The organism is Microbispora sp. H10670 (assembly GCF_014161385.1).
GTDB classification, from domain to species: domain Bacteria; phylum Actinomycetota; class Actinomycetes; order Streptosporangiales; family Streptosporangiaceae; genus Microbispora; species Microbispora triticiradicis.
In genome coordinates this window covers 1-57,671 of record NZ_JABBWW010000027.1, presented here as the reverse complement: position 1 = coordinate 57,671, position 57,671 = coordinate 1, and the positions used below count along the sequence as shown (strand labels likewise).

27 protein-coding genes and 1 pseudogene (1 of these 28 running past the window's edge) are annotated in these 57,671 nt (G+C 73.3%); 8 read left to right on the top strand and 20 right to left on the bottom strand.

Annotated features, from left to right (window positions below; all coding sequences use genetic code 11):
- Positions 1-268 carry the 3' portion of a LacI family DNA-binding transcriptional regulator gene (locus HHX33_RS28825; RefSeq protein WP_182877356.1) on the top strand. It extends 755 nt beyond the left edge of the window, so only the last 268 of its 1,023 coding nucleotides appear in the window; its start codon lies off the left edge, out of view; it ends in the stop codon at positions 266-268.
- Between the two features lie 67 nt (positions 269-335).
- On the opposite strand, the gene HHX33_RS28820 is transcribed toward HHX33_RS28825, so the two are convergent.
- From HHX33_RS28820 to HHX33_RS28810, 3 genes are all read right to left on the bottom strand, one after another.
- Positions 336-1,556 carry an RNA polymerase sigma factor gene (locus HHX33_RS28820; RefSeq protein ID WP_182877355.1) on the bottom strand — a complete coding sequence of 407 codons (1,221 nt, stop codon included), beginning with the start codon at positions 1,554-1,556 and terminating at the stop codon, positions 336-338.
- Positions 1,553-1,882, bottom strand: coding sequence for a YciI family protein (locus HHX33_RS28815; protein ID WP_117408243.1), 330 nt, complete (start codon positions 1,880-1,882; stop codon positions 1,553-1,555). The genes HHX33_RS28820 and HHX33_RS28815 overlap by 4 nt, the downstream gene beginning before the upstream one ends.
- Before the next feature lie 219 nt (positions 1,883-2,101).
- Entirely contained in the window at positions 2,102-2,719 is a 618-nt protein-coding gene (locus HHX33_RS28810; RefSeq protein ID WP_182877354.1) for a TetR/AcrR family transcriptional regulator, read from the bottom strand.
- A gap of 133 nt (positions 2,720-2,852) precedes the next feature.
- On the opposite strand from HHX33_RS28810, the gene HHX33_RS28805 reads away from it, so the two are divergent.
- The 3 genes from HHX33_RS28805 to HHX33_RS28795 all read left to right on the top strand — a co-directional run bounded on the left by HHX33_RS28805 (position 2,853) and on the right by HHX33_RS28795 (position 6,611).
- On the top strand, positions 2,853-3,074 hold the full coding sequence (locus HHX33_RS28805; RefSeq protein WP_182877353.1) for a hypothetical protein: 222 nt from the start codon (positions 2,853-2,855) through the stop codon (positions 3,072-3,074).
- Positions 3,075-3,222: 148 nt separating this feature from the next.
- Complete coding sequence (locus HHX33_RS28800; protein WP_182877352.1) at positions 3,223-3,726, top strand: hypothetical protein; 504 nt, start codon at positions 3,223-3,225, stop codon at positions 3,724-3,726.
- Between the two features lie 725 nt (positions 3,727-4,451).
- Positions 4,452-6,611, top strand: coding sequence for a vWA domain-containing protein (locus HHX33_RS28795; RefSeq protein WP_259402971.1), 2,160 nt, complete (start codon positions 4,452-4,454; stop codon positions 6,609-6,611).
- 180 nt (positions 6,612-6,791) lie between these two features.
- Here the strand turns inward: HHX33_RS28795 and HHX33_RS28790 are convergent, their stop codons facing one another.
- Together HHX33_RS28790 and HHX33_RS35270 are read right to left on the bottom strand one after the other, a co-directional pair.
- The gene (locus HHX33_RS28790; RefSeq protein ID WP_220502328.1) at positions 6,792-8,189 is read right to left on the bottom strand and encodes an MFS transporter; all 1,398 of its coding nucleotides are present in this window, start codon (positions 8,187-8,189) and stop codon (positions 6,792-6,794) included.
- Positions 8,190-8,207: 18 nt separating this feature from the next.
- Positions 8,208-8,405 (bottom strand): hypothetical protein, encoded by a 198-nt coding sequence (locus HHX33_RS35270; protein ID WP_220502323.1) that lies wholly within the window; start codon positions 8,403-8,405, stop codon positions 8,208-8,210.
- 101 nt (positions 8,406-8,506) lie between these two features.
- Between HHX33_RS35270 and HHX33_RS28785 the strand changes: the two genes are divergently transcribed.
- A complete protein-coding gene (locus HHX33_RS28785; RefSeq protein WP_182877350.1) occupies positions 8,507-9,103 on the top strand; it encodes an XRE family transcriptional regulator in 597 nt (198 codons plus the stop codon).
- A 57-nt stretch (positions 9,104-9,160) separates the two neighbouring features.
- On the opposite strand, the gene HHX33_RS28780 is transcribed toward HHX33_RS28785, so the two are convergent.
- Positions 9,161-10,786 carry an ABC-F family ATP-binding cassette domain-containing protein gene (locus HHX33_RS28780; RefSeq protein WP_182877349.1) on the bottom strand — a complete coding sequence of 542 codons (1,626 nt, stop codon included), beginning with the start codon at positions 10,784-10,786 and terminating at the stop codon, positions 9,161-9,163.
- Between the two features lie 179 nt (positions 10,787-10,965).
- Entirely contained in the window at positions 10,966-11,589 is a 624-nt protein-coding gene (locus HHX33_RS28775; protein WP_220502322.1) for a TetR/AcrR family transcriptional regulator, read from the bottom strand.
- 105 nt (positions 11,590-11,694) lie between these two features.
- Here HHX33_RS28775 and HHX33_RS28770 point away from each other — a divergent pair, with 105 nt between their 5' ends.
- The gene (locus HHX33_RS28770) at positions 11,695-12,804 is read left to right on the top strand and encodes an aldo/keto reductase (protein ID WP_182877348.1); all 1,110 of its coding nucleotides are present in this window, start codon (positions 11,695-11,697) and stop codon (positions 12,802-12,804) included.
- 39 nt (positions 12,805-12,843) lie between these two features.
- Here HHX33_RS28770 and HHX33_RS28765 read toward each other — a convergent pair whose 3' ends face one another.
- The 4 genes from HHX33_RS28765 to HHX33_RS28750 form a co-directional block, all read right to left on the bottom strand.
- Entirely contained in the window at positions 12,844-13,686 is an 843-nt protein-coding gene (locus tag HHX33_RS28765; protein ID WP_182877347.1) for a helix-turn-helix domain-containing protein, read from the bottom strand.
- 305 nt (positions 13,687-13,991) lie between these two features.
- Positions 13,992-14,435 carry an SRPBCC family protein gene (locus tag HHX33_RS28760; RefSeq protein ID WP_182877346.1) on the bottom strand — a complete coding sequence of 148 codons (444 nt, stop codon included), beginning with the start codon at positions 14,433-14,435 and terminating at the stop codon, positions 13,992-13,994.
- A 65-nt stretch (positions 14,436-14,500) separates the two neighbouring features.
- Positions 14,501-23,428 carry a non-ribosomal peptide synthetase/type I polyketide synthase gene (locus HHX33_RS28755; protein WP_182877345.1) on the bottom strand — a complete coding sequence of 2,976 codons (8,928 nt, stop codon included), beginning with the start codon at positions 23,426-23,428 and terminating at the stop codon, positions 14,501-14,503.
- A gap of 45 nt (positions 23,429-23,473) precedes the next feature.
- Positions 23,474-29,458: a type I polyketide synthase gene (locus HHX33_RS28750; protein ID WP_182877344.1), complete on the bottom strand. Its 5,985-nt coding sequence runs from the start codon at positions 29,456-29,458 to the stop codon at positions 23,474-23,476.
- Between the two features lie 319 nt (positions 29,459-29,777).
- On the opposite strand from HHX33_RS28750, the gene HHX33_RS28745 reads away from it, so the two are divergent.
- Positions 29,778-30,956, top strand: coding sequence for an aromatic ring-hydroxylating oxygenase subunit alpha (locus HHX33_RS28745; protein ID WP_182877343.1), 1,179 nt, complete (start codon positions 29,778-29,780; stop codon positions 30,954-30,956).
- Between the two features lie 167 nt (positions 30,957-31,123).
- On the opposite strand, the gene tnpA is transcribed toward HHX33_RS28745, so the two are convergent.
- Positions 31,124-31,522 (bottom strand): IS200/IS605 family transposase, encoded by a 399-nt coding sequence (gene tnpA / locus HHX33_RS28740; RefSeq protein ID WP_182877371.1) that lies wholly within the window; start codon positions 31,520-31,522, stop codon positions 31,124-31,126.
- A 41-nt stretch (positions 31,523-31,563) separates the two neighbouring features.
- Here tnpA and HHX33_RS28735 point away from each other — a divergent pair.
- A pseudogene (locus tag HHX33_RS28735) lies at positions 31,564-32,705 on the top strand (RNA-guided endonuclease InsQ/TnpB family protein).
- A 44-nt stretch (positions 32,706-32,749) separates the two neighbouring features.
- On the opposite strand, the gene HHX33_RS28730 reads toward HHX33_RS28735, so the two are convergent.
- The 8 genes from HHX33_RS28730 to HHX33_RS36605 all read right to left on the bottom strand — a co-directional run bounded on the left by HHX33_RS28730 (position 32,750) and on the right by HHX33_RS36605 (position 57,667).
- Complete coding sequence (locus HHX33_RS28730; RefSeq protein WP_182877342.1) at positions 32,750-34,276, bottom strand: ArnT family glycosyltransferase; 1,527 nt, start codon at positions 34,274-34,276, stop codon at positions 32,750-32,752.
- The gene (locus HHX33_RS28725; RefSeq protein ID WP_182877341.1) at positions 34,273-35,064 is read right to left on the bottom strand and encodes a thioesterase II family protein; all 792 of its coding nucleotides are present in this window, start codon (positions 35,062-35,064) and stop codon (positions 34,273-34,275) included. Before HHX33_RS28725 ends, HHX33_RS28730 begins: the two co-directional genes overlap by 4 nt.
- Positions 35,065-35,151: 87 nt before the next feature.
- Positions 35,152-36,414, bottom strand: coding sequence for a cysteine desulfurase-like protein (locus HHX33_RS28720; protein WP_182877340.1), 1,263 nt, complete (start codon positions 36,412-36,414; stop codon positions 35,152-35,154).
- Between the two features lie 127 nt (positions 36,415-36,541).
- Complete coding sequence (locus tag HHX33_RS28715) at positions 36,542-37,789, bottom strand: glycosyltransferase (RefSeq protein ID WP_182877339.1); 1,248 nt, start codon at positions 37,787-37,789, stop codon at positions 36,542-36,544.
- 37 nt (positions 37,790-37,826) lie between these two features.
- Positions 37,827-39,098, bottom strand: a complete 1,272-nt coding sequence (locus tag HHX33_RS28710) for an activator-dependent family glycosyltransferase (RefSeq protein ID WP_182877338.1) — start codon at positions 39,096-39,098, stop codon at positions 37,827-37,829.
- A 21-nt stretch (positions 39,099-39,119) separates the two neighbouring features.
- Positions 39,120-39,305 carry a hypothetical protein gene (locus HHX33_RS28705; protein WP_182877337.1) on the bottom strand — a complete coding sequence of 62 codons (186 nt, stop codon included), beginning with the start codon at positions 39,303-39,305 and terminating at the stop codon, positions 39,120-39,122.
- 183 nt (positions 39,306-39,488) lie between these two features.
- Entirely contained in the window at positions 39,489-45,116 is a 5,628-nt protein-coding gene (locus HHX33_RS28700; RefSeq protein WP_182877336.1) for a type I polyketide synthase, read from the bottom strand.
- A 29-nt stretch (positions 45,117-45,145) separates the two neighbouring features.
- Positions 45,146-57,667 (bottom strand): type I polyketide synthase, encoded by a 12,522-nt coding sequence (locus HHX33_RS36605; RefSeq protein WP_259402966.1) that lies wholly within the window; start codon positions 57,665-57,667, stop codon positions 45,146-45,148.
- Positions 57,668-57,671: the final 4 nt, after the last annotated feature.

Here is a 57,671-nt window from a genome sequence, read left to right as displayed (position 1 = left end):
CCTGTCGGCGTTCGGTGCGCTCGACGCGCTGCGGGAGCGGGGCCTGCGGGTGCCCGCCGACGTCAGCGTGATCGGATACGACGACGTGGCGATGGCCGCGCACGCCTCCCCGCCCCTCACCACGATCGCCTCCGACAAGGAACTGCTCGGCGCCCAGGCCGTCTGGCACCTCGTCCAGCGCATCCGCCGCCCCGAGACGACGAGCCGCGACACGATGCTCGGCGTCCGCCTCGTCGAACGCCGGTCCACCGCTCCCCCACACAGATGACCCGCCGCCGTCTCCGGGTCGAGTTCCCGGACCGGTGCGGCTGAGGCGGTGGCCGGGGTGACGCGATTCACGGGCCGGCCAGCTGGTCGCGGCGGCGGACGAGGTACGCCGCCTCGGCCGTGTTGGCCGCTAGCGCGATGGCCCGGTCGTACGCCGCCCGTGACTCGGCGCTGCGGCCCAGCCGGCGCAGCAGGTCGGCGCGGGTGGCGTGGAAGGCGTGGTAACCCTCCAGCGGCGATGCGTCCACCTGTGCCAGCGCCACCTGCGGGCCGTCGATCTCGGCGACCGCGATCGCCCGGTTGAGCCGCACGATCGGCGAGGGGTCGAGGCGGACCAGGTGGTCGTAGAGCGCGACGACCTGCGACCAGTCGGTGTCGCGGACGTCGCGGGCGTCGGTGTGGACGGCGTTGATCGCGGCGAGGATCTGGTAGCGCCCAGGCGCCTCCCCCGAGGCGAGGCGCGCGCGGACCAGGGCGTGGCCCTCGGCGATCAGCCCGCGGTCCCAGGCGCCGCGGTCCTGCTCGCCGAGGGCGACCAGCTCGCCGCTCGCCGACACCCGAGCGGTCCGGCGCGCCTCCGTCAGCAGCATCAGCGCCAGCAGCCCGGCGGCCTCGCCGTCCGCCGGCAGCAACGCGCGCACCAGCCGGGTCAGCCGGATCGCCTCGGCGGTCAGGTCGCCGCGGACCGGCTCCCTGCCGGGGTCCGAGGCCAGGTAACCCTCATTGAAGATCAGGTAGAGGACGGTGAGGACCCCGGTGACCCGGGCCGGGAGGTCCTCCCGGAACGGCACGCCGTACGGGATCCTCGCCGCCTTGATCTTCGCCTTCGCGCGCGTGATCCGCTGTCCCATGGCGGTCTCCTCGACCAGGAACGCGCGGGCGATCTCGGGCACGGTGAGCCCGCCGACCATCCGCAGGGTCAGCGCGATCCGCGCCTCCATGGCGAGAGCGGGATGGCAGCAGGTGAACACCAGGCGGAGCCGGTCGTCGTCGACGACGCCGAGCGGCTCGGGGGTGCCGGACAACATCAGCGCCTCCCTGTGCTTCTCCTCGCGCCTGACCTCACGCCGGAGCCGGTCGACGGCCTTGCGGTGGGCGGTGGTGGTCAGCCACGCGCCGGGATTGGGCGGGACGCCCTCCGCGGGCCAGCGCTCGACGGCGGTCGCGAACGCCTCGGCGGCCATCTCCTCGGCGACGTCGAGGTCGCCGAGACGCCTGGCCAGGGTCGCGACCACCCGGGCCCACTCCTCGCGGTGGACCCGGGCGATCACCTCGTCGACGCCGGTCATTCGCCCAGGATCGGCCGGAGCTCGACCCTCCGGTTGCAGCTCTTCGACCCCGCGGCGGCGAGCCGCAGCGCCACGTCGAGGTGCGGCGCCTCGATGATCCAGAAGCCGATGATGTGCTCCTTCGACTCCAGGTAGGGCCCGTCGGTGAACACCGGCTCAGCGTCCCGGCCGTCGACGACGGTGGCCGCGCCGGGCGACGCGAGTCCCGCGGCGAACACCCAGTGGCCGTCGGCCTGCAGCCGCTCGTTGAAGACGTCGATCGCGGCCTGCTCCTCCTCGGTGGCGACGGCCGACTCGTTGAGCACGGACATCAGGTACTGCGCCATCGGGATCATCTCCTGTCGTCGTGTGGCCGCCCCCTCGGGCCGCCTGTCACCCCTGCTACGAACGCCGCCGTCCGGATCCGACACCCTCCGCTGAATTTCCTCGAAGAATTTTCGTACGAACCTGTCCATGTAGGGGTGCGCCGGCCCGGGGCCTGTCCGCGGCCCGGAGGTCAGCGCGCGCCGGCGAGGCCGTCGAGCAAAGCCGGGCCTCGTTCCGATTCACGCCGGATTCTGAGTCTCCGTCGCGAAGACGCGTGCGAGCTGATGGTCGATCAGGGCCACGGCTTCTTCGGGGCTGCGCTGTCCGAGCAGGACGGTCGTCTGGATTCCGTCGGCGCCCGCCACCAGAAACGCGGCCTCGGCCGCGGCGTCGATGTCACGAGGCACCTGGCCCAGCTCCTGCCCCTGTGCGATCAGGCCGGCGAGAAGGTCCTCCAGCGCGCGCGGCGCGTCCCGGGCGACCTCGGCCAAAGCGGGGTCGGTCAGGAAGCGGACGAAGTAGGCGGCGTACACCACGTGCCGGTTGCGCCGTTCCTTGTCGAGCGGGAGCAGTTCGAGCAGCACTCCTCGCACGATCGCCTGCGTCCCGGGCGCTTCGCCGAGCTTCGCGAGGCGTTCCCGGGCTCGTTGCTCGGCGTCCTCGTTGAGGATCTCCAATGTGCCGAGCAGCAACTGCTCGCGGGTGCCGAAGTAGTACTGCAGCAGCCGGGCGGAGACCTCGGCCTCGGCCGCGACCTGCCTCAAGGTGACGTCTTCCAAGCCACCGCGGGCGGCCAGGCGCCACACGGCCTCGGCGATCTGGCGGCGGCGCTGGTCATGGTCCACCTGTCGTGGCATGCCGTCCGTCCTTCGAACCTGTTTTGTGGTGCGATCGTACCAACGTGGGTTATGGTTCGATCGCACCACAAACCGTTGGGGGTGCGCCGAGGCCTTCGCCAGGACCCCTACGAACGAGAAGAGACAAGCGCTCATGAAACACGTCATCGCCCTGATCATCGGCATGTTGCTGCTGGTCGTGGGAGCGCAAGGCGCCATCCGGCTGCTGGCGGACCACGGAAACGCCGGACTGCTCACGTGGCTGCCCGGTGGATTCGCCGTACGCCTCGCTTGCTACGCGGTAGCCGTCGTCGCCGGAGCGGCACTGGCCGGCTGGGGCAGCAGGAAGGCCGGGCAGGGCGGACACGGGAAGTGACCCGCACCACCCGAGCCGGGCGACCGGCCTGCGATCAGGACCTTGAGGCCGCTCGGTTGTAAAGGCTTCTACCAGGGAGAAGGAAACCATCCCACCCTTGTCAACCACACTTGGCGATCATATAGTCACTCATTGTAATGTCCGGTCCATGGCAACACTTGATCACGAGACCCTCTTGGGGATCGTCCGCAACCGCCCCCTGCTCGCGGTCGAGCTTCTCCGGGCCGCCGCGTTCGTGGGCGAGGACGAGCCGGCCGACGGGGAGGCGATCGTCCTTCGCTTCCCATGGACACGACTCGCCGGCACCGAGGAGCCCGCTCTCGCCGCCCGCTATCGCGAGATCATCGCCGCGGCCCGCCGAACCCGCGCGAACCTCGGAGAATCCATGTTCGGGGAGCTGATCGCGTTCGTGAACGCCCGCATCGAGGAAGGCCTGCACCAGACGGACCTGGCCGCGGAGACGGGCGTGCGCGACTGGAGGGCCGAGCAGGACCTGCAAGCGAAGCGGGAGCGCGTGGCGTTCCTGGAGTCCGTCCTCCTCGACGATCTCTACCTGGCGGTCGAGGAGCACACCCAGGCGGAGCACCTGCTGAAGCTGGAGGCCTCCGCGTACAGCTGGCACGACGACTACCAGGACGACTGGCGCGCCTGAGCTACGCGGGGTTCCGGCGCTCTTGATCGCAGGACCGGCGCGGAGGCGACCCGATGCCCCGATCCCGCCGACCACGCGGTGATCGGGAATCGCGGACGCTGCCGCCGCATACTCGTCCGCCACGAGCAGGGCCGCGCAGGGCAGCCGGACCTCCGGTACGAGTGCCCTGAGTGCGATCGGACTATCGCGGGGAGCGGCAGCAGGCGGCGCCGCTCATAAAAAGGCGGTGCGCCGCCCTGCCGCCGAGTGCGATTCCCCCTAGCCGATTTTCGGTCCACCGTGCGAGCCGCGATCCAGAAGACCGCCGCCAACGATATCGACAGGCCTAATACCATATGCGGCGTCCGAACAAAGGGACGTATGGCCGTTGGCGGCCGCCTGGCGGCTCTCCGGCGATGCCCGTAACCATAATTCAGGCGATCCAGAGAGCCGGAAGCATGGGCCCTCCCATCGGCGCGGAGTGGCCTACTGTGGCCAGCCGGGAACTTTCCGTAAGTGGCCTATTTACAACTATTAGCCGACCGGTCACCATATGACCGTGGCCACGCTCCCTCGCTGATCAGCGACTGGCACCCGAAAAGGTCAATCAATGCGGATTGGTATCCGCGCGCGCCGACACATAAAGAGAGGACGTTCCGGACGGCGCAATCACAGAGATTTGCACGGCCAGTGATCCCGAATTCGTTGCGGCATAACGCCGCACCAGAAGGAATGACACCGTGAGAATGACGCGAGGAGTCCGGGCCGCCGTGTGCGCGGTGGTGGCCGGTGCGATGCTGGTGGCCGGGGCAGGGACGGCGTCCGCCGCGCCCGGGGTCACCCCGGCGGACGTGACGCTGAATTTGAGTCCGGGCGAATCAACAACGATCGCCAAGACCGTGTCCACTCCGGCGATCCCGCCCAAGCCGGATATCACGTTCCTGATCGACACGACAGGGAGCATGGGCGGGGTCATCTCGAACGTGCGGACCAATGCGAACACCATCTTGTCCAACGTCGCTTCGGCGCAGCCGGACGCACAGTTCGCGGTTGCCGAGTACAAGGACGCGGGGGACGCGACGCCGTTCCGGGTGGCGCAGAACCTCACCGCGGATCAGGCCGACGTCACCAGCGGTATCAACTCGCTGGTCGCGTCGGGCGGCGGCGACACCCCCGAGGACGGCATCAACGGTCTGTTCCAGGTCGCGTCCGGGGCGATCGGCTTCCGGCCGAACAGCACCCGGATCGTGTTGCTGATCGGGGACGCCCCCAGCCATGACCCCAGCAACGGCCATACGCTGGCCGACGCGATCAGCGCCCTGCAGGCAGCCGACATCACCGTGCTCGCGTTCGACCTGTCCGGGCTGAACTCGACCGGACAGGCGACCGCGATCACCAACGCCACGGGCGGACGGCTGTTCTCCGGCCTCAACTCCTCGGAGGTCAGCGACACCATTTTGGCGGCCCTGCACAACCTGCCGGTCACGGTCACCCACCAGCTGCGCGACTGCGATCCGAACCTGTCGGTGTCCCTGACCCCGGGCAGCCGGACGGTGACCAGCGGCGACGATGCCACCTTCACCGAGACCGCCTCCGTCGGCGCCGGAGCCGTGCCGGGAAGCACCGTCACCTGCAAGGTGGACTTCCTGCTCAACGGCGTCCTGTCACCGGGCTTCACTGAAACGATCACCGAGCACGTCCCGAAGGCGACCCCGTCGATCGCCACGACGCCATCGGGCGAGGCGCCCGCGGGCGGGAACGTCTCTGACACCGCGACGCTGACCGGCGGGTACCACCCGACGGGCACCGTCACGTTCCAGTTGTTCGGGCCCGGCGACACCACCTGCGCGACGCCCATCGCGACGCGTACCGGGACGGTGTCGGGCAGCGGCACGGCCGCGTCCGGGAACGTCGCCGCGGGCGGGGTGGGCACCTACCGCTGGGTGGCCTCCTACAGCGGCGACGACGCCAACAACCCGGCCACCTCCCCGTGCGGCGACGAACAGGTCGTGGTCGTCAAGGCCACCCCAGGCATCGCCACCACCCCGTCGGGGTCCGTGCCGGCCGGCGGCGTCGTGTCCGACACCGCCACCGTCTCCGGCGGGTTCCACCCCACCGGTACCGTCACATTCAAGCTGTACGGTCCCGGCGACACCGCCTGCGCGACGCCCATCGCCACCCGCACCGGCACGCTGTCCGGCAGCGGCACCGCCGCATCCGGCAGCGTGACCATCGGCGCGGCCGGCACCTATCGGTGGACGGCCACCTACAGCGGCGACGCCGACAACAACTCCGTCACCTCACCGTGCAGCGACGAACAGGTCACCGTCACTCCGCAGCGGCTGACCGGACGGGCCTACGGCCTGACCGCCTCCGCCTCCCTGGCCGGCCTCCAACTGGTCAACATCGCCCCCGTTCCCGACACCGGCCACATCTCCACCACCTCGACCAGCACCACCTCGGTGCCCTGCACGGCCACCCTCAGCGGACTGATCAGTGCGCACGCCCTGTGCGCCAAGGTCGCGACCACCGAGTTCCCCGGCAAATCCGTGGCGACCGCCTCCATCGACGACACCACCATCGGGATCACCGGCATCCCGGTGATCACCGTCAAGACCGTCAACTCCAGCTCCACGACCACCTGCGCCGGATCCGCCGGGACCACCACGATCGCCTTCCTCAAGGTCGGCAGCACGGTGGTCATCGCAGAGCCCACCACTATCCAGCCGAACACCGCGGTGGACGTCGGCGTCGTCAAGCTCGTCCTCAACGAGCAGACCCCGTTCTCCACCCCCGACAAGGGCCTGACCGTCAACGCGGTCCACGTCACCGTCGACGCCCTCGGCCTGGCCAGGACCAACGTCGTCCTCGCCTCCTCCGAGAGCGACATCGGCAACTGCCCATGACCCGGCCCACCTGAACCGATCGATCCCGAGGCCGGGCGGACACCGCGGATCCGCCCGGCCTCGGCCGGGCTTCAGGCGTACCTGACCCTCAAATCGGTCGAACCGCACGACTCGGTCTTCTCCGACGGCGTGACCGTTGCCCTGGCCGGGTGAAACGCGGGGTGCTACTCGCGATGCCGATCATCGGGCGGCCGACTGCGGTTCGGTGACGGGTCCGGTGGTCCCGGTGTCTCCGGCCGTCGTGGAGGCGGGGTTCTTCGGGCCGCGCAGGGTGACGTAGACGAACAGAGCACCCATGACGGCGACGCCTGCCCACATGGCCTGCTGCCAGCCGTCGACGAAGGACTGCTGAGCGGCGTGGATCAGGTTCCCCGCGTACGAGCCGGCGCCGCCGGCCACCTCGACGGCGTTGGCGATGCCTTCCCGGGCCGTCCTCGCGGCCTCCGGAGGGATCCCGTCCAGCCTGTCGTCGATGGCGCCGCGGTAGCCGGCGGACAGCAGCGCGCCGAGCAGGGCGACGCCGAGGGCGGTGCCGAATTCGCGGGTGACGTCGTTGAGCGCGGAGGCGACGCCCTGCTTCTCGCGCGGCAGGGAGCCGGTGATGGCCTCGGTGGAGGGCGTCATCGACAAGCCCATCCCGACGCCCATGGCGAGCATGCCGGGCAGGATGGTCAGGTAGCCCCCGTCGACGGAGACGAAGACGGCCATGAGAGCGAGTCCGGCGCCGCCCAGCGCGACGCCCGCGGCCATGGTCGGACGGGAGCCGATGCGTACGGCCAGCTTGGGGGCGAGACCGGAGCTCGCCATCATCGTCACGGCCATGGGCATCAGAGCCAGCGTGGACAGCAGCCCCGACCAGCCGAGGACGGCCTGGAGGAACGGGAAGAGGACCACGGCTATGCCCGCCTGGACGCCGAAGACCACCAGCAGTGTGATCGAGCCACCTGCCAGACCACGCTCACGGAACAGGCGCACGTCCAGGAGCGAGGCGTCCCGGCGGCGTAGTTCCCAGGCCACGAAGCCGACGGCGGCGACGAGACCGGCGGCGAGGCCGACCAGAGTCGCGGGCGCGGTCCAACCACGCTCGGGACCCTCCTGCAGGGCGAAGATGAGCCCGGCGACCGCGGCCATGGACACCAGTGCGCCGACGGAGTCGAAGCCGTGGGCGGACCTCTCACGGGAGTTGGGGACCGACTTCAGCGTCATGGCCAGGGCCACGACGACCAGGACCACGGGCAGGGCGAACAGCCAGCGCCAGTCGGCGACGTCGACCAGGAGCGCGGAGAGGAACATGCCCAGGACGCCGCCACCTCCGGCGACGCCGGTCCACACACCGATCGCCGTGCCGCGTTCCTCCTCGGGGAAGGTGGAGGTGATGACGGCGAGAGTGATGGGCATGACCATCGCGGCGCCGATTCCGCTCGCCGCGCGCGCGGCGAGCATCACCTCGGCCGTCGGAGCCAGGCCCGCCGCGACGCCCGCGATGCCGAAGACACTCAGACCGGCGACCAGCATGGGCTTGCGGCCCAGCCGGTCACCGATCGCGCCGAGCGGCAGCAGCAGCGCGGCCAGGGCCAGAGTGTAGATGTTGATGATTTACAAGATCGTGTTCTGCGAGGCGCCGAACTCGACGGCCAGGTGCGTCTGGGCGACGTTGAGTCCGGATACCGACGCGATGACGGCCATCAGCGCGATGGAGACGGCGATCAGAACGGTGCGCAGCCGACGCGCATCCAGTGCGACTCCGTCGTCCCCGTCAGCGGCCGCCACCTGTGCGGGCTGGTTCGTACTCATGTGGTCCTCTCTCACTTCCTGGTGCGTGGCCCCGGGTAGCTTGGGGACCCGCTGCGCAGGACCCTAGGCCGCCATTGCTGAGTAGGCATAGGATGTTGCGCATGGAGCAAGAAAGTGGGGACCTGGACAGCCTCGTACGCAAACGCCTCCGCGCCCTGCGGGTGGCGCAGGGCTGGTCCCTGGAAGAACTGGCCACCCGGGCCCATCTCAGCCAGTCCTCACTGAGCCGCATCGAGAACGGTCAGCGTCGCCTCGCCCTGGACCAGCTCGTCACCCTCGCCCGCGCCCTGGACACCACCCTCGACCAGCTCGTCGAGACCGCCGCCGACGACGTCGTCATCAGCCCGATGATCGACGGCGCCCACGGCCTGATGCGCTGGCCGGTGAAGGGCGACCCCGGCATCAGCGTCGTGCGCCAGCGCATGACCGAGCCACCGCCCGACAACTCCTCCCGCATGCGCGCCCACCCCGGCCGGGAATGGCTGGTCGTACTCTCCGGCACCGCGGTCCTCATGCTGGGCCACCGGCGCCTGCGTGTGGAGACCAACCAGGCCGCCGAGTTTCCCACGATGATTCCGCACGCCATCGGCGCCGAAGGCGGCCCGTGTGAGATCATCGGCATCTTCGACCGCGACGCCCGCCGCGGCCACCTGCGCGACAACGGCGGTGATCGCGACACCCCCGGCAGCTGCGACTGAACTCGCCGCAGCCACCTCGGCCGCATCCTCGGCTTGACAGAACCGCGCCCCGGAGGGTCAGGCGGGGGCGGGGCCGCGGGTTTCGCGGAGGTGGCCGCCGGAGAGCTCCAGCCACCGCTCGATCCCGATCTCGGCGAGGAACCGCCCGTCGTGGCTGACCACCACGAACGCCCCCTCATAGGCGGCGAGCGCGCTCTCCAGCTGCGCCACGCTCACCAGGTCGAGGTTGTTGGTCGGCTCGTCGAGCAGCAGAAGCTGAGGGGCCGGCTCGGCGCACAGCACGCAGGCCAGCGTGGCGCGCAGCCGTTCGCCGCCCGACAGCACGCCAACCGGCAGGTGGGCCCGCGTCCCCCGGAACAGGAAGCGGGCCAGCAGGTTCATCCGCTCCGCCGGAGGCATGCCGGGGGCGTAGGCCGCCAGGTTCTCCGCGACCGTACGGTCGAGGTCGAGCAGGTCGAGCCGCTGCGACAGGTAGGCGACCCGGCCGTCGGCCCGCCGCAGCGTGCCGCCGTCAGGTGCCAGGTCGCCGCCGACGATACGCAGCAGGGTTGACTTGCCCGCGCCGTTGGGGCCGGTCAGCGCGATGCGCTCGGGACCGCGGATGGTCAGGTCGAGACCCGGTCCGGCGAACAGTTCACGGGCCCGCAGTCCTTCGCCGTGGAAGACCGTGCGCCCGGCGGGCACGTTCGTGCCCGGCAACTCCAGTGTGATCCGCTGGTCGTCGCGCAGCGCCCGCTCGGCCTCGTCGAGCCTGGCTCTGGCGTCGCCGACGCGGGCGGCGTGCATCTGACCCGCCCGCCCGGCCGCCTCCTGCGCGCCGCGCTTCATGTTGCCGGCGACGATGCGCGGCAGGCCGGCGCTCTTGAGGTTGCGGGCGGCGTTGCCCGCCCGTCGCTCGGCGCGCTCGCGGGCCTGCTGCATCTCCCGCTTCTCCCGTTTGAGCTCCTGCTCGGCGCTGCGCACGGTCCGCTCGGCGGCCTCCTGCTCGGCCCGTACGGCCGCCTCGTACGCGGTGAAGTCGCCGCCGAAGAAGCGGATCTCGCCCTGCTCCAGCTCGGCGATGCGGTCCATGCGGTCGAGCAGGGCCCGGTCATGGCTGACCACGAGCAGGCAGCCGGTCCAGTCGCCGAGCACGTCGTAGAGCCTGCGCCGCGCCGCGAGGTCGAGGTTGTTGGTCGGCTCGTCGAGCAGCAGCACGTCGGGCCGCCGGAGAAGCTGGGCCGCCAGGCCGAGCGAGACGACCTGGCCGCCGCTCAGCGTGCCCAGCGTGCGGTCGAAGGCGAGGTCGCCGAGGCCGAGCCGGTCGAGCTGGGCGCGGGTGCGCTCCTCGATGTCCCAGTCGTTGCCGATCGCGGTGAAGTGCTCCTCGCTCGCGTCGCCCGACTCGATGGCGTCCAGGGCGGCGATCACCGGGGCGATGCCGAGCACTTCGGCCACGGTCAGGCCGGCGGTGAACGGCAGGTTCTGCGGCAGGTAGCCGACCTCGCCCTCGACGGCGACGGCGCCTGCGGTCGGCCGGTGCTCGCCGGCGATCAGCTTGAGCAGCGTGCTCTTGCCGGCGCCGTTGGGGGCGACGAGCCCGGTACGGCCGCCGCCGACGGTGCAGGACAGGCCGGTGAAGACGGGCGTGCCGTCGGGCCAGGAGAAGGACAGGCCGGAGCAGACGATGAACGCGTCAGACATTGGAGAGACCTCGGTGTGTGACCCGGGCGTGCGGACAAGCCCGGTGAGACGGGGAATTGGAGAAACGACGACATGAGGCCACGCCGACAGCGGTCAGTCACACGCCTGCCGGGGCCGTCACCCTCCGGTATCACCCGGAGATGTCGTCGTCACCTGCCACGTCTGGTCTCCTCTTCCGGTCACAAACCGCCTGCCACCTTACCAGGCCGAGCCCGACCTGCGCGGAGGTGGGCGAGGCCCATGTCCAGGGCGGCCTCCAGATGGGTGGTCTCGCCGGTGGACATCTGGATCAGCACGCCGCCCTGGATGCCCGCCAGCAGCGCGGCCGCCGTGCGGTCCGGGTCCACGTCCGGGCCGATCTCCCCGGCGTCCCGCATGTGCCGCACGCCCGCCGCGATCTCGGCCTGCCAGCTCCGCATCAGCTCGGTGACGACCGCCCGGGCGCCGGGCGTACGGCTGCCGAGGTGGGAGGTGACGGAGTTGAGCGGGCACAGGCGGCCCTGCCGCCGATAACGGTCGACGACCTTGTCCCGCCACGCCTGCCAGGCGGGCCAGGAGGTGAGGTCGCCGAGCTGGGGCCGCTGGTCCTCCAGCACCCGGTCGGCCTCCAGCCGGGCCACCGCCAGCAGCAGCTCCTCCCGGCCGCCCGGGAAGTAGTGGAAGAGCTGGCTCTTGCTCGTCGCCGTGCCGGCCAGCACGTCGTCCAGGGTGGTGTCGGCCACACCGTGCTCACGGATGAGCGCCGCCGCGCCCTCCAGGATGCGCTGCCGGGTCTCGGCCCCCTTGCGGGTCAGCGTGCGCACGATGCCTCCCTGGAGTTTTGGACTTGCTGGTCCATTTTATCTCGCGCAAGCTGACGGAACCGCGCGGTCCGACACTCGCCGTCCTTCCGAACGAAGGGGTTCCCCATGTCTCTCGACCACTACTACCTGCTCGGCCGTTCCGGGCTGCGGGTCAGCCGGCTCGCCCTGGGCACGATGAACTTCGGCACCGGCGGCTTCCACGCCGCGTACGGCAGGACCGAGGACGAGGCCCGCCCGATCTTCCGCCGCTATCTCGAAGCGGGCGGGAACTTCGTCGACACCGCCGACTTCTACACGGCCGGGGAGAGCGAGACCATCCTCGGCGCCCTCATCGCCGAGGCCGGGGTGCGCGACCGGGTGGTGCTCACCACCAAGTTCACCAACAGCGTCGACCCCGGAGACCCGAACGCGGGCGGCAACGGCCGTAAGCACATGATCAGAGCGGTCGAGGCGTCGCTGCGCCGCCTGCGCACCGACTACATCGACCTGTTCCTGCTGCACACCTGGGACCGCGTCACGCCCGTCGAGGAGGTCCTGCGGACCTTCGACGACCTCACCAGGGCCGGGAAGATCCGGTACGCGGGCCTGTCGGACGTGCCCGGCTGGTACGCGGCGCGAGCGCAGACCCTGGCCGAGGCGCACTCCCTCGCGCCGATGGTCGGCCTGCAGCTCCCCTACTCGCTCGTCGACCGGACGATCGAGTTGGAGCACGTCGCCATGGGCCAGAGCCTCGGTCTCGGCATCACCGCGTGGAGCCCGCTCGGCGGCGGCTTCCTCACCGGGAAGTACCGGCCCGCGGACCGCGGCCTGGCCGGGGAGGGCAGGCTCGGCGGCGACGGCACACCCGGGCACTCCTGGACCGACCGGGAGTGGCGGATTCTCGCGACACTCGAAGAGGTCGCCGGGAAACTCGGCGTGACGATGGCCCAGGTGGCGCTCAACTGGGTCGCCACCCAGCCCGGGATCGCGGCGGCCATCGTCGGCGCGAGCAGTGCCGCGCAGCTTGACGCCAACGTGGCCGCCCTCGGCTTCGAACTGCCGGCCGAGCTGCGCGCGAGGCTCGACGAGGCGAGTTCCGTGCCGCCCCCGTCGGTCTACCAGATGTTCACGCCGGGCTACCAGAGCTGGCTGGTCAGCCCCGGCGTCAAGGTCGGGGACAAGCCGGCCGGGTACGCCCCGGCCGTACGGAACTGGACGCCCGGCGGCGACGCCTGACACACGCCGTCCGCCGGACCCCGGATGACGCCGGCCGGATCAGCCCGTCCTGAGCAGGACGGGCTGCGTGTCGCCCGAACGGTCGCGCGGGCAGAAGCCGACCGTCCAGACGCCCTCGAAGAGATCGAGCCTGTTCTGCGCGATCACGATCACCGCGCAGTTGCCGTCGGTCGCGAGCAGGGGGCGCACCTCCGCCGCGTCCGCCACGTTGTCCAGGACCACCAGGGCCCGGCGCGAGCGGAACATGGCCTGGAGCGTCATCGTCTGGTCCACCAGGGTGCCGGGATGCCGGCTGCCGACGCCGAACACCCGGGAGAGGGAGCTGACCAGCCCGGCCGGCCCGCGCGCGCCCCCCTCGGCGTTGACGTAGAACTGGCCGTCCGGAAAGTACTTCCGGAAACGGGCCGACGCCTGCACGATGACCGCGGCCTTGTCGACGCCCGAGCCGCCGACGAGCTGCACCACCCTCGGCCCGGACGACCCCACTTCGTCCCGGCCGCGCTGGCGGGTCGGCTGCTCGACCAGGACCTGGTACATCCACTCGATCAGCTCTGCCGTGGCGGGCTGTGACACACCCTTCGGCGGGCACTCCCCGACGGGAGGGGTCCCGACGGCGATGTGCGGGCGCGCAGGCGTGGCCGGAGCGCCGGCGGCCTGCCGCCGGGCCACCTGCCGGAACCTCTCCGACGCGTCGGCCTCCAGCATCAGGGCCTCCGCCAGGAGGCTGACCGACTTACGGTGAGGTCTCTTCGTCCGCCCCCGTTCCAGGTCGGAGATCGCGCGGACACTGACCCCCGACCGCTCCGCCAGCTCCTCCTGAGTCAGGCAGGCTTCCTCTCGCAGTGCTCGCAGCAGCGCCGCGAGCTCGTTATGGCTCTCCAAGTCGTCAAGTAACCCCATTCCACAGCCACCTTTCCCCCGGTGCTGATCCACAGCCAGAAACTCCCCGCGCAGAGTTTTAGTTGAGATTTCACACATCAACTGGAAAACTCGCGTTTCCCCAACAGTACACAGCCGATCTTGTAGGAGTCAATTGCGACTGTCGGGAATTGGAGCGGCGCGGCCGGGCGCGGCCGTCCCGCATTGGACCGTTTTAAATGCCGGTCATTGCGGCGGGGGAACTCGCGAGGCCCGACCGCCGGTAGGGCGGGAACGCCGTACCGGCGGGGGAACCCGGGGCCGTCAAATCACCGGGGGTGGTCCTGCTCCGCCTTCCGCTTGAGCGCGTCCAGCATTTTGCCGATCCCCTTCCGCGCATTCTTGTTCAGAATGGCCTCCGGCATTGCCCATTTGATGCCCAATTCCTGCGAGACGCTCACCTCGCTCTTTCCCCCGCCGTCCCCCGTGACGGTGCAACTGAAATCGAACCGCGTCATCACCTCGCTGCCGACGAGGTGGTATTCGAAACAGCCGTCCGCCGGATACTCATAACGAAGGGAATGTGTCGCCCGCAGCCCCATGGCCTTGGCGTGCCAGGTGGCCTGCCGGGGACGTCCCCGCTCGTCGGTGTCCTCGATGTCGACCCGCTCGACGCCGGGCTGCCAGGAGGGGTAGTCGGCGAGGTCCAGCAGTATGGCGAGGACCGCCTCCGGGTCGGCGTCGATGATGATTGATCCGGTCACCACGCTCATGGGTGAAGCCTCCGTTTCGTCCTGCGCGCCCGGCGACCCCGCGGATCGCCCGCCGATTCCTGAGATCAATTGCCGCCGGTCCGGACCGCGGACGGGCCGGGGAGGTAATCCCCGATGCGGCCTCCCGGGTCCGCGGCGACGGCCGCCAGAATCCGTACGTACGCCGCGAGCCAGCGGGCGGGGGCACCCTCGGGGAAGTAGCCGGACAGGTGGTTGAGGGAGATCTGCATGAAGTCCCCCGAGATCGCGCTCTCGACCCGGAGCGGGTGGTCCGTCTGGGCCAGGACCTGGGCCGGCATCGCCCCGAGGACCGACATGAACCGCAGCAGGTTCTCGGTCAGCTTCGGCAGGTTCTCGCTGACGAGGTAGCTCTCGAAGAGCGGTTCCCCGGTGGGCGCGCCGGTGATCCCGTACAGCGCCGCGGGCGGCACGTACTCGTGGTCGGTGATCTCGGAGATCTTCTCCTGCATCTCCGCCAGCCACGGCAGCATCGGCGCGTCGGGGTCCACCCTGGCCACCAGGGGGAGGATGTTGAACATCAGCCCGGTCGCCCGGTCCACCTCGACCGACGTGCTGCCCCGCCCGGAGAAGACCGCGCCGCACACCACGTCCCGCGAGCCGGTGATGGCGCTGAGCATGACGGCCCACGCGCCGTGCAGCACGCTGTTGATGCTGAAGCCGTGTGCCCTGGACAGTTCCAGGAGCCCGTTCGCCACCTCCGGCGGGACCGTCACGCTCTCCTGCAGCAGCGGCGTCACGTGGTCGGCCGGCCGTTCCGCGGCCGGCAGCGTGATGGACGGCACCCCGGACGGCCCCGCGGACGGCAGGGCCCCGAGCTCACGCCGCCAGAACGCCTCCGCCTCCGTCATGTCCCGGCGGCTCTGCTCGACGCAGAAGTCGCCGTACGTCGAGGTGAAGGGCTCGTCCACCGGCTCGCCGCCCGACCGGTACGCCTCGTAGGCGGCGAGGAGGACCGGCATCATGATCTGGTAGCTCCAGCCGTCCTGGGCGGCCATGCAGAAGAAGTGGTCGTAGTCGTAGACGTCGTCCTCGATCCGGAACAGGAGCAGCCGCACCTGCGGCGGCGGGCCGGTGAACCCGCGGCGCCGCGCCGCCTCGAGGTGGGCGTGCCGCCGCCGCTCCTGCTCGACGGGCCGCAGGCCCCGGAGGTCGTGCGTCTCGATCCGCAGCCGCACGTCCCGCTGAACGACCTGGACCCACTCGCCGGCCTCGTCCTGGACGTAGGCCGAGCGCAGGTTGGGGAACCGGTCGACGGTGTGCTGCCAGGCCCGCTCCAGCGCGACCGGGTCGAAGTCCTGGCCGGAGAGGCGGAAGGACTGCTGCGTGACGTAGACGCCGGATCCCGGACGCTGCCGGATCCGGTCGAGCATGTACCGCTGCATGCCGGTCACCGGGTAGGCGTCCTCGGCGCCGGGGTGGCGCGACCGCGCCCACTCCAGCACCCGCTGGTCCCGCTGGCCGGCGCTCGCGACGTCCACCCGGCCGCGTGACTCGGCCAGGGCCGCCAGGTCGGCGATGGTGTGGCTCTGGAAGACGTCCTGCGGGCTGAGCGCCAGGCCGATGGCCTTGGCCCGGCTGACCATCTGGATGCCGAGCAGCGAGTCGCCGCCCATCGCGAAGAAGCCCCGGTCGACGCTCACCTCGTGAACCCCGAGCACCTCCTTCCAGATGTCCGCGATCCGCCGCTCCGTCTCGGTGCGGGGGGCGACGACGCCCTGCTCCGGCTCGACGCCCAGCTCCGGCGGCGGCAGCGCGTCGCGGTCGAGCTTTCCGTTGGCGCTGACCGGGAACTCGGCGATGGCGACGACGGCCGAGGGCACCATGAAGTCCGGCACCTTCTCCCGCAGGAAGCTCCCGGCCTCGCCGCTCAGCCAGCGGCTGAGCGCGGCGAGCCGCGGGTTGTTCACGTACTGCCCGGCCGGACGCCCCGGTTCACCCGGGTCCGTCCAGTCGACGAGATGACCGGCTTCCGGGCGGTGCAGCGTCACCCGGTAGGAGCCGTCGGCCGCCCCGCCCATCCACGCGACGTTGACCTCGTAGCCGAGCTCCTCGCCCAGCCGCCACCAGACCTCGGGCTCGACGCCGGAGGGGTCCTCCGTACGGGGCAGCCGGTCGACGGGGGTGTCCGCCGGCGCGCCGTCCATCGCGGCGAGGAGGGCGTTGACCGAGGCGACCCGGGCGTTGGGCACGCCGTCGACCCGCAGCACGTCCGGCCGGCGGCCGGTGAGCAGCCCGCGGACCTCGTCCACCGACGTCCAGGGGACGGTCTCCGGAGGCGGCTGGGCGCCGGCCGGCTCTCCGACGTGGACGGCGACGTCGTAGCGGTACCGGGTCAGCTCGTTGTGGTGGTCGCCGCGCTTGAGCATCATCTCCACGCGGCTGACGGCCGGGACCTCCTCGCGGAGCGCGCTGAAGTACTCCGGCGCGAGCAGCAGCTCACGCTCGTACGCCCCCCTCCGGCGGATGCGCTCGCGCAGGCGTCCGGCAGTGAGCCCCGGCTCGGTCCGCGCCAGCTCCATCTCCGCGTGGAGGGCCGGGAGCATCGGCAGGCTGCGCAGGTCGCCGAGGAAGAGCGCGCCGCCGGGCCGCAGGCACGCCAGCGCCCTGTCGACCACCTCCCGGAGGTGTCCCGGGCTGTCGAAGTACTGGACGACCGAGTTGATCACCACGGCGTCGAACCGCTCGCCGTCCAGGCCGGTGAAGTCCTGGGCCTCCCGCTCGAACAGCCGGACGTCCACCGTGTCCGGCAGATCGGGCACCAGGCGCTCCCGCACGTAGTCGAGGGCCTTGCCGGACAGGTCCGTCGCCCAGTACGCCGTCGTGTGCGGGGCGACCCGGGCGAGCAGCATGCCGGTGCCGCAGCCGATCTCCAGCACGCGCCGGGGCCGCAGGGCCAGGATGCGCTCCACCGTTGAGTCGCGCCAGACCCGCATCTCGTCGTCCGGCAGCCGCTCGCTGGTGTAGCTGCTGTCCCAGCCGATGGTGTTGAAGTCGGCCGCGCCGGCGGCCTCCCGCTGGTAGCTCTGGTCGAACAGGTCCCGCCAGGCCGCCACGGCCGACGGCGCGGCGGAGTCGACCGTGCCGTCCTCGAAGCCGTCCTCGGGGACCACGTACGCGACGAGCTGCTTGCTCTCGGCGTCGTGCGGGAGGTCGCGGGCCACGACCAGGACGTCGCGCACGGCGGGATGCTCGGCCAGGGCCGCCTCGATCTCCCCCGGCTCGATGCGCATCCCCCGCACCTTCACCTGGAAGTCGGTGCGGCCGAGGAACTCCATCGTCCCGTCGGGCCGGAACCGCGCGAGGTCGCCGGTGCGGTAGAGCCGGGCGCCGGGCTCGGAGCGGAAGGGGTCCGGCAGGAAACGCTGCTCGGTCAGCTCGGGCCTGCGGTAGTAGCCGCGCCCCACCCCGACGCCGCCGATGTACGCCTCCCCGGGCGTGCCGAACGGCACCGGCCGCATGTTCCGGTCGAGGACGTACACCTGGGTGTTGGCGATCGGCGTGCCGATCGACACCACGGATGTCTCAGGGTCGCGCGGGCACTCCCAGCAGGTGCTGTCCACCGAGCACTCGGTGGCCCCCCACAGGTTGTACAGGGTCGCGGCGGGCAGGCGTTCGTACAGGGAGCGGATCGAGGCGAGGGGCAGCGCCTCGCCGCTGGCGATGACCCGGGTGACGGACCGGCAGTCCTCGATTCCGGGGTGCTGGAGGAAGATCCGCAGCATCGAGGGCACGAAGTGCAGCGTGGTGATCCCGTGCTCACGGATCGTTTCGGCGAGGTACTCGGGGTCCTTGTGCCCCTCGGGACGGGCGATCACCATCCGCGCGCCGATCATGAGAGGCCAGAAGAACTCCCACACCGACACGTCGAAGCTGAACGGCGTCTTCTGCAGGACCAGGTCGTCGGGGGTGAGCCGGAAGTAGTCCTGCTGCCAGTGCAGCCGGTTGACCACCCCGCGATGCGTGATCATGGCGGCCTTGGGCCGCCCGGTGGAGCCCGACGTGTAGATCATGTACGCCAGGTCGTCCAGCCCCGCGATGTTCTCAGGGCGGGAGCCGGGCTCGGCGTCGAACTCCCCGGCCCGATCGAGCGGGACCACCACCGCGCCGTGCTCCGGCAGGCCGTCCACCAGCCGCTGCTGCGTGAGCAGGATCGCCGGTTCCGCGTCGGCGAGCATGAAGGCCACGCGCTCGCGCGGGTACGTCGGGTCGATCGGCACGTACGCGCCGCCCGCCTTGAGGATCGCCAGCAGGCCGACCACCATCTCCAGGGAGCGTTCGGCGCAGATGCCGACCGGCTGGTCGGGGCGCACTCCCATGCTCCGCAGCCGGTGCGCCACCCGGTTCGCGCGGCGGTCGAGTTCGGCGTAGGTGAGGTGCTCGCCCTCGAAGGTCAGCGCGATCGCGTCCGGCCGCTCGTCGGCGGTCTCCTCGATCAGCGTGTGCAGGCACCGGACGCGCTCGCCGGGGTAGACGCGCTCGGTGTCGTTCCAGTCGAGGAGGATCTCCCGCTCGGCCGAGGCCGGCAGCACGGGCAGTTCGGACACCCGCAGGTCGAGCCGGTCGGCGAACGCGTCCAGGAGCACCTGGTAGCCCGCGAGGAACCGCTCGATCGTGTCGTGGTCGAAGATCTCGCTGTTGTACTCGGCGTCGACCAGCAGCGTGTCGGACATCTCGGTCACCGACACCTCCAGGTCGAACTTGCTGGTGTCGTTGTGCACCTCGACGATGTCCGCCAGGTCGTCCCGCCCCGCGCCGGCCCGGTGCCGCTTCATGTCGAAGACGACCTGGAACAGCGCGTTCGCGGTGAGTCCCCGGTTCGGGGCGAGCTCGGCGACCACCGCGTCGTACGGGACGTCCTGGTGGTCGTAGCCGTGCCTGACCGTCTCGCCGACCCGGTCGACCAGCTCCGCCACGGTGGGGTCGTCGCCGACGTGGGTCTTGAGCACGACCATGTTGACGAAGAACCCGATGAGCTCCTGCACCGCGTCGTCGTTCCGGTTGGCCATCGCGGTCCCGATCACCACGTCGCCCGTGTTCCCGGTGTCGCCGGCGTACCGGTAGAGCGCGGCCTTGAGCGCGGCCAGCATGGTCGTGAAGAGGGTGACGCCGCGCTCGCCGCTGAGCGACCGCAGCCTGCCGGTCAGCTCCGCGCCGAGCTCGAAGCTCATGCTGCCGCCGCGGAAGCGCTGGGCGGCCGGCCGGGGCCTGTCGGGCAGCAGCTCGACTCCGGTGGGATCACCGCCGAGCGCCCGCCGCCAGCTCTCCAGCCGGGCGGCCAGCCCCTCGCCCGCGAAGCGCTCGCGCTCCCAGAGGGCGTAGTCGGCGTACTGCACCGCGAGCTCCGGCAGCTCCGGGTCGCGGCCGCTCACGTAGGCCTCGTAGGCGGCGGTCAGCTCCGTCCCGAACACCCCGCCCGACCACACGTCGGCCACGATGTGGTGCATGCCGAGCAGCATCCGGTGGTCGAGCGGCCCGAACCGGAACAGCGTCACCCGCAGCAGCGGCGCCTCGGCGAGGTCGTAGGGCCGCCGCGCCACCTCGCCGGCGATCCGCGCGTACTCCGCCTCCGGATCCGCGGACGCCGTCAGGTCGACGAGCGGCACGCTGATCGTCAGCTCCGGCAGGATCTCCTGCCGGGCCTTCCCGCCGGGGCTGGGGAACCGGGTGCGCAGGATCTCGTGCCGCCTGACGACCTCGTTGACGGCCTTCTCCATCGCCTCCGGCAGCAGCTCCCCGCTCACCCCGACCGACAGCGTCAGGTTGTACGCCGCGCTGTCCGGCACGAGCTGCTCCAGCGACCACAGGCGCTGCTGCGCGTACGACAACGGGATCGGGTGGTCCGCCACTGCTCCCCGGCGGCGGTCGGCCGCGATCCGCAGCAGGCCGGGGCCGTCCTCCGCCCCGGCGGCTCCCGTGGTGGCGGCGAGCTCGGCGACGACGAACCGGGCGAGGGCGACCGGGGTGGGGTGGTCGAACGCCATGCTCACCGGCAGGACCAGCCCGGTCGCCCGGTTCAGCCGGTTGCGCAGCTCCAGGGCGGTCAGCGAGTCGAAGCCCAGGCGCAGGAGGTCGGCGTCGGCGGGGATCTCCTCGGTCGAGTGGTGCCCGAGCACGCCGGCGATCGCGCCGACGACCAGTTCGAGCGCGACCCGCTCCCGCTTGTCGCCCGTCGTGGACAGCAGCCGTTCGCGGACGTCGTCGTGGTCGTCCTCGTCGTACGGCAGAGCCGCGAGCAGCTCGCTCTCCCCGCCGCCCGGCGTGCCGGTGTTCAGCCAGAACCGCCGGCGCTGGAAGGCGTACGTCGGCAGGTCGGCGGCTCCCCCTGCTCCCCCGGGTTCCTGGGGGAAGGCCACCCGCCAGTCGACCGCGACTCCGCCGCAGTACGCCGCGCCCAGCGACGCGAGCAACTGGCTCCGGTCGCCGTGGCCGCGGCGCAGCGTCCCGGCCACGCAGAACGGCCGGCCGCCGGCCTCCAGCGCCTGCTGCAGGTCGGGCACCAGGACCGAGTGCGCGCTGATCTCAAGGAAGCAGTCGAAGCCCTGCGCCGCGAGCGCCTCGACGGCGGGGGCGAACAGGACCTGCTCCCGCAGGGCGCGGAACCAGTAGCCGGCGTCCATCCGCGCGGTGTCGGCCCAGTCTCCGGTCAGGGTCGAGAACAGCGGGACGGCGGACCGCCTCGGTCGTACGGGGGCGAGGTCCGCGAGCAGCTCGTCCCTGAGCGCGTCCATCTGCGGCGAGTGGGAGGCGTAGGTGACCGACGTCCGGCGGGCGCGCAGTCCGTCGGCCTCGCAGCGGGCGAGCAGTTCGCCGACGGCGTCGCCGTCCCCGGACACGACGGTGGACGCCGGGCCGTTGACGGCGGCGACGACCAGCCGGCCCTCCCAGGGCCCGAGGAGGTCGCGGACCACGTCGCCGGCGGCCGACACCACCGCCATCGCGCCGCGCCCGGTCATGCTCCGGGCGATCGCGCGGCTGCGCAGCACCACGACGCGTACCGCGTCCTCCAGACTGAGGGCGCCCGCGACGTACGCGGCGGCGATCTCGCCCTGGCTGTGCCCGAGCACCGCGGCCGGTTCGACGCCGTAGGAGCGCCACACCGCGGCGAGCGACACCATGACGGCGAAGACCACGGGCTGGACGACGTCCTCTCCCTCCAGCGCCGGCGCCCCCGGAGCGCCGCGCAGCAGGTCGAGCAGCGACCATTCGACGTGTTCGCGCAGCGCCGCGTCGCAGGCGGTCATCTCCGCCGTGAAGGCGGGCTCGGTGTCCAGCAGGCCGGCGCCCATCCCCGCCCAGTGGGAGCCGTGCCCCGGGAACACGAACACGGTGCGGCCGGTGGCGCGTGCCGCGCCCCGCACCACTCCGGCGGCGTCGGCGCCGGCGGCCACCGCCGCCAGGCCGTCGAGGAACTCCTCACGGCCGCGTCCGACCACGACGGCCCGGTGCTCGAAGGCCGACCGCGTGGTCAGGGCCCGGCCCACGTCGTACGGCCGGACGTCCGGGCGGGACTCCGCGAACGCCGCCAGCGTGGCCGCCTGCGCCCGCAGCGCGGCGGCGGACCGGCCCGACACCACCCAGGGCAGCGGCCCGTCCGGCGCGGGGACGGGCTCGTCCGCGGCGGCCGGCTCGGGCGGCTCCTCCACGATGATGTGCGCGTTGGTCCCGCTCAGGCCGAACGACGACACCGCGGCCCGGCGCGGGCGGCCGGTGCGCGGCCACGGCCGGGTCTCGGTCACGAGCTCCACGGCCCCGGTCGTCCAGTCGACCTGCGGGGTGGGCGCGTCCACGTGCAGGGTGCCCGGCACCAGGCCGTGCCGCAGCGCCAGCACCATCTTGATCAGGCCGGCGACGCCGGCCGCGGCCTGGGTGTGGCCGATGTTGGACTTCAGCGCGCCGAGCAGCAGGGGCCGGCCCGCCGGCCGTTCCTGGCCGTACGTCGCGAGCAGCGCCTGCGCCTCGATCGGGTCGCCCAGCCTGGTGCCGGTGCCGTGCGCCTCCACGACGTCGATCTCGGCGGCGGACAGCCCCGCGTTCTCCAGCGCCTGGTGGATCAGCCGCTGCTGCGACGGCCCGTTGGGGGCGGTGAGGCGGCTGCTCGCGCCGTCCTGGTTGACCGCCGAGCCGCGCAGCACCGCGAGGACCCGGTGCCCCAGCCGCTGGGCGTCGGCGAGCCGCTCCACCGCGACCACGACGGCGCCCTCGGACCAGCCGGAGCCGTCCGCCGCCGCCGAGAAGGGCTTGCACCGGCCGTCGGGGGCGGCCACCCGCTGCTGCGAGAACTGGACGAAGGAGAAGGAGCCGGCCATCACGGTGGCGCCGCCGACCAGGGCCAGCGAGCACTCCCCCTGGCGCAGCGCCGTCATGGCCGAGTGCAGGGCCACCAGCGACGACGAGCACGCGGTGTCCACGGTCATCGCCGGGCCCTCCAGCCCGAAGGTGTAGGAGATCCGGCCCGAGACCATGCTGCCGGAACTCGTGTTGCCCACGTAGTCGTGGTACATCAGCCCCATGAAGACGCCGGAGCGGCTGCCCGCGAGCGACTTCGGGTCGATCCCGGCGTTCTCCAGCGCCTCCCAGGAACACTCCAGCAGCAACCGCTGCTGGGGGTCGGTCGCCAGGGCCTCGCGGGGCGAGATGCCGAAGAAGGCCGCGTCGAAGTCCGCCGCGTCGTAGAGGAACCCGCCCTCCCGGACGTACGAGCTGCCCGGGTGGTCCGGATCGGGGTGATAGAGCGTCTCCATGTCCCAGCCGCGGTCCTCGGGGAACCGCCCGATGGCGTCCTCGCCGTCGGTGACCAGGCGCCACAGGTCCGCCGGGGTGCGGACGCCGCCGGGCAGCCTGCACGCCATCCCGACCACCGCCAGCGGCTCCCGGGATGCCGCGGCGAGCTGCCGGTTGCGCATCCGAAGCCGTTCGTTCTCCAGCAGAGAGGTCCTCAGCGCCTCGACGACCGAGGCGGAAGATGTGTCCACCACTGCGTGTACCCTCCGTGAGTTCGTGTGGGCGGGCGCCGTACGTCAGCGGCCGTTGAACTGCTGGTCGAGCAGGGCGAAGAGCTCGTCCGGGCTCGCGGACTCCAGCCGGGCGGCCGGTTCCGCGGGCGGGGCGGCCCATTCGCGCAGCAGACCGCCCAGCCGGGTCGCCAGGTGCCCGCGTGCGGTGTCGTCCAGCGGGTGCGCGGCCACCACCTGGCGCAGGTGTTCGACGGCGGCGTTCACCGCGTCCTCGCCGCTGCCGTCCGGCGTCGTGCCGGCGGCCGTGCCCGTGTCCGGAGTCGCGTCCAGCGCCAGTTCGGACAGCAGGTGTGCCGCGAGCGCGGCGGGGGTCGGGTAGTCGAAGACCAGGGTCGCCGGCAGGCGCAGGCCGGTCACCTCGGCCAGCCGGTTGCGCAGCTCGACGACCGTGAGCGAGTCGAAGCCGAGCTCCTTGAACGCGCCGTCGGCGTCGATCGCCCCGGCGGCGGACTCGGGGTGGCCCAGCACCAGGGCCGCCTTGACGCGGATCAGGTCGACGAGCCTGCCCGGCCGGTCCGCCTCGGGCAGAGCGGCCAGCTCGCGGCGCCAGGACGCGGAGTCGGGCGCGCCCTGTTCCCGGGTGCCCTGTCCCCGGGTGCCCTGTGCCTGCCTCGGCTCCCGGACAGGCGTACGCACGAGCGAGCGCAGGACGGGCGGCAGCTGACCCGCCCGCGCGATGGAGCGCAGCGCCGGGAAGTCGACGCGGGCCGGCACCAGGCAGGCGCTTCCGGCTGTGCTCGCGGCTGTGCTCGCGGCGTCGAACAGCGCCAGGGCCTCCTCCGACGACATCGCGACGACTCCCGCGGCGGCGAGCCGCCTGAGCTCGGTCTCGTCCAGCGCGCCGGTCATGCCGCTGGGCTGCGCCCACTGGCCCCAGGCGAGGGACAGCCCCGGCAGGCCGAGGCCCCGGCGATACTCGGCGAAGGCGTCGAGGAAGGCGTTGGCGGCGGCGTAGTTCGCCTGCCCGGCCCCGCCGAGAACGCCGGACACCGACGAGAACGACACGAATTCGCGCAGCTCGTGGCCGAGGGTCAGCTCGTGCAGGTTGACCACCGCGTCGACCTTGGGCCGCAGCACCCGGTCCAGGCGCTCCGGCGTCAGCGCCGAGACGACGCAGTCGTCGGTGCGGCCCGCCGCGTGGATCACCGTCGTGAGCGGGTGCTCGGCGGGGATGCCGGCCAGCACGTCCGCGAGCGCCGCGCGGTCGGCCGCGTCGCACCGGGCCACGGTCACGCTCGCCCCGAGCGCGGTCAGCTCCTCGACGAGCCGGTCCGCGCCCGGCGTCTCGCCGCCTCTGCGGCCCAGCAGCAGGAGCCGCCTCGCTCCCCGCGCGGTGACCAGGTGCCGGGCCAGCAGGCCGCCCAGCGTGCCGAGCCCTCCGGTAATAAGTACGGTTCCCCCGGCGGGCCCGGCCGGCCGCCCCGCCGCCGCGTCCGACCGGACGTCGGCTTGAACATCGGCCCGGACGAGCCGGCCCACCCGGATCACGCCCTCCCGGATCACCACCTGTGGTTCGCCGGACGCCAGCGCGGTGGGCAGCGCGTCGGCGGACCGGGCCGTCCGGTCCGTGTCCACCAGCGTCAGCCTGCCGGGGTGCTCGGACTGGGCCGACCGGATCAGGCCCCAGACCGACGCGGCGGCCAGGTCCGGAAGGCCGCCGCCCTCCGGCGCCACCGCGTCGCGGGTCAGGATGACCAGCCGGGAGGCGGCGAACCGCTCGTCGGCCAGCCAGCGCCGGACCAGGGCGAGCACCTCGCCGACGGACGACCGGACCGCTCCGGCGACGCCCCCTGGAGCCCCCGGAGCGGGCTCGGGAAGCGGCACCACGACGTACTCCGGCACGGAAGCACCGGACTCCGTCAATCCATCGAGTGCGCCTGCCAACCCACCGGCCGCTGAGCCGGTCCGAGCATCCGCCAGAGCGTCGCCCGACTTGGCGACCGACACGCTGCCCAGCGCGTCACCCGGTATGCCGGCAGACGGTTCAGCCGATGCGTCCGTCACCGATTCGGCCGGCGAATCTCTCGGTGCGTCTGCCGCACTGCTTGCTCCGTCGGCCAGTGCGTCGGACGGCGTCGCCGGGTGCGGGTAGTGGTGCGCCGCCCAGGGGGCGGGTCCGCCGCCGAGCACCCCGCACCGCTCCGCCCGTACGCGCTGGGCGGGCAGCGGCTGGAGGGCCGGCCAGTCGAGGCGGAAGAGCGACTCGCGGTGAGGGGCCCGCGCCGCCTGCAGCTGTTCGGCCGTGATCGGGCGGGTCACCAGGGACTCGACGGTCAGGACGGGCGCGCCGGTCTCGTCGGCGGCGAGCATGGCCACGCTCTGGTCACCCGTACGGGAGAAACGGACCCGCAGGGTGCCGGACCCGGCGGCGTGCACCGCGACGCCGTGCCAGGCGAACGGCACCCGCAGCTCCCCGGCCTGTTCTCCGGCCCTGTCCCCGGCCTGTTCCCCCGTCGCCATCTGGCCGGCCGGCATCGCGTGCAGCGCGGCGTCGAACAGCGCGGGGTGGACGCCGTACCCCTGCGGGGCGGCCTGGGCGGCCTCGGGCAGCGCCACCTCGGCGAACAGCACATCGCCGCGCCGCCACACGCCGCGCAGCCCCCGGAAGGCCGGGCCGTAGTGGAATCCGCTGTCGTCCAGACGGTCGTACACCCCGGTGACGTCGACCACCGAGGAGCCCGACGGAGGCCAGGAGCCCCGCAGGTCGTCCCACTCCGGCGCGTCCGGGTCGCCGGGCGCGCCGGCCAGCAGGGCGCCTTCCGCATGCCGGGTCCACGGCCCGTCGGCGGCGGCGTCACCGGTCTCGTCGCCGGCGGGCCGCGAGTGCAGGGCCAGGGACCGCCGGCCCGTGCCGTCGTCGGGTCCCACGACCATCTGCACGGTCAGGTCCCCTTCGGCGGGGACGACGACGGGCGCGTGCAGGGTCAGTTCCTCGACGCCGCCGAGCCCGGCGCGGGCCGCCGCGTGCGCGGCCAGTTCGACCAGCGCCGTACCCGGCAGCAGGACCGTGCCGGCCACCGCGTGGTCGGGGATCCAGTCGTGAAGGGCGGGTGAGACACGCCCGACGAACACCTCACCCCCGCCACCCCCGTCGCCCGCGAGGTCGACGGCGGCGTCGAGCAGCGGGTGGCCGGGCTCGGACAGACCGAGCCCCGCGGCGTCCCCTTCCCGCCGGGCAGGAGCGTCGACCCAGTACCTGCCGTGCTGGAAGGGATAGGTGGGCAGGGAGACGCGCCTGGCCGTGGTCCCGGCGTAGAGGGCGGTCCAGTCGACGGTGGCGCCGTGGGTGTACGCCTCGGCCGCCGACGCCACAAACCGAGCGAAACCACCATCACCCCGGCGCAACGAGCCGACCACCCCCGCCTCGACACCCGCCTCCTCGACAACCCCCCGCAACCCCAACCCCAGCACCGGATGCGCCCCACACTCCACGAACAACCGGTAACCATCACCCAGCAACGACCCCACCGCACCCGCGAAATCCACCGGCCGCCGCAAATTCTCAAACCAATACCCCCCACCCAACTCCTCCCCACCCACCAACCCCCCGGTCACCGTCGAATACACCCCCACCCCACACACACGCGGCTCCACAAAGGCCAAAGCCCCGGCCAAGTCCTCCCGCACCGCCTCCACCTGCGGCGAATGCGACGCATACTCGATCGCCACCCGCGACACCCGCACCCCCGACCCCTCACACCACGCGGTCAACTCCGCCAGCGCCGCCAACTCCCCCGACACCGCACACGACCGCGGCCCGTTCACCGCAGCCACCACCAACCGCCCACCCCACCGCCCCACCAACGCCTCGGCCTCCCCCGCCGAGCACCCCACCGACACCATCCCCCCACGACCCGCCAGCACCCGCCGGATCGGACCGCCCCGCGCCACCACCAACCGCGCCGCATCCCCCAAACTCAACGCCCCCGCCACACACGCCGCCGCGATCTCCCCCTGCGAATGCCCCACCACCGCCGACGGCACCACCCCCACCGACCGCCACACCTCCGCCAGCGACACCATCACCGAGAACAACGCCGCCTGCACCACCTCGTCCCGCTCCAACAAGCCACGGGCACCCCCACCCACACCCCCACCGGAACCACTACCGGGACCGCTGCGCAGCACCTCCAGCAACGAGAAATCCACCAACGGCTCGAACGCCGCCACACACTCCCCCACCCGCGCCGCAAACACCGGCGACTCCACCAGCAACCGCGCCGCCATCCCCGCCCACTGCTGCCCCTGACCCGGGAACACGAAGACCGGGCCCGGGTTCGTCGTCGTCGCGGAGCCCTCCACGAGGGTGTCCGCGGGCTCCCCGGCAACCAGTGCCTCCAGGCCCGTACGCAGGTCCTTCCGGCCGGAGCCGACGACGACGGCGCGATGCCTCAGGGTGGCGCGCCCGGCGGCGAGGGACAGGCCGACGTCGGCGTCGGCGACCTCCGGCTCCGCGTCGAGGCTCGCGAGCAGTCCCGCCGCCATGGCGCGCAGCGCCGGGCGCGACTTGGCCGACAGCGGCCACGCGACGGCGGGCAGGCCCGCGGGCGGACGCACACCGGGCTCTTCGTCACCGGCGTCCCCCGCGTCCCCGGCGGGCGCCTGCTCGATCAGCGCGTGCGCGTTGGTGCCGCTGATGCTGAAGGACGAGACTCCGGCCCGGCGCGGCCCGCCCGTCGACGGCCACGGCGTCGTCTCGGTCAGCAACCTGACGTCGCCCGCGGACCAGTCGACGTGGGGGGTGGGCTCGTCGATCCCGATGCTCGGCGGCATGACGCCGTTGCGCATGGCCATGACCGTCTTGATCACCCCGGCGATGCCCGCGGCGGCCTGGGTGTGGCCGATGTTCGACTTCACCGAGCCCAGATACAGCGGACGTTCCCGGTTCCGGCCGTACGTGGCCAGCAGCGCCTGGGCCTCGATGGGGTCGCCGAGACGCGTGCCCGTCCCGTGCGCCTCCACCATGTCCACGTCCGACGGCGCCAGCCCGGCGGCGGCCAGCGCCTGCCGGATCACCTGCTGCTGGGCGGCTCCGTTCGGCGCGGTCAGTCCGTTGGACGCGCCGTCCTGGTTCACCGCGCTGCCGCGTACGACGGCCAGGACCTCGTGACCGGCGCGGCGGGCGTCCGACAGCCGCTCCAGGACGAGCATCCCCACGCCTTCGGCGAAGGAGGTCCCGTCCGCGGCGGCGGCGAACGCCTTGCAGCGGCCGTCCGCGGCGAGCCCGCCCTGGCGGGTGAACTCGACCAGCAGTGCGGGCGTCGACATCACCGCGACGCCCCCGGCCAGCGCCACCGAGATTTCGCCCCGGCGCAGCGCGTGACACGCGTCGTGCAGGGCGACCAGCCCGGACGAGCACGCCGTGTCGATCGTGACCGCGGGACCCCGCAGGTTGAACGTGTACGCGATCCGCCCCGACGCGATGGCGTTCGTGTTGCCGTTGACGAGGAACCCGCCGAGTCCGGGTGTCCCCCGGCTCGACGTGGCCATCGGGATCGCGTAGTCGCCGGCCATCATGCCGACGTAGACGCCGGTGGCGCTGCCGCCCAGCGACTCGGGCGGGATGCCCGCCCGTTCGAGCGCCTCCCAGACGATCTCCAGCAGCAGGCGGTGCTGCGGGTCCATCGCCACCGCCTCGCGCGGCGAGATCTCGAAGAACTCGGCGTCGAAGCAGGCGGCGTCGTGGAGGAAGGCGCCGTGCCGCGAAGCGCACCGCGACGCCGGGTCCTCGCTGTCGGGACCCAGCGCGGCGAGGTTCCAGCCGCGGTCCTCGGGGAACCCGGTGACGCCGCTGTCCCCGTTCTCGACCAGCCGCCAGAGGTCCTCGGGCGAGCGGACGTCACCGGGGAACCGGCAGGCCATGCCCACGATCGCGATCGGCTCCGCGTGGCTCCCCTCCGCCTCCGCGAGACGCTCCCTGGTCTCCAGCAGTTCCGCTGTCACGCGCTTGAGGTAGCCGCGCAGTCTCTCCTCGTTTTCGGCGCCCACGGACAACTCTCCCCTCGTCCCCCCGCGCGCAGATCTCGGATCGCGCCGGAGCCCCGCCCCGTCTGTCGGCTCACGACGGAATCACGCTGCCTGCGCATCCTCTGGCTGCGCCGGGGACAGGGTCCAGGCAGAATTAGCGGCGAAACGTGTTACACATTGCGGATCGGCAGAAAACGCCGGATAACGGGCTCTGGCCGGTCACTTCGGATAGTCGCCATCGGTTCTGCCTGGACCCCGCCCGCGCGAGTGCGCATGATCCGGTCGCATCCCCGGTGAATCCGACGCCGGGCATCGTGCTCAGACCGACGGAGGTCCGACTGTGGTCTTCAAACCCACCCGCGGCGATCTGCCCGCCCGCTTCGGCCCGGGGATCCCGAACGTGCCGCCGATCGGGCCGTCGACGCTCGACGCCGACGTCTACCGGGACCCCGAGCGCTTCGAGCAGGAACGGCTCCGGGTCCTCAACCGGAGCTGGCAGATCATCTGCCGTTCCAGCGAGATCCCCGGTCCCGGTGACCACCACGTGTGGGAGGGCCACGGGGAGAGCATCGTCGTCACCCGGCGCAAGGACGGCGGGCTGGCCGGCTTCCACAACGTCTGCCAGCATCGCGGCACCCGGATCGTGGTCGAGAACGGCGTCGGGGCACGCCGGTTCACCTGCCGCTGGCACAACTGGGCCTACGACGTCGAGGGCAGGGTGATCGGCGTTCCGGATCGGCCCGACTTCGACCGCGCCACTCTGGACGGCCTGTGCTCCCCCGCCGTCGAACTCGACGAATGGGGCGGCTGGGTGTGGGCGGTCCTGGCCGGGCCGGGCGTGGCGGGGCCGCTGCTCGACTGGATCGGCCCGGAGCTCGCCGGCGACCTCGGCGCCTTCCGCATGGAGGACATGAAGCTCGTCGAGAAGGTCGAATGGGAGGTCGACGTCAACTGGAAGGTCGTCATCGACGCCTTCAGCGAGTTCTACCACGCGCAGGCGCTGCACCAGATCCCCGCCGCCGACGTGAAGGACGCCCGGCAGGCGACGATGGACGTCTTCGGGCGCAACGGCATGATGGTCGTGCCGTTGATGGGCGTGCTGGAGGAGCTACGGCGGACGCTCGACCACACCTCCCTCGCGATCTGCAACTACAACCTGTTCCCCAGCGCGGTCTTCAACTGCCACAACGTGCACACCCAGCTTTTCCGCTCGGTGCCGCTCGGCGTGAACAGGACCCGCTTCGAGGCGTGGGAACTGCAGTACGACACGGACGACGAGGACTACCAGGACCTCGCGGAGATGCTCTGGGAGGGCATCAAGGCCGTGGTGCAGCAGGACGTCGACGAATGGGTCAACGTCGCGGCCGTCGCCTGGTCGTCGGCGTACCGGCAGAACATCTTCAACGAACGCGAGTGTCTGATCACCCACTTCCACCGGGTCTGCGATGACATGCTCGCCGGGGGCGACGGGCTGGGTCTCGAACCCGAACGGACGATGGCGCGGCCGCCCCGATCGTGAGCGGGCCCGCGTGACGGCCGGCCCGGCGCGGGTGCCGCCGGGCCGGCCGGGCTACCGGATTGGTCCGCAGTGCTTCGGCCTTCAGGCCGGGGGTGGAGCGGACTTGCTTGCGTAGCCGGGCAGGAAAAGCCGATCCGCGGCCAAGGCGGATCGGCGTCCAGGAGGGCTCAGACGGGGCGGTTCTGCTGCTCAATGTACTGGTGCAGGACGCTGATCGGTGTGCCGTCCACGCTTCCCGCGAAGTAGGAGCCCGACCACAGCTTGTTCGCTCGGTAGTAGTGGCGGGCCAGTTCGGGGAACTCCTGTCGCATCCGGCGGGAGGAGACGCCCTTGAGGCTGTTGACGAGCCGGAACAGGGCGATCTTGGGCGGGAAGTCCACCAGCAGGTGTACGTGGTTGGCCTCGCCGTTGAACTCGGCCAGTTCGGTCTCGAAGTCGGCGCAGACGTCCCGCATGATCTGCTCCATGCGTTCCAGGTGTGCCCCGGTGAATACCCGATGCCGGAACTTGGTCACGAAAACCAAGTGGGCCCGCGGGACGAAAACGCAATTTCTTCCGGTTCTGATGTCTCAATATTCGATCACAGGCCGATTGGTATGGTCACGGTGTGCAGCTCAGGTACAACTTCCGCCTCTATCCGACGCCGGGCCAGCGTCACGCTCTGGCCCGTGCGTTCGGGTGTGCGCGGGTGGTGTTCAACGACGGGCTGCGCGCACGGCAGGACGCTCGGGAACAAGGCGTGCCGTACATCTCGGACGGGGAGTTGTCCAAGCGGGTCATCACGCAGGCGAAGAAGACCCCCGATCGTGCCTGGCTGGGCGAGGTGTCCGCCGTGGTGTTACAGCAGGCTCTGGCGGACCTGAACAAGGCGTACTGGAACTTCTTCGACTCGGTCACCGGAAAGCGGAAGGGCCCGAAGATCGCCCCGCCCCGCTTCCGGTCACGCAAGGACAACCGGCAGGCGATCCGCCGATCGGTGACATTCCAGTCCGCTGGTCACGGGACCTGCCCACCGAACCGTCCAGCGTGACGGTGGTCAAGGACGCGGCCGGCAGGTACTTCGCCTCGTTCGTCATCGAGACCGGCAAGGCCCCGCTTCCGGAGACGGCCGCCGAAGTGGGGATCGACCTCGGGCTGTCCCACTTCGCCGTCACCTCTGACGGCCGGAAGGTGGACAACCCGCGTTTCCTCCGCCGCGCCGAGCGGCGCCTGCGCAAGGCACAGCAGGAGCTCTCCCGTAAGGAGAAAAGTTCAGCGAACCGCCAGAAGGCCAGGGCCAAGGCCGCCACGGCACATGCCAGGGTGGCCGATGCGCGCCGTGACTGGGCACACAAGCTCTCCACCCAGATCATCCGTGATAACCAAGCGGTGTACGTGGAGAACCTCGCCGTGTCCGGCCTCGGGCGCACCCGCCTTGCCAAGTCCGTTCACGATGCGGGCTGGTCGCAGTTCGTCGCAATGCTGGAGTACAAGGCGGCGCGGTACGGCCGCCACTTCGCCAAGATCGACCGATGGTTCCCCTCCTCCAAGCTCTGCTCTGGCTGCGGGACCGTCGCCGAATCGATGCCGCTTGCGATCCGGTCGTGGACCTGCCCGTGCGGGGCGGTCCACAACCGGGACATCAATGCGGCGATCAACATCCTGGCCGCCGGACGGGCGGACAGGCTAAATGCCTGTGGAGCGCGGGTAAGACCGGGGCCTGCCCCGGCACAGCGCGAGGAAGCAGGAAGCTTCAGAGGTGCCGCATGAAGCGGCACGGGCTGAATCCCCGGCCTTCAAGGCCGGGGAGCGCGTCAAAGCACGCGGAGCCGCCCCCAGAGGGCGGACCACCGCTCCCGCTGCTCCTCGCACAGCCAGATCGGGGCGCCCTGGAACGTGTTCCTCACGTTCAGGCCGTTGTCGACCGCCGCGACGCGGCGGACCCGGGTGAAGGAGTCGCGCAGACGGGCCGGCGGGTCGCCGACGTACAGCGTGACCGTGGCGTCGTCGGGGGGCGGGCCGAAGTACCAGAAACCCCGGTGCGGGCTGTAGCCGTGCGGCAGCCCGCGTGCGGGGCCGTAACGCTCGATCGCGCTCGCGCTCCAGTAGTGGCCGGTGACGACCACGGTGCGCCTCCGGACCTCCGGCGGCAGGGCCCGGTACGCCCCGGCCACCGCGTCGGCGAGCTCCGGCCAGCCGACGCTCTCTGCATTGACGAGGTTCTCCGCGCCGTCCTGCCCGGCGAGGGTCTCCACCGGCCGCACCGGCAGCACCGCGAGCACCATGGCCGCCGACAGCACGGCCAGGGGCCACGCCACCCATACCGGCCACCGGCCGCGTACGCGGTCGAGACCCACCGCGCCCGCGGCCCACAGTGCCGGGAACAGCCCCGTCACGTAGTAGCCGGCGCCGAAGGTGAGGACGAACACCAGCACCAGCCCGGCCAGGGCCCACCCGAGGAAGCGATACTCGGGCGTCCGGAGCGCGCGCCACAGTCCGTACACGAGCAGCGGCGTGCCGAGGACGCCCGCCGAGCCCAGCAACAGCAGGAAGAACCCCGCCGGGCTGTGCTCCCCGGCCAGCACGGCGCCCAGCTCCAGCTGGGGCCAGCCGTTGCGGGCCTGCCACAGCACGGCCGGGACGCAGGACAGCGCCGCCACCGCCATGCCGGCGAGGAACCACGGGCGCCGCAGCAGCTCGCGCGGCCCGGCGGCCGCGATCGCCACGCCCGCGACCAGCCAGAAGAACACGATCGTGTACTTGCCCTGCAGCGCGAGCCCGGTGACCAGTCCCGACCACAGCAGCAACCGGTCGTCGCGCAACCGGACCCACCGGACCAGCAGCCAGGTGACGACGATCCACAGGAACGTGTCCACGGGCGTGGTGGCGAGCACGTGCCCGCCCGCGCCCAGCACCGGCGACCCGGCGACGGCGGCGGCGGTCAGCAGCCGCGCCCGCCGGGTGCCGCCCATCTCACGGGCGATCGCCGCGGCGATCGGCACTCCGCCCACGGCGCACACCAGGGCGGGCAGCCGCATCACCGCCGGCGATCCCGGAGCGACGACGTCCATCGCCCGCGCGAGCAGCGGCAGCAAGGGGGGCTGGTCGGCGAATCCCCAGTCGAGGTGGTGACCCGCGGCCCAGAAGTACAGCTCGTCTCCGAAGTAGCCGTACCGCCCGCCGGTCAGCGCGAGCGCCAGGCCGAGCACGCCCGCCACGGCGAGCACCGGCCAGGAGCCGGCGACGCCCGCGGCGGCCCGTCGCGGGGCGCGTACGGCTGTGGGCTCGTCCACGGCGGCCCCCGCCCCCGCTCCCACGTCGGCCCCCGCCCCGGCGCTCACCGAGACTGGTCCGGGCGGGCCCGGCCGAGCTGCCCGGCGATGACGTCGGCGACGGCCGGCCAGTGCTCCTTCAGGTAGAAGTGCCCGCCCGGGAACACGTGCATCCGGAACTCGCCGGAGGTGTGGTCGCGCCACGCGTCGACCTCGTCCGCGCTCGCCTTCGGATCGTCGTCGCCGGTCAGCGCGATCGTGGGGCAGCCGAGCCTCGGCCCGGGCCGGTACCGGTAGGTCTCGACCGCCCGGTAGTCGCTCCGCAGCGCCGGCAGGATCATCTCGACCACCTCCGGGTCGTCCAGGACCCGCGCGTCGGTGCCGCTCAGCCGCTTCATCTCGGCGACGAGAGCGCTGTCACCGCCCAGGTGCACGATCTCGTCGTCGTGGCGGTCCCGCGAGGGGGCCCGCCTGCCCGACACGAACAGCGCGGCGGGGTCGAGGCCGCGCCGCCGCTTCATCCGGGTCGCCACCTCGAAGGCGATCATCGCGCCCATGCTGTGCCCGAAGAGCGCGACCGGCCCGCCCATGAGGGGTTCCAGCGCGCTGAAGGCCTCGTCGGCGAGCTCGTCGATGGTGGACAGGCAGCGCTCGCGCAGCCGGTCCTGCCGTCCCGGGTACTGCAACGCCAGCACCCGGTGGCTGGACCGCAGCAGGCCCGACAGCGTGGAGAAGTAGCTCGCCGATCCGCCCGCATGCGGAAAGCAGACGAGGGTGGCGGACCCCGCGGGTCCGTGCGTCCCGGGTCCGTCGTGGTAGCGGCGGATCCACACGTCGTCGAGGAGTGTCTCGGTCAAGGGTGCTTCCGATCGTCGAGGGAGATCGTCGCGGGGAACCGCGCGAACGAGGTCAGGGGTCACTCGGTGAGTCACTCAGGGGGTCGTTCAGGGGGTCACGAACAGCCGGTCCCGCCCCAGCGCGGGAGGGACGTGGTCGCCCACGTACGCGGCCAGACCGGCGAGGAGGCGGTCGATGTCGTCGTCGTCGTTGTACGGGGCGAGCCCGACGCGCACCCCGCCCCGGTCGCCCAGGCCCAGCCGCCGGGACGCCTCGGCGGCGTAGAAGGTGCCGGACTCGGTGTCGATGCCGAGGGCCGCGAGGTGGTGGGAGACGTCCCTGGGGTCGTGCCCCGCCACGCTCAGCAGCAGGGTGGGCGTCCGGCTGGCGGCCCGGGAGTGCACCGTGACCTGGGGCAGCTCGGCGAGCCCCCGCTCCAGCCGGAGCCGGAGCGCGTCCTCGTGTGCCTCGATCGCGCCCAGCGCGGCCACGAGGCGCTCCCGGCGGGTGCCCGCCCGCACGGGGCTCAGCCCGGCCAGGAAGTCCACCGCCGCCCGGACCCCCGCGAGCACCTCGTACGGCAGGATGCCGAGCTCGAAGCGCTCGGGCACGACGTCGGTCGCGGCAGGCAGTTTGTCGGGGCTCAGGGTGCGCAGCAGCTCCGGCCGCGCGGCCAGCACCCCGAGGTGCGGCCCGAAGAACTTGTACGCGGAGCAGGCGACGAAGTCGGCGCCGAAGCTGTCGAAGTCGACGCTGACGTGCGCGCTGTAGTGGGCGGCGTCGACGTAGCACAGCGCGCCCGCCTCGTGCGCCAGCCGGGTGATCTCCCGGACCGGCGGCCTGGTGCCGATCAGGTTCGAGGCGGCGGTCACGGCGACGAGGCGGGTCCGGTCCGACAGGACCCGCCGGACGTGGTCCGCCGTCAGCTCGCCGGTCTCCGGGTCGAAGTCGGCCCACCGGACGGTCGCCCCGGCCTGGGCCGCCGCCAGCACCCACGGCTGGACGTTGGACTCGTGGTCGAGCCGGGTCACCACCACCTCGTCGCCGGGAGCCCAGGTCTTGGCCAGCGTCCGGGAGAACTCGTGGGCGAGCTGGGTGGCGTTCCGCCCGAAGACGACGCCGCCCGGGTCCGCGCCGAAGAAGTCGGCGAGCGCCTGCCGCGCCTGGACGACGATGGCGTCCGCGTTGCGCCCGCCGGTGGTGTTGCTGCTCCGGTTGGCGAGCGGGCTGGACATCGCCTCCACGATCGCGTCGATCACCGCCCGCGGCACCTGCGGGCCGCCGGGGCCGTCGAAATGGGCCGAGCCCGCCCCGAGCGCGGGAAACTCGGCCCGTAAGGCGGCGACGTCGTACGGATGGAAGACGGTCACGTGTGCCCCCAGATCGAAACAGACAGCGGAGAAAGATTCCGCCTGGCGGGATCATTCACCCCCGCACTCCGCGGAACCAGGCAGAAACGGCGGAGAAGCTGCCGGCGCACCGGCCACCTCGCAGGTCTCACGTCCGGTCGTCGGCCGCGGCGCGGCCGGCCAGCCGGTCGAGTGCCGCGAGGACCCTCCCGGCGCCGTCCTCGGCGGCGATCCGCCCGCTCAGCGCTTCGGCCGCCGCCCGGTACCCGGGCCGGGACACCGCCGCGGAGATCGCCGCGGTGAGGCGGTCGACGCTGAGCTTCCGGTACGGAACCGGCGCGGGACCGGCGCCCAGCGCCTCGATTCGGCCGCCCCAGAACGGCTGGGAGCCGAGGATGGGGATGGTCACGGTGGGCACGCCGGCGCGGAGCCCGGCGGCGGTCGTGCCGGCCCCCGCGTGGTGGACCACCGCGGCCATCCTCGGGAACAGCCACTCGTGCGGCGTCTCGCCGATCGTGATGACATCGTCGGAGTGGCCGGTCAGCCCGGCCCACCCGGCCTGGAGCACGCCGCGCCGCCCGGTGCGCCGCAGCGCCTCGCCGACGATCCCGGCGATCCTCTCGGCCTCCTGCCCGGACATGCTCCGGCTGCCGAAGCCGACGAAGACCGGGGGCGGCCCCGCGGCGAGGAAGTCCGCGAGATCCGCGGGCGGCCGCCAGCCGGGCGCGACCGCCGGCCAGAGGTAGCCGGACATCTCCATCGTCTCCGGCCAGTCCGCCGGCCGGGGCAGCGCGGCCGGGCTGATCCCGTGCAGCACCGGCGTCCGCGCGATCTGCCGGGCGATCTCCCGCCGGCTCAGCGCGGGCAGTCCCAGCCCCGCGCGCAACTGGTTCGTCGCGCCGTCCAGCAGCAGCGAGAAGACGCCGTTCATCAGGTGATGGGCCGTACGGTTGCCCCACGGCCCCAGCGAACGACTGATCGGCAGATAGGTCGGCGGATACTCCGCGGTGGGATAGAGCGGGTCGAGGAACACGCCGGCGCAGGGGATGCCGAGGCTCTCGGCTACCTGAAGCCCCGGCATCGCGGGCAGCGACAGAAGCAGGACGTCCGGCCGGTGCGACCGGGCGGCGTCGAGGATGACCCGGCCGCGGTCGAGCACCGACTCCCGCATGCTCCGGATCGCCTGCCTGCCGTCCTCGGCCTGGGTCCACCCGCCGGCCGCCGCCGGGTCGCCGGAGACCTCCCGGAACTCCGCGCCGGTGGCGCGGACCATGCCGGCGAACCGGGCATAGGCCGCGACGGCGACCTCGTGCCCGCCCTCCCCCAGCCGGGCCGCGAGCCCTGTGTACGGCGCGACGTCGCCCATCGTGCCCAGCGCGACGATCAGTACTCGCATGGGGATCCTCCCGGCTGCGGGCGGCCGTCGTACGCGGTCACGCGTCGAACTCCTGGTGCCGCGCGGTGAGCTTCTCCAGGGTGGGCACCACGTCGGCCGGGCTCGGGTCACTCGCCATCTCGGCCTGGAGCCGCTCGGCGCCGTCGGTGAACCGCTCCTCCGCCAGCAGCCGCTCCAGCCCGCCGCGCAGCGCGGCCGGAGTCAGCGCGTCCTGCGGGACCATCAGTCCGGCGCCGATCTCGGCGGTCCGCCGCGCCCGGTAGAAGTTGTCCCAGACCGAGGGGAAGACGAACTGCGGCACGCCGTACGCGGCCGCCGTGGACCAGGTCCCCGCGCCGCCGTGATGGGCGATGGCCGAGCAGGTGGGCAGCAGCGCGTGCAGCGGGACGAAGTCCACCGCGCGAACGTTGTCCGGCAGCGTCGCGGCCCGTTCGCGCTGTTCGGCGTTCAGGGTCGCGACGACCTCGACGTCCAGGTCGCCGAGCGCGTCGAACAGGCCCGCGAGGGAACCGACGAGGTAGTCCGCGCCGTCCCTGGCGGTCAGCCCGACGGTCACGCACACGCGCGGGCGCTCCGGCGGCCGGCGCAGCCAGCCGGGCAGCACCGAGGTGCCGTTGTACGGGACATAGCGCATGGGCACCGTGGGCTCGCCGAGCGGCAGCCGGATGCTGACCGGCATCTGGTCGATCGTCCAGTGCCCGCGGACCACGGTCTCGTCGAAGGTCAGATCATGACGGTCGAGCACCTCGCCGAGCCAGTCGGCGAGGGGGTCGCGGTGCGGCCCGCCCGGCCGGGCGGCCAGATGGCCCAGGAACGCCACCCGCTGGTCGAGGAACAGGTCCGCACCCCAGAGCAGCCGGGCGTGCGCCGCTCCCGCCGCCCTGGCGGCGATCGCGCCCGCGAACGTGAACGGCTCCCAGATCACCAGGTCCGGCCGCCAGTATCGGGCGAAGCGCACCAGGTCGTCGATCATGGCGTCACCGTTGACGTGCGCGAAGAACGCCTTCGGCAGCATGTCGTGGAGCGCGCCGACGAACTCGGCGGAGTGCACCTCGGGGCGGCCGGGGTCGAGGTCGACGGCGTTCCACGGCGTGCCGGCGTCGTCGACCTCGACACCCGACATCGCCCCGCCCATCTCCCGGTCGTCGCCGACGGGTACGGCGGTCAGCCCGGCCGCGGTGATCGTACGGGTGAGGGCGGGCTGACTCGCCACCCGCACCTCGTGCCCGGCGGCCCGCAAAGCCCAGGCCAGCGGGACGGAACCGAGATAATGGGCGTCCAAAGCGAACGATGTGAACAGAACACGCAAAACGATCAGTCTCCTCCGGATTCATGACGTCGTCGGATGCACCTGGTAGGCGGTGCCAGGCCTGGGAGCGGGCCTTGGTGACAGGCCCAGTGAGGTGTCCGCGAACTTGGCCGGGTCGGTCACCGCGCCTGCCTTGTCGGTCACCGCGCCTGCCTTGTCGGTAACCGCGCTGACATGGTCGGTCACTGCGCCGGCTTGGTCGGTCACCGGGCTGGCTTAGTCGGTCACTGCGCCGGCCTAGTCCATCACTGCGCTTCGCCGGCCTGGTCGGTCACTGCGCCGGAAGGAACCTCCGGTCCTCGCGAAGCCCGCTTCGCTGGGCCCTCGCTGCGGTCCTCGGTCCCTTCCGCTCCGCTCCCTCCACCCCGGTGGACGTTGGCGGACAGCGCACTAGGAGGCCGCGCCGATCGCCCGGTCGATCAGCGCGAACATCTCGTCGTCGGTGGCGTCGTCCACGGCCGCCGAGCCGACCGCGGAGGCGCCGGTCGCGCCCGCGGCGTGCCTGGCGGTCAGGGCCTTCAGCCGGGCGACGAGCGCCGCTCGCTCCGCGTCCGTCACGGCCGGCGAGCCGAGAGCCTCGTCCAGGTCGTCGAGCCGGGCCAGCAGCGCCTCGGCCGCGCCGGGCCCGTCGGGGTCCGGTTCGTCCGTCAGTAGCTGTGGCCGCAGGTAGGCGACGAGATCCGCCGGCGTAGGGTGGTCGAACACCAGCGTCGCGGGCAGCCGCAGCCCGGTCGTCTCGGCGAGCCGGTTGCGCAGGTCCACCGCGAGCAGCGAGTCGAACCCGAGGTTCTTGAACGACTGGGCGGGATCCACGGCGGTGCCCGGCTCGTACCCCAGCACCGTCGCCACGTGCCCGAGGACCAGGTCGGTGAGCGTCCGATGCCGCCGCGCCGCGGGCATGGCCGCCAGCCGGTCCGCCAGCGACTCCACCGCCACGGGCGCGGCCGCCGCCGTCCGCCTCCGGGTCATGCCGCGCAGCAGCGAGGACGACACCTCACCGAGATCGAGGCGGATCGGCACCAGGACGGCGTCGTCACGGGCGACGGCCGCGTCGAACAACGCCAGGCCCAGCTCGGCGGACATCGGCAGGACCCCGCTGCGGGCCATCCGGCCCCGCCCGCCGGCCTCGCCCGCGCGGCCCGCCATCCCGCCGGCCTCCGCCCAGACACCCCAGGCCAGCGACGCCGCGGGCAGTCCTTCGGCCCGCCGCCGGACCGCGAGCGCGTCGAGGAAGGCGTTGGCCGCGGCGTAGTTGCCCTGGCCCGGCCCGCCGAACGTGCCCGCCGCCGAGGAGAACAGGATGAACGCGGACAGGTCGGCGTCACGCGTCAGCTCGTGCAGGTTCACCGCGGCGTCCACCTTCGCCGCGAACACCGTGTCGATCCGCTCCGGCGTGAGCGACTCGACCACCCCGTCGTCGACCACCCCCGCGGCGTGGATCACCGCGGTCAGCGGGTGGTCGAGTCCCGCGAGGACCCTTTCCAGCTCCCCACGGTCGGAGGCGTCGCAGGCGGCGAACGTCACCGACGCGCCCGCCTCGGCGAGGCCGGCGGCGAGTTCGTCGGCCCCAGGCGCGGCGGAGCCACGGCGGGACAGGAGCAGCAGGTGCCGCGCGCCGTGCGCGGCGACCAGGTGCCGGGCCACCACCGGGCCCAGGCCGCCGCTGCCGCCGACGATCAGCACCGTGCCCTCGGGGTCGAGCGGACGCGACGGTGCGGCGGGCGCCTCCCGCACCCGCGTCAGCCGCAGGGCGTACGGCCTGCCGTTCCGTACGGCCAGCTGCGGTTCCCCCGTCGCCACCGCCGCGGCCACTGCCGCCGTGTAGTCGTCCCGGCCGCGATCGCGGTCCGTGTCGCGGTCGACGTCGACGAGTACGAAGCGGCCGGGGTGCTCGGCCTGCGCCGCCCTGACCAGTCCCCATACCGCCGCCTGTCCCGGGTCGCCCTCCGCGCCCCGGGTGACGACGACCAGTTTCGCGTCCGCGAACCGTTCCTCCGCCAGCCACCGCTGCGCCAGGGCCAGGACGCGGCGCGTGTTCAGGCGGGCGGCCGCCGCCGTGTCGCCGTCCCCTTCTCCGTCGGCATCTCCGCCGGCGTCTCGGTCGGCCGCCTCTCCAGCAGCGGCGCTCAGCGCGATCGCGACCGCGGCGGGCACCTGCTCGGGCACGTCGTCGAGGTCGTCGGCGAAGAGGATCGCGGCGGCGGGCGGCGCGTCCACGGGCACCCACTGCGGGCGGAAGAGGCAGTCCGCGCCAGGGGCGCGGGTCCCGGGCAGCCGGTCGGCCGAGAACGGCCTGGCCACGACGGATCCCACCGAGGCGACCGGCACGCCTCGCGCGTCGCAGATGTCGAGCGAGCACGCCTCCTCGCCCCGCTGCACGATGCGGACGCGCAGATCCGTGGCGCCCGACCGGTGGAGTGCGACGTCCGTCCAGGAGAACGGCAGCCGCGGCGCCGGCGCGCCGTCCCCGTCACGGCCGACGAACATCGCGTGCAGCGCCGCGTCGAACAGGGCCGGGTGCAGGCCGTACCCATCGGCCATGTCGAAGGCGGCCGCACCGGAGGCGGCGTCCTGTGCCAGGCTCACCTCCGCGTAGGTCTCGTCCCCCTGTCTCCACACCCGGCGCAGCCCTTGGAAGGCGGGGCCGTAGTGGAATCCGCTGTCGCCGAGACGGTCGTACAGGCCGTCGACGTCGAGCTCGGGGGCGGGCGGCGGCCAGCGCGTGAGCGAGACGGCCTCGCCGCCGGGCCGGGACGCGAGGAAGCCCACGGCGTGCGTCGTCCAGCCGGCGTCGTCGGGCTCGTCCTCGCCGAGGGAGTACACGGCGATCCTGCGGCGTCCCGCGTCGTCCGGCGCGTCGACGACGACCTGCAGCCGCACTCCGCCGTCGGGCGGGAGGGCCAGGGGCGACTGCAGCGTGAGCTCTTCGAGCAGGTCGCAGCCGGTCTGCCGGCCCGCGTGCAGGGCGAGCTCGACCAGCGCCGTCCCGGGCAGGAGAGGGACGTCGTGCACCGCGTGGTCGGCCGGCCAGGCATGCGTGCCGAGGGAGAGCTTCGCCGTGAACAGGAAGCCGCCGGAGGCCGGCAGCGGCGCCGCGGCGTCGAGCAGCGGGTGGCCGGGCTCGGACAGACCGAGCCCCGCGGCGTCCCGCTCCCTCCGCGCGGGGGCGTCGAGCCAGAACCGGCGCCGCTGGAACGCGTACGTGGGCAGGTCGATCGTCTTCCCTCCGCCGCCGAGAAGGGCGGTCCAGTCGACGGTGGCGCCGTGGGTGTACGCCTCGGCCGCCGACGCCACAAACCGAGCGAAACCACCATCACCCCGGCGCAACGAGCCGACCACCCCCGCCTCGACACCCGCCTCCTCGACAACCCCCCGCAACCCCAACCCCAGCACCGGATGCGCCCCACACTCCACGAACAACCGGTAACCATCACCCAGCAACGACCCCACCGCACCCGCGAAATCCACCGGCCGCCGCAAATTCTCAAACCAATACCCCCCACCCAACTCCTCCCCACCCACCAACCCCCCGGTCACCGTCGAATACACCCCCACCCCACACACACGCGGCTCCACAAAGGCCAAAGCCCCGGCCAAGTCCTCCCGCACCGCCTCCACCTGCGGCGAATGCGACGCATACTCGATCGCCACCCGCGACACCCGCACCCCCGACCCCTCACACCACGCGGTCAACTCCGCCAGCGCCGCCAACTCCCCCGACACCGCACACGACCGCGGCCCGTTCACCGCAGCCACCACCAACCGCCCACCCCACCGCCCCACCAACGCCTCGGCCTCCCCCGCCGAGCACCCCACCGACACCATCCCCCCACGACCCGCCAGCACCCGCCGGATCGGACCGCCCCGCGCCACCACCAACCGCGCCGCATCCCCCAAACTCAACGCCCCCGCCACACACGCCGCCGCGATCTCCCCCTGCGAATGCCCCACCACCGCCGACGGCACCACCCCCACCGACCGCCACACCTCCGCCAGCGACACCATCACCGAGAACAACGCCGCCTGCACCACCTCGTCCCGCTCCAACAAGCCACGGGCACCCCCACCCACACCCCCACCGGAACCACTACCGGGACCGCTGCGCAGCACCTCCAGCAACGAGAAATCCACCAACGGCTCGAACGCCGCCACACACTCCCCCACCCGCGCCGCAAACACCGGCGACTCCACCAGCAACCGCGCCGCCATCCCCGCCCACTGCTGCCCCTGACCCGGGAACACGAAGACCACGCCGCCCTCGGCCACCCGGCCGCGTACGACGCCGGGCGCCTGCCTGCCCTCCGCCAGTGCCGCGAGGCCGTCGGCCATTCCGGCGCGATCCGGCCCGAGGACCACCGCGCGGTGCTCCAGCGCCGACCGGGTCGTCGCCAGGGACCACCCGACGTCGGCGGCGGACGCGTCCGACTCAGCCAGGAAGGCGCGCAGCCGGTCGGCCTGCCCGCGCAGGGCGCGCTCGTCGTGCGCGGTGACGGGCCAGGCGAACATCTCCGGCGTCCCCGGCCCGGTCACGGTGAGCGCCTCCCGGAAGGTCTCTCCGAGTGCCTCCCCGGACGACTCGCCGGTCTGCTCGCCGCGGCTCCTGTCCGGCCGCTCACCGCGCTGCCCGACCGGGTGCTCGGCCGGCTGCTCGTCGGCCTGCTCCAGGATGACGTGGGCGTTGGTGCCGCTGATGCCGAACGACGACACCGCCCCGCGCCTCGGCCGGTCGGTCCCCGGCCACTCGACCGGCTCGGTCAGCAGCGACACCGCACCCGCCGACCAGTCCACCCGCGAGCTGGGCGTACGGACGTGGAGGGTCCTGGGCAGCACGCCGTGCCGGATCGCCTCCACCGTCTTGATCACACCGGCGACGCCCGCGGCGGCCTGGGTGTGGCCGATGTTCGACTTCACCGAGCCGAGGAACAGCGGGCGCTCGCGGTCCTGTCCGTACGCCGCCATCAGGGCCTGGGCCTCGATGGGGTCGCCGAGACGCGTGCCCGTCCCGTGCGCCTCCACCATGTCCACGTCCGACGGCGCCAGCCCGGCGTCCGCCAGCGCCGCGCGGATCAGCCGCTGCTGCGCCAGGCCGTTCGGGGCGGTGAGGCCGTTGGAGGCGCCGTCCTGGTTCAGGGCGGTGCCCCTGATCACCGCGAGCACCCGGTGGCCGTTGCGCCGGGCGTCCGACAGCCGTTCCAGCAGCACCAGCCCCACGCCCTCGGCCCCCGAGGTGCCGTCGGCGTCGTCGCTGAAGGGCTTGCTGCGCCCGTCCGGCGCGAGCGCGCGCTGCCTGCTGTACTCCACGAAGAGGACGGGGGTCGACATCACCGTCACGCCGCCCGCGAGCGCCATCGCGCACTCTCCCCGGCGCAGCGCCTGGACCGCGAGGTGGATCGCCACGAGCGAGGAGGAACACGCGGTGTCCAGGGTGATGGCGGGCCCCTCCAGACCGAAGGTGTAGGCCACCCTGCCGGACGCGAGGCTGCCGGCGCTGCCGTTGCCCAGGTGCCCCTCCACCTCCTTGGGCACGGGCCGCACCCGGACGGCGTAGTCGTTGTACATGACGCCGGTGAAGACGCCGGTCTGGCTGCCCCGGACCGACGCCTGGTCGATCCCGGCCCGCTCGAACAGCTCCCAGGAGGTCTCCAGCAGCAGCCGCTGCTGGGTGTCCAGCGTGAGCGCCTCCCGGGGCGAGATGCCGAAGAACTCGGGGTCGAACCCGGCGACGCCGTCCAGGAACCCGCCCTCACGGGCGTAGCTGTGCCCGTGACTGTCCGGGTCGTCGTCGAACAGGTTCGCCAGGTCCCAGCCGCGGTCGTCCGGGAACCCGCCGATCGCGTCCTCGCCGGCGGACACCATCCGCCAGAGGTCCTCGGGGCTGGTGACGCCGCCCGGGTAGCGGCAGCTCATCGCGACGACGGCGACCGGCTCCCGGGACGCGGCCACCTGACGCCGCAGCCGTTCGGTCTCCTTCAGCGAGGTCCTCAGGGCGTCGAGAACGCGGTTGTCCTGGTTGGTCATGGATGGCGCCTTCCGAACGGCTGTTGTCATCAGTCAGTGACGCTGTTGGCCATGGCGATCAGGGCCTCGGCGTCCATCGAGTCGATCTGCTCGTCGTCGTGCCGGTCCTCGGCCCCCTGCTGCCCCGCGAGATGGAGCAGCCGGTCGAGCAGGCCGCTGTCGCGGAGGGTGTCCAGGGGAATCGCCGCGAGGGCGGCGCGGATCCCCGCGTCCCGGGTGGCGGCCTCGTCCGGCGCCGGGGCCAGTTCGGCCAGCAGGAACTCGGCGATCGCGCGGGGGGTCGGGTAGTCGAAGACCAGGCTGGCCGGCAGCTTCAGCCCGGTCGCCGTCCGCAGCCGGTTGCGCAGCTCGACCGCCGTGAGGGAGTCGAATCCGAGGTCCCTGAAGCGCCGGTCCGCCTGCGTGAGATCCCCCGGGCGGTGGCCGAGCACCACCGCCGTCTCGGCGAGGACGGCCCTGACGACCGCCTGCTCGCGTTGCGCCTCGGGAAGGCTCCCGATCCGGCGCAGCAGGCCGTGGCCGCCCGCGCCGTTTCCGTTCCCGCCGCCCGTGCCGCCTCCGCCCGCCGGGCGGGACACGGCGGGCACGAGGGCCCGGAGCCGCGCGTTCAGCACGCCGTCCCGGGCCCGCCCGCGCAGCACCGCGAGGTCGAGCCGCACCGCCACCGGTGCCGGTTCGCCCAGCGCGACCGCGGCGTCGAGCAGCGCGAGGCCCTGCGCCGAGGTCAGCGGGACGACCCCGGACGCGGCCATCCGCCTGCGGTCCTGTTCACCGAGACCGCCGGTCAGCCCGCTGGTCTCCTCCCACATTCCCCAGGCGACCGACGTGGCCGTCAGCCCGAGCGCCCGGCGGTGCGCGGCCAGCGCGTCCAGGAACGCGTTGGCCGCCGCGTAGTTGCCCTGGCCCGCCGCGCCGAGGACCCCGGCGGCCGAGGAGAACAGCACGAACGCGGTGAGATCGAGGTCGCGGGTGAGCTCGTGCAGGTGCGACGCCGCGTCCACCTTGGCCCGGAACACGGCGTCCAGGCGCTCGGGTGTCAGCGACGCGACCACCCCGTCGTCGAGCGCACCGGCGGCGTGGACGACCGCGGTGACCGGATGCGCCGCCAGCAGGCCGGCCACGGCGTCCCGGTCGCCCAGGTCGGCCGCGACGATCACCGCCTCCGCGCCGAGCTCCGCCAGTTCGGCGGCCAGTTTCTCCGCGCCGTCGGCCGCCGGACCGCTCCGGCCGGCCAGCACGAGCCGCCGGACCCCGTGCTCGGCCGCCAGGTGCCGGGCGACCAGCCCGCCCAGCGTGCCGGTGCCACCCGTGATCAGCACGGTTCCGTCCGGTTCCCAGCCGCGGCCACCCGTCGCGGCGTCGGCCACAGCGTCCGTCGTGGCGTCCGCTGCGGGGACGAGGCGCGGCGCGTACACGACCCCGTCGCGTACGGCGACCTGTGGCTCGTCGTGGGCGGCGGCGGCCTTCAGCGGTTCGGGGCCGGGCTCGTCCACGTCGACGGTCACGAGCTGGAACCGGCCGGGGTGTTCCGCCTGGGCGGACCGCACGAGCCCCCAGGCGGCGGCGCGGGCGAGCGCGGCGGGCTCCGCCTCGGCCGCCTCCCGGCCGACCAGCACCAGCCGCGACTCGTCGAACGCGTCGTCCGCGATCCACGTCTGCACGAGCCGCAGCACGTGACCGGTCACGGACCGTACGGCGAGGGGAAGACCGGGTTCGGCAGGGGGTTCGGCAGCGTGCTCGATCGGCGCGAACACGACCGCCGGGACCGGCAGCCCGGCCTCGATCGCCGCCCGCAGTTCCGCGACGCCGTCGAAGGCCTCCATCCCGGGGAGGGGTGTGCCGCCGACGACCGCCCAGGGTCCGGCGGCCGGGGTCCCGGGGACCGGCAGCTCCGTCCACTCCGTGCGATAGAGGTGGTCGCCTCTGGGCGGGTCCATCGCGCGGAGGAGCAGCGACGACACCGTGGCCACCGGTTCGCCGAACGCGTCCGTGGCGAGCAGCGCGAACCCGTCCGCGCCGGTGGGGGTGATCCGCACCCGCAGGGCGGTCGCGCCGGTGGCGTGCAGCGCCACGCCGGACCACGAGAACGGCAGCATCGGCGTGTCCGCCTCGGTCACGAGGGCGAGGGGATGCATCGCGGCGTCGAGCAACGCCGGATGCAGGACGTACCCGGTCGCGTCGAGCTCCCCGAGGGGCTCGATCTCGGCGAAGATCTCCTCGCCGCGCCGCCAGGCGGCCCGTACGCCCTGGAACGCCGGGCCGTACCCCAGCCCGGTGGCGGCGAGACGGTCGTAGAGATCGGCGGGATCGAGCGGCTCGCCGCCGGGCGGCGGCCACTCGGTGAGGTCGCCGGGCCGCTCCGGGGAGCCGGGCGCGAGGGTCCCGGTGGCGTGCGACGTCCAGTCGCCGCCGTCGGCGCGCGCGTGCACGGCGACGGACCTGCGGCCGTCCTCGTCACCCGCGCCCACGGTGACCTGGACCTGCGTCGCGCCGTCTCCTTCCAGCACCAGAGGGGCCAGGATGGTGAGCTCCTCGACGAAGGGGCAGCCGGTCTCGCTGCCCGCGCGGCCGGCCCATTCGACGAAGGTCGTGCCGGGCACCACGACCGAGCCCCGGACGGTGTGGCCGGTCAGCCACGGATGCGCGCCGGTGGACACCTTCGTGGTGAAGACGTGCCCGTCGGAGGCCGCGAGCGACACCGCCGCGGACAGCATGGCGTGGTCGACGGAGTCGAGGCCCGCCGACGAGACGTCCGCGGCGCCCCCGGCGTCGAGCCAGTAACGCCGGTGCTGGAAGGCGTACGTCGGCAGGTCCACCCGCCGGCCCGCGCCCTCCAGCGCGGCCCGCCACGCCACACCCGCTCCCGCCGTGTACGCCTCGGCCAGCGAGGTGTGGAGCCGCCGGAGACCGCCGTCGCCGCGCCGCAGCGTCCCGACGGCCGTGACGCCGTCGGCGACGCCCGTCAGCACGGGATGGGCGCTGCACTCGATGAAGACATGGTCCTCGAACGCGCGCAGCGCCAGGTCGAAGCGGACCGGGCTGCGCAGGTTGCGGTACCAGTACTCCGCGTCCAGCGTCGTGCCCTCGGCGAAGCCGCCGGTGACGGTGGAGAAGAACGGCACCTGCGTGTCGCGGGCCGCCACCGGCCCCAGCGCCTCCAGCAGTTCGTCCTCGATGCTCTCGACGTGAACCGAGTGGGAGGCGTAGTCGACGGGGATGCGCCGGGCGCGGTCCCATCGGGCCAGGACCTCCTCCAGCGCCTCCGGGTCGCCGCCGACGACGGTGGCGTGCGGGCCGTTCACGGCCGCGACCGACAAGCGGCCGTCCTGACCGGCCAGCCGCTCCTCCACCTCGGCGAGCGGCGCGGGCACCGACGCCATGCCGCCGTGCCCGGCCAGGGACCGCGCGATCACCTGGCTGCGCACCGCCACGATCCGGGCGGCGTCCTCCAGGCCGAGCGCGCCCGCCACGCACGCCGCGGCGATCTCTCCCTGCGAGTGGCCGACCACCGCCGAGGGCGTCACCCCGAAGGACCGCCACACCTCGGCCAGCGACACCATCACGGCCCACAGCACGGGCTGGACCACGTCGACCCGTTCCAGGGCCGCCGCGTCGCCGAGCGCCTCCCGCAAGGACCAGTCCACGTAGGGCTCCAGCGCCCGCGCGCACTCCTCCAGCCGCGCGGCGAACACCGGCGAGGACTCGGCGAGCTCCACCGCCATCCCCGCCCACTGCGACCCCTGGCCGGGGAAGACGAACACCACGCCCCGGTCGGCGGGCGTCGCCCCGCTCAGCACGTTGGCGGCCGTGTCCTGGCCGACGATCGCGGTCAGGCCGGCCAGCGCCTCCTCCCGGTCTCCGCCGAGCACGACGGCCCGGTCCTCCAGCGCGGCGCGACCGGCCAGCGAGACCGCCACATCGGTCAGGGCCACCTCCGGCCGTGCTTCCAGGAACGACCGCAGCCGCTCCGCCTGCCCGCGCAAACCCTCCGCGCCGCGCCCCGACACCAGCAGCGGGACCGGACCCCGCCACTCCCGCTCCGGCGCCGGTTCCGGCTCGGCTTCCGGGGCCTGCTCCAGCACCACATGGGCGTTGGTCCCGCTCACCCCGAACGCCGACACCCCCACCCGCCGGGGCCCGCCGGTGACCGGCCACTCCACCGGCTCGGTCAGCAGCGACACCGCCCCGGCCGACCAGTCCACGTACGAGCTCGGCGCGCTCACGTTCAACGTCCGGGGCAGCACCCCGTGCCGCATGGCCTGGATCATCTTGATGACCCCGCCGACGCCCGCCGCTGCCCCCGTGTGGCCGATGTTCGACTTCAGCGCGCCCAGCCACAGCGGCCGGTCGCGGTCCTCCCCGAACGTCTCGACCAGCGCCTGCGCCTCGATCGGATCGCCGAGCCGGGTGCCGGTGCCGTGCGCCTCCACCGCGTCCAGGTCGGACGGCTCCAGGCCCGCGTCGGCCAGCGCGGCCCGGATCACCCGCTGCTGCGAGGGACCGTTCGGCGCGGTCAGCCCGTTGGACGCGCCGTCCTGGTTCACCGCCGACCCGCGCAGCATGGCCAGCACCTCGTGCCCGTTGCGCCGGGCGTCCGACAGCCGCTCCAGCAGCACGATCCCGATGCCCTCGGCCCAGGCGGTCCCGTCGGCGTCGTCGCTGAACGGCTTGCACCGCCCGTCGGGCGCCAGCCCGCGCTGCCTGCTGTACTCGACGAAGAACGCCGGGCTCGACATCACCGTCACGCCGCCCGCCAGCGCGAGCGTGCACTCGCCCCGGCGCAGCGACTGCGCGGCCAGGTGCATCGCCACCAGCGACGAGGAGCACGCCGTGTCCACCGTCATCGCCGGGCCCTCCAGGCCCAGCGAGTACGCCACCCGCCCGGACGCGATGCTGCCCGTGTTGCCGTTCCCGAGGTAGCCCTCGACGTCCTTGGGCACCCGCCGCATCCGCATGGCGTAGTCGCCGGTCATGATCCCGGCGAACACGCCCGTACGGCTGCCGCGCAGCGACCTGGGGTCGATCCCCGCCCGTTCGACGGCCTCCCACGAGGCCTCCAGCAGCAACCGCTGCTGCGGGTCCATCGCGAGCGCCTCACGCGGGGAGATGTCGAAGAAGGCGGCGTCGAAGTCTCCGGCCTCGTGCAGGAACCCGCCCGCGCGCACGTAACTGTGGCCGTGGCTGTCGGGGTCGTCGTCGAACAGGTTCGCCAGGTCCCAGCCGCGGTCGGCCGGGAACGCGGAGATGCCCTCGCGGCCGTCGAGCAGCAGCCGCCACAGGTCGTCCGGGGTGCGCACGCCGCCGGGATAGCGGCAGCTCATCCCGACGACGGCGATCGGGTCGTCGGTGGAGCCGACGGCCGGGGCGGCGGCCTTGCCGGCGGCCGGCTCCCGGACGGCGGCCCGCGCCGCCTGCCCCGGCCGCCCCGTGCCGGCGCCGGTCAGCTCCGTCATGAGCCGCTCCGCGAGCGCGGCGGGGCTCGGATGGTCGAAGACGACCGTCGCGGGCAGCTTCAGGCCCAGCTCGGTGTTGAGCGAGTTACGCAGCTCCACCGAGGTGAGCGAGTCGAAGCCCAGCTCGTCGAACGACCTGCCCGCCTCCACCGACTGCGGGCTGTGGTGCCGCAGGATGTCGGCGACGCGCTCACGCACCAGGCGCAGCACCGCGCCCGCCCGCTCGCCCTCGGGCAGGGCCGCCAGTTGACGGCCGTACTCTCCTCCCGCTCCGCCGGAGACCGCACGGCGAAGCGGTCCGCGTACGACGCCCCGCAGGAGCGGATGCGCCTCCGACGCCCGCACCCGGGCGGTGTCGAGCCGCGCGGCCACGTAGGCCGCCTGCCCGCCCGCCACCCCGGCGTCGAACATCGCCAGCGCCTCGTCCGTGGCCAGCGGGGACAGCCCCGACCTCGCCAGCCTGGCGCGGTCGGCGCCGGCCAGCCCCTCGGTCATGGCGCTGGTCTCGGCCCACTGTCCCCAGGCCAGGGAGGTCGCGGGGAGCCCGTCCGCGCGCCGCGCGCGGGCGATCGCGTCGAGGGCCGCGTTGGCGGCGGCGTAGTTGCCCTGCCCGGCCGCGCCGAACACCCCGGCCGCCGAGGAGAACAGGACGAATGCGGTCAGGTCGCGGCCTCGGGTCAGCTCGTCGAGGTGACGCGCGGCGAGCACCTTCGGGTCGTGGACCCGCGCCATCCGTTCGGGCGTCAGCGACTGGATCACGCCGTCGTCGAGCACGGCGGCGGCGTGCACGACGGCGGTGACCGGGTGGTCGGCCAGCACCCGCGCCAGCGCCTCCCGGTCGGTCACGTCGCACGCGACGACCGTCACCTCGGCCGGCACCTCCTTGACCAGTTCGCGTACGCCCGGTGTCTCCGGCCCCCGGCGACCGGCCAGGACGAGGCGGCGGACCCCGTGCGCGGTGGCCAGGTGCCGGGCGATCAGGCCGCCGAGCGTCCCGGTGCCGCCCGTGATCAGCACGCAGTCGTCCGCCGACCAGACGGAGCCCTCCGCGGTGACCCGCTTCAGGCGGCGGACGAAGACCTCTCCTTCGCGTACGGTCACCTCGGGCTCGTCCATCGCGAGGATCCCGGCGACCAGCCCGTCGACGGCGGTGTCCGCGTCGACCAGGACGATCCGGCCCGGGTGTTCCGCCTGGGCCGACCGGACGAGCCCGGCGACGGCCGCGGCGGCCGGATCGTGATCGGCGTTCGTGGTCGCCACCACGAGCCGGGAGCCGGCGAACCGTTCGTCCGCCAGCCACGCCTGCAGAGAGCCCAGCACGTCGCCGGCACCGGTGAGGAGCACCACGTCCGCCGCCTCGGTGCGCTCGTCGACCCGGTCCGCCGACGTGATCGTCAGCGGCTCGGCGGCACGCGGCTCGGCGGCGGGGAGTTCCGCGGGGACCCGGTCCACGACGAGCAGGGGGGTGGCGGCGCCGATCCTCTCGGGAACCGGCCGCATGACGACCGACTCCGCCGTCAGCACCGGCCGGCCCTCGTCGTCGGCGAGGTGCAGGGAGAAGACGCCGTCGGCGGACGGGGTCAGCCGGGCCCTGACCGTGGTGGCTCCCGCCGCGTGCACCGACACCCGCTGCCATGCGAAGGGCAGCCGCGGGGTACCGGTCAGCTCCAGGACGGCGGGCTGCAGGGCCGTGTCCAGCAGCGCCGGGTGCAGCACGAACCCCTCGGACGCGAGCCCGGCGGGCGACGCCGCCTCGGCGAACCACTCGCCGTCCCGCCGCCACGCCCGGCGCAGCCCGCCGAAGGCTGAGCCGTAGTCGTACCCGTGGGCGGCGAGCGCGGCGCGCACCTCGGCGAGGTCGACGGGTGTGGCGTCCGGCGGCGGCCACGGCATCGGCTCGGCGGCGGCGGTGTCCCGGCTCACCGTCCCGGTGGCGTGCCGGGTCCACTCCGTCTCGCCGCTCGCGCGGGAGTGCACGGCGAGCGAGCGGCGCCCGGAGTCGTCGGGGGCGCCGACGCCGACCTGGATGTCGACCAGGCCGCCGTCCCGGAACACCAGGGGGTTTTCGAGCGTGAGCTCGTCGACCATCGTGCAGCCGGCCTCGTCGGCGGCCCGGACGGCCAACTCGACGAACGCCGTGCCGGGCAGCAGCACCGTGCCCAGCACCCGGTGGTCGGCGATCCACTGCCGCGTGCCGGTGGACAGCCGGCCGGTGAGCAGCACGCCGCCCGAGCCGGCCAGCCGGGTCGTCGCGTCCACCATCGTCTGCGAGGCGGACGCGCCGTCGAGCCAGAAGCGCCGGTGCCGGAAGGCGTACGTCGGCAGGTCCACCCGCCGGCCCGCGCCCTCCAGTGCGCTCCGCCAGTCGACCGGGACGCCCCGCACGTGCGCCTCGGCCAGCGATGTCAGGAGTCTGCCGACGCCGCCGTCGCCGCGCCGCAGGGACCCCACCGACACGACGTCCGTGCCCGCCGTGACCACCGGGTGGGCGCTGCACTCGACGAAGACGTGGTCGGCCAGCGCGCGCAGCGCCAGGTCGAAGCGGACCGGGCCGCGCAGGTTCCCGTACCAGTACTCCGCGTCCAGCGCCGCGCCCTCGACGAAGCCGCCGGTGACCGTGGAGAAGAACGGCACCTCGCCGTCACGGGCCGCCACCGGCCCGAGCACCTCCAGCAGTTCGTCCCGCACCGCCTCGGTCTGCGGGGTGTGCGACGCGTAGTCGATCAGCACCCGCCGGGCGCGGTCCCATCGGGCCAGGACCTCCTCCAGCGCCTCCGGGTCGCCGCCGACCACGGTGGCGTGCGGGCCGTTGACCGCCGCGACCGACAACCGCCCGTCCCGCCCGGCCAGCCACTCCTCCACCTCGGCGAGCGGCGCGGGCACGGACACCAGGCCGCCCCGGCCGGAGAGCGACCGGCCGATCACCTGGCTGCGCAGGACCGTGACGCGCACGGCCTCCTCCAGGCTGAGCGCGCCCGCCACGCAGGCCGCGGCGATCTCTCCCTGCGAGTGGCCGACCACCGCCGAGGGCGTCACCCCGAACGACCGCCACACCTCGGCCAGCGACACCATCACCGCGAACAGCGCCGGCTGCACGACGTCGACCCGCCGCAGGGCTTCGGCGTCGCCCAGCACGTCCCGCAACGACCAGTCCACGTAGGGGCTCAGCGCCCGCGCGCACTCCTCCAGCCGCGCGGCGAACACCGGCGAGGACTCGGCGAGCTCCACCGCCATCCCCGCCCACTGCGACCCCTGGCCGGGGAAGACGAACACCACGCCCCGGTCGCCGTCCGGACCGTCCAGGCCGGCCGGGCCCCGCACCACACCGGCCGCCGACGCGCCGCGCGCCACCGCCGCCAGACCCGCCAGCACCTCGTCCCGATCGCCGCCGAGGACGACGGCCCGGTCCTCCAGCGCGGCGCGACCGGCCAGCGAGACCGCGACGTCCGTCAGGGCCACCTCCGGCCGTGCTTCCAGGAACGACCGCAGCCGCTCCGCCTGCCCGCGCAAACCCTCCGCGCCGCGCCCCGACACCAGCAGCGGGACCGGACCCCGCCACTCCCGCTCCGGCGCCGGTTCCGGCTCGGCTTCCGGGGCCTGCTCCAGCACCACATGGGCGTTGGTCCCGCTCACCCCGAACGCCGACACCCCCACCCGCCGGGGCCCGCCCGTAACCGGCCACTCCACCGGCTCGGTCAGCAGCGACACCGCCCCGGCCGACCAGTCCACGTACGAGCTCGGCGCGCTCACGTTCAACGTCCGGGGCAGCACCCCGTGCCGCATGGCCTCGACCATCTTGATCACACTGGCGACACCCGCGGCCGCCTGCGTGTGGCCGATGTTGGACTTCAGCGCACCCAGCCACAGCGGCCGGTCGCGGTCCCGCCCGAACGTCTCGACCAGCGCCTGCGCCTCGATCGGATCGCCGAGCGTGGTGCCGCTTCCGTGCGCCTCCACCGCGTCCAGATCGGACGGCTCCAGGCCCGCGTCGGCCAGCGCGGCCCGGATCACCCGCTGCTGGGACGGCCCGTTCGGCGCGGTCAGCCCGTTGGACGCGCCGTCCTGGTTCACCGCAGATCCACGCATCACGGCCAGCACCTCGTGCCCGTTCCGCCGGGCGTCCGACAGCCGCTCCAGCAGGAGCATGCCGACTCCTTCGGCCCAGCCCGTGCCGTCGGCGGACGCCCCGAAGGACCGGCACCGGCCGTCCGGGGAGAGCCCGCGCATGCGGCTGAACTCGAAGAACACGCCGGGGTTCGCCATCACCGCCGCGCCCCCGGCCAATGCCAGCGTGCACTCGCCCCGGCGCAGCGACTGCGCGGCCAGGTGCATCGCCACCAGCGACGAGGAACACGCCGTGTCCACCGTCAGCGCCGGGCCCTCCAGGCCCAGCGAGTACGCCACCCGCCCGGACAGGACGGCGTCCAGATTGCCGGTGACGACGTGGCCCTCCAGTTCCGCGGGCACCTCCTCCAGCCTCGGCCCGTACTCCTGGCTGCTCGATCCGACGAACACGCCGGTGCTCGTGCCGTTCAGCGCCGTCGGGTCGATCCCGGCCCGCTCGAAGGCCTCCCAGGAGGTCTCCAGCACCAGGCGCTGCTTGGGGTCCATCACCAGGGCCTCGCGCGGCGCGATCCGGAAGAACGCGGCGTCGAAGCCGGCGACGTCCGCCACGAAGCCGCCGTGCCGCACATAGGTCGTGCCGGGGTGGTCGGGGTCGGGGTGGTAGATCGCTTCGAGGTCCCAGCCGCGGTCGCGCGGGAACTCCGTGATCGCGTCCACCCCCTGGTCCACCAGCCGCCAGAGGTCCTCCGGCGACCGGACCCCGCCGGGAAAACGGCAGCTCATCCCGACGATGGCGATCGGCTCGTCGGCGACGGCCCCGATCGTGGCGGTGGGACGCGACTCGGCCGCGTCGCCGTACATGCGCGTCAGCAGGTGGGTGGTGAGCGCCTCCGGCGTCGGGTAGTCGAAGACGAGGCTGCTCGGCAGGGTGAGCCCCGTCGCCGCCGCCAGCCTGGTCCGCATGTCCACGGCGGTCAGGGAGTCGAAGCCCATCTCCCGGAACGTCCGTCCCGTCACCTTCGCCGCGTCGGTGTGCCCGAGCACCGCGGCGACCGTGCCGGACACCAGTTCGCGTACGGCCCTGCGGCGGTCGGCCGCCGCGACCACGCCGAGCCCGGCGGACGGCACGGGCGCCGCGGGTGCCGGGGACAGCGCCCGGCGGACCTCGGGCAGTTCGGAGATCAGCGGGCTCGGCCTGCCGACCGTGAACGCCGGGGCGAAGGCGGCCCAGTCCACGTCGGCGACCGAGAGGAAGGTCTCGTCGTCCGACAGCGCCTCGTAGAACGCCGTGAGCGCGTCGCCGGAGCGCATCGGCCGCAGGCCGAGCCGCTCCAGCCGCTCCCCCATGCCGTCGGCGCCGCTCTCGCTGCCGGCCCACACGCCCCAGGCCAGGGACACCGCGCGCAGCCCGCGCGACCTGCGCCGCACGGCCAGCGCGTCGAGCACGGCGTTCGCGGCCGCGTAGGCGCCCTGGCCGCCGCCGCCCCACACGCCCGCTCCCGAGGAGATCAGCACGAAGCCGTCGAGATCCCGGTCGAACAGCTCGTCCAGGTTCTCCGCCCCCACCGCCTTGCCGCGCATCACCTCGGCGGCCTCGGCCGGGGTCAGGTCCTCCAGGTCCCGCCAGTGCGGGATCCCGGCCGCGTGCACCACCGTACGGATCGGGCCGTCCGCCTCCACCGAGGCGACGAGCTCCGCGAGGGCGGCGCGGTCGGCGGCGTCGCACGCGGCGATCGTGACCCGCGCGCCCAGCGCGGTCAGCTCGGCCGCGAGGCCGGCGGCGCCCGGCGCGTCCGGGCCGCGCCGCCCGGTCAGCACCAGGTGCTCGGCGCCGTCCGCGGCGAAGCGGCGGGCGATCCGCGCGCCGACGTTCCCGGTGCCACCGGTGATCAGCACGGTCCCGCGGGGCCGCCAGGTGGCCTGCGTCCGGTCCGCGCGGGGAGCCCGCGTCAGCCGCCTGCCGAGGACCCCCTCGCGCCGGATCGCGACCTGGTCCTCGCCGCCGGCGGCCAGCACGGCCGCCAGGCGCCGGTAGACCGCCGCGTCGGTGTCGGCGTTGATCTCGGTGTCGTCCGGCAGGTCGATCAGGCCGCCCCAGCGGCCGGGGTGCTCCAGCGCGGCGACCAGGCCGAGGCCCCAGACGGCCGCCTGACGCGGGGACGGGGAGTCCACGGCCACCGCGCCGCGGGTGGCGACCCACAGCGGCGCCGTCAGACCGGCCTGGATCAGGGAGAGCGTGACGCCGAAGGGGTCGGAGTCGGTGAGCGCGGCGAGCGAGAGCACGCCGGCCAGTCCGGGGGTGCCGGCCGCGACCTCCGGCAGCGACTCCACGGGGACGGCGACCGCGGTCGCGCCGGCGGCGGCCAGTGATGCGGTGACCAGCGCGGCCGTGACCGGGCCGGCCGGCTCGTCCCCCGTGGCCACGAGCCAGGTCCCGCGCAGCCGGGGCGCCTCGTCCTCCGCGACGGCCCGCCATTCGACCCGGTAACGCCAGTCGTCCACGGGGGAGGCGGCCGGTGGGACGGGGGTGTCGAGCCAGTAGTGCTCCCGCTGGAACGCGTAGGTCGGCAGGCCCACCACGCGGGGCTCCGGGCCGAAGGCCGGCGTCCAGTCGACCGGCGCGCCGCGCGTCCACGCCTCCGCCGCCGAGGTGAGGAGGCGCCGGGGCCCGCCGTCGTCGCGGCGAAGTGATCCCACGGCGACGACGTCCCGCCCGGCCCGTTCCGCGAGGTCCGAGAGGCCCGCCGTCAGCACGGGGTGCGGGCTCGCCTCGACGAAGGCGTTGACGCCGTCGTCGAGCAGGGCGCCCACGGCGGCGTCCAGGCGGACCGGTTCGCGCAGGTTGCGGAACCAGTAGCCCGCGTCGAGCCCGGCCGTGTCCAGGCGCTGCCCGGTCACGGTGGAGTAGAACGGCACGTCGGTGGTGTGGGGGGTGACGGGGGCGAGGACCTCGGCGAGTTCGTCGCGGATGGCCTCCACGTGTGCCGAGTGGGAGGCGTAGTCCACCGGGAGCACCTTGACGTCCGCCCGCATCGCC

Excerpts from the sequence above, each read along its gene's own strand:
- HHX33_RS28715 (WP_182877339.1), bottom strand. The coding sequence starts at position 37,789 with ATGCGAGTACTGATCGTCGCGCTGGGCACGATGGGCGACGTCGCGCCG.
- HHX33_RS36605 (WP_259402966.1), bottom strand. The coding sequence starts at position 57,667 with ATGCGGGCGGACGTCAAGGTGCTCCCGGTGGACTACGCCTCCCACTCG.
- HHX33_RS35270 (WP_220502323.1), bottom strand. The coding sequence starts at position 8,405 with ATGAGTACGAACCAGCCCGCACAGGTGGCGGCCGCTGACGGGGACGAC.
- HHX33_RS28785 (WP_182877350.1), top strand. The coding sequence starts at position 8,507 with ATGGAGCAAGAAAGTGGGGACCTGGACAGCCTCGTACGCAAACGCCTC.
- HHX33_RS28805 (WP_182877353.1), top strand. The coding sequence starts at position 2,853 with ATGAAACACGTCATCGCCCTGATCATCGGCATGTTGCTGCTGGTCGTG.
- HHX33_RS28700 (WP_182877336.1), bottom strand. The coding sequence starts at position 45,116 with ATGACCAACCAGGACAACCGCGTTCTCGACGCCCTGAGGACCTCGCTG.
- HHX33_RS28795 (WP_259402971.1), top strand. The coding sequence starts at position 4,452 with ATGACGCGAGGAGTCCGGGCCGCCGTGTGCGCGGTGGTGGCCGGTGCG.
- HHX33_RS28810 (WP_182877354.1), bottom strand. The coding sequence starts at position 2,719 with ATGCCACGACAGGTGGACCATGACCAGCGCCGCCGCCAGATCGCCGAG.
- HHX33_RS28800 (WP_182877352.1), top strand. The coding sequence starts at position 3,223 with ATGGCAACACTTGATCACGAGACCCTCTTGGGGATCGTCCGCAACCGC.
- HHX33_RS28820 (WP_182877355.1), bottom strand. The coding sequence starts at position 1,556 with ATGACCGGCGTCGACGAGGTGATCGCCCGGGTCCACCGCGAGGAGTGG.
- HHX33_RS28780 (WP_182877349.1), bottom strand. The coding sequence starts at position 10,786 with ATGTCTGACGCGTTCATCGTCTGCTCCGGCCTGTCCTTCTCCTGGCCC.
- HHX33_RS28770 (WP_182877348.1), top strand. The coding sequence starts at position 11,695 with ATGTCTCTCGACCACTACTACCTGCTCGGCCGTTCCGGGCTGCGGGTC.
- HHX33_RS28815 (WP_117408243.1), bottom strand. The coding sequence starts at position 1,882 with ATGGCGCAGTACCTGATGTCCGTGCTCAACGAGTCGGCCGTCGCCACC.
- HHX33_RS28760 (WP_182877346.1), bottom strand. The coding sequence starts at position 14,435 with ATGAGCGTGGTGACCGGATCAATCATCATCGACGCCGACCCGGAGGCG.